The sequence below is a fragment of the Advenella faeciporci genome (assembly GCF_014652395.1).
In the GTDB taxonomy this organism is placed as follows: Bacteria; Pseudomonadota; Gammaproteobacteria; order Burkholderiales; family Burkholderiaceae_B; genus Advenella; species Advenella faeciporci.
This window is the reverse complement of the sequence record NZ_BMYS01000022.1, coordinates 1-48,074: the sequence shown is the minus strand read 5'-3', so window position 1 is coordinate 48,074 and position 48,074 is coordinate 1. Positions and strand designations below refer to the sequence as shown.

The 48,074-nt window shown below is 48.7% G+C and carries 51 protein-coding genes, 1 tRNA gene and 2 pseudogenes; 48 read left to right on the top strand and 6 right to left on the bottom strand.

Annotated features, from left to right (window positions below; genetic code table 11):
- From IE074_RS13045 to IE074_RS13000, 10 genes and pseudogenes are all read left to right on the top strand, one after another.
- A partial coding sequence (locus IE074_RS13045; RefSeq protein ID WP_505600511.1) for an EF-Tu C-terminal domain-related protein occupies positions 1-127 on the top strand: 127 nt, incomplete at its 5' end.
- Between the two features lie 105 nt (positions 128-232).
- Positions 233-544 (top strand): 30S ribosomal protein S10, encoded by a 312-nt coding sequence (gene rpsJ / locus IE074_RS13040; protein ID WP_014752595.1) that lies wholly within the window; start codon positions 233-235, stop codon positions 542-544.
- Positions 545-580: 36 nt separating this feature from the next.
- Positions 581-656: transfer RNA gene (locus tag IE074_RS13035), tRNA-Val, on the top strand.
- Positions 657-936: 280 nt separating this feature from the next.
- Positions 937-1,947: a methionine ABC transporter ATP-binding protein gene (locus tag IE074_RS13030; protein ID WP_189385889.1), complete on the top strand. Its 1,011-nt coding sequence runs from the start codon at positions 937-939 to the stop codon at positions 1,945-1,947.
- Positions 1,944-2,603 (top strand): methionine ABC transporter permease, encoded by a 660-nt coding sequence (locus IE074_RS13025; protein ID WP_189385888.1) that lies wholly within the window; start codon positions 1,944-1,946, stop codon positions 2,601-2,603. Before IE074_RS13030 ends, IE074_RS13025 begins: the two co-directional genes overlap by 4 nt.
- A gap of 14 nt (positions 2,604-2,617) precedes the next feature.
- Positions 2,618-3,406, top strand: coding sequence for a MetQ/NlpA family ABC transporter substrate-binding protein (locus tag IE074_RS13020; RefSeq protein ID WP_189385887.1), 789 nt, complete (start codon positions 2,618-2,620; stop codon positions 3,404-3,406).
- Between the two features lie 135 nt (positions 3,407-3,541).
- Complete coding sequence (locus IE074_RS13015) at positions 3,542-3,937, top strand: VOC family protein (protein ID WP_189385886.1); 396 nt, start codon at positions 3,542-3,544, stop codon at positions 3,935-3,937.
- 120 nt (positions 3,938-4,057) lie between these two features.
- Entirely contained in the window at positions 4,058-4,417 is a 360-nt protein-coding gene (locus tag IE074_RS13010) for a ribbon-helix-helix domain-containing protein (RefSeq protein WP_189385885.1), read from the top strand.
- Positions 4,418-4,568: 151 nt separating this feature from the next.
- Positions 4,569-5,150, top strand: coding sequence for a twin-arginine translocation signal domain-containing protein (locus IE074_RS13005; RefSeq protein WP_189385884.1), 582 nt, complete (start codon positions 4,569-4,571; stop codon positions 5,148-5,150).
- Between the two features lie 52 nt (positions 5,151-5,202).
- Positions 5,203-5,379: pseudogene (locus IE074_RS13000) on the top strand (NAD(P)-binding protein); the annotation flags it as partial.
- A gap of 449 nt (positions 5,380-5,828) precedes the next feature.
- Here the strand turns inward: IE074_RS13000 and IE074_RS12995 are convergent.
- A complete protein-coding gene (locus IE074_RS12995) occupies positions 5,829-6,740 on the bottom strand; it encodes a LysR family transcriptional regulator (RefSeq protein WP_189385883.1) in 912 nt (303 codons plus the stop codon).
- 141 nt (positions 6,741-6,881) lie between these two features.
- Between IE074_RS12995 and IE074_RS12990 the strand changes: the two genes are divergently transcribed.
- The 14 genes from IE074_RS12990 to IE074_RS12925 all read left to right on the top strand — a co-directional run bounded on the left by IE074_RS12990 (position 6,882) and on the right by IE074_RS12925 (position 21,248).
- A complete protein-coding gene (locus IE074_RS12990; protein ID WP_189385882.1) occupies positions 6,882-7,982 on the top strand; it encodes a 4-oxalomesaconate tautomerase in 1,101 nt (366 codons plus the stop codon).
- Between the two features lie 292 nt (positions 7,983-8,274).
- Positions 8,275-9,633, top strand: coding sequence for an MFS transporter (locus IE074_RS12985; RefSeq protein WP_189385881.1), 1,359 nt, complete (start codon positions 8,275-8,277; stop codon positions 9,631-9,633).
- Between the two features lie 32 nt (positions 9,634-9,665).
- Positions 9,666-10,697, top strand: a complete 1,032-nt coding sequence (locus IE074_RS12980; protein ID WP_189385880.1) for an amidohydrolase family protein — start codon at positions 9,666-9,668, stop codon at positions 10,695-10,697.
- A gap of 2 nt (positions 10,698-10,699) precedes the next feature.
- On the top strand, positions 10,700-11,395 hold the full coding sequence (gene ligK / locus IE074_RS12975) for a 4-carboxy-4-hydroxy-2-oxoadipate aldolase/oxaloacetate decarboxylase (protein WP_189385879.1): 696 nt from the start codon (positions 10,700-10,702) through the stop codon (positions 11,393-11,395).
- 18 nt (positions 11,396-11,413) lie between these two features.
- Complete coding sequence (locus tag IE074_RS12970) at positions 11,414-12,349, top strand: amidohydrolase family protein (protein WP_189385878.1); 936 nt, start codon at positions 11,414-11,416, stop codon at positions 12,347-12,349.
- 2 nt (positions 12,350-12,351) lie between these two features.
- On the top strand, positions 12,352-12,744 hold the full coding sequence (gene ligA, locus IE074_RS12965; protein WP_189385877.1) for a protocatechuate 4,5-dioxygenase subunit alpha: 393 nt from the start codon (positions 12,352-12,354) through the stop codon (positions 12,742-12,744).
- 18 nt (positions 12,745-12,762) lie between these two features.
- Positions 12,763-13,614 carry a class III extradiol dioxygenase subunit beta gene (locus IE074_RS12960; protein WP_189385876.1) on the top strand — a complete coding sequence of 284 codons (852 nt, stop codon included), beginning with the start codon at positions 12,763-12,765 and terminating at the stop codon, positions 13,612-13,614.
- 85 nt (positions 13,615-13,699) lie between these two features.
- A complete protein-coding gene (locus IE074_RS12955) occupies positions 13,700-14,650 on the top strand; it encodes a Gfo/Idh/MocA family oxidoreductase (protein WP_189385875.1) in 951 nt (316 codons plus the stop codon).
- Positions 14,651-15,111: 461 nt separating this feature from the next.
- A complete protein-coding gene (locus IE074_RS12950; RefSeq protein WP_229794024.1) occupies positions 15,112-15,450 on the top strand; it encodes a c-type cytochrome in 339 nt (112 codons plus the stop codon).
- Between the two features lie 9 nt (positions 15,451-15,459).
- Positions 15,460-16,134: a hypothetical protein gene (locus IE074_RS12945; RefSeq protein WP_189385874.1), complete on the top strand. Its 675-nt coding sequence runs from the start codon at positions 15,460-15,462 to the stop codon at positions 16,132-16,134.
- A 14-nt stretch (positions 16,135-16,148) separates the two neighbouring features.
- Complete coding sequence (locus tag IE074_RS12940; RefSeq protein ID WP_189385873.1) at positions 16,149-17,714, top strand: FAD-binding oxidoreductase; 1,566 nt, start codon at positions 16,149-16,151, stop codon at positions 17,712-17,714.
- 19 nt (positions 17,715-17,733) lie between these two features.
- A complete protein-coding gene (locus IE074_RS12935; protein WP_189385872.1) occupies positions 17,734-19,185 on the top strand; it encodes an aldehyde dehydrogenase in 1,452 nt (483 codons plus the stop codon).
- Between the two features lie 172 nt (positions 19,186-19,357).
- The gene (locus tag IE074_RS12930) at positions 19,358-20,125 is read left to right on the top strand and encodes a sulfite exporter TauE/SafE family protein (RefSeq protein WP_189385871.1); all 768 of its coding nucleotides are present in this window, start codon (positions 19,358-19,360) and stop codon (positions 20,123-20,125) included.
- A gap of 127 nt (positions 20,126-20,252) precedes the next feature.
- Positions 20,253-21,248: an aldo/keto reductase gene (locus IE074_RS12925; RefSeq protein ID WP_189385870.1), complete on the top strand. Its 996-nt coding sequence runs from the start codon at positions 20,253-20,255 to the stop codon at positions 21,246-21,248.
- 165 nt (positions 21,249-21,413) lie between these two features.
- On the opposite strand, the gene pobA is transcribed toward IE074_RS12925, so the two are convergent.
- The gene (gene pobA / locus IE074_RS12920; protein WP_189385869.1) at positions 21,414-22,583 is read right to left on the bottom strand and encodes a 4-hydroxybenzoate 3-monooxygenase; all 1,170 of its coding nucleotides are present in this window, start codon (positions 22,581-22,583) and stop codon (positions 21,414-21,416) included.
- 187 nt (positions 22,584-22,770) lie between these two features.
- Here pobA and IE074_RS12915 point away from each other — a divergent pair, with 187 nt between their 5' ends.
- Entirely contained in the window at positions 22,771-24,273 is a 1,503-nt protein-coding gene (locus IE074_RS12915) for a DNA recombination protein RmuC (protein WP_189385868.1), read from the top strand.
- Here IE074_RS12915 and IE074_RS12910 read toward each other — a convergent pair.
- Together IE074_RS12910 and amaB are read right to left on the bottom strand one after the other, a co-directional pair.
- Complete coding sequence (locus IE074_RS12910) at positions 24,267-25,457, bottom strand: aminotransferase-like domain-containing protein (RefSeq protein WP_189385867.1); 1,191 nt, start codon at positions 25,455-25,457, stop codon at positions 24,267-24,269. The genes IE074_RS12915 and IE074_RS12910 overlap by 7 nt on opposite strands.
- Before the next feature lie 65 nt (positions 25,458-25,522).
- Positions 25,523-27,028: an L-piperidine-6-carboxylate dehydrogenase gene (gene amaB / locus IE074_RS12905; protein WP_189385866.1), complete on the bottom strand. Its 1,506-nt coding sequence runs from the start codon at positions 27,026-27,028 to the stop codon at positions 25,523-25,525.
- A 501-nt stretch (positions 27,029-27,529) separates the two neighbouring features.
- Between amaB and IE074_RS12900 the strand changes: the two genes are divergently transcribed.
- The 23 genes from IE074_RS12900 (at position 27,530) to IE074_RS12790 (ending at position 45,960) form a co-directional block, all read left to right on the top strand.
- A complete protein-coding gene (locus IE074_RS12900) occupies positions 27,530-28,708 on the top strand; it encodes an NAD(P)/FAD-dependent oxidoreductase (RefSeq protein WP_189385865.1) in 1,179 nt (392 codons plus the stop codon).
- Positions 28,709-28,806: 98 nt separating this feature from the next.
- Positions 28,807-29,931: a branched-chain amino acid ABC transporter substrate-binding protein gene (locus tag IE074_RS12895; protein WP_189385864.1), complete on the top strand. Its 1,125-nt coding sequence runs from the start codon at positions 28,807-28,809 to the stop codon at positions 29,929-29,931.
- Positions 29,932-30,057: 126 nt separating this feature from the next.
- A complete protein-coding gene (locus IE074_RS12890) occupies positions 30,058-30,975 on the top strand; it encodes an ABC transporter permease subunit (protein ID WP_189385863.1) in 918 nt (305 codons plus the stop codon).
- On the top strand, positions 30,975-32,540 hold the full coding sequence (gene livM / locus IE074_RS15090) for a high-affinity branched-chain amino acid ABC transporter permease LivM (protein ID WP_344984599.1): 1,566 nt from the start codon (positions 30,975-30,977) through the stop codon (positions 32,538-32,540). Before IE074_RS12890 ends, livM begins: the two co-directional genes overlap by 1 nt.
- Positions 32,537-33,355 (top strand): ABC transporter ATP-binding protein, encoded by an 819-nt coding sequence (locus tag IE074_RS12880; protein WP_189385862.1) that lies wholly within the window; start codon positions 32,537-32,539, stop codon positions 33,353-33,355. The genes livM and IE074_RS12880 overlap by 4 nt, the downstream gene beginning before the upstream one ends.
- Positions 33,352-34,068, top strand: coding sequence for an ABC transporter ATP-binding protein (locus tag IE074_RS12875; RefSeq protein WP_189385861.1), 717 nt, complete (start codon positions 33,352-33,354; stop codon positions 34,066-34,068). Before IE074_RS12880 ends, IE074_RS12875 begins: the two co-directional genes overlap by 4 nt.
- Positions 34,069-34,668 (top strand): helix-turn-helix domain-containing protein, encoded by a 600-nt coding sequence (locus IE074_RS12870; protein WP_189385860.1) that lies wholly within the window; start codon positions 34,069-34,071, stop codon positions 34,666-34,668. It begins immediately after the preceding gene.
- Positions 34,668-35,636 carry a delta(1)-pyrroline-2-carboxylate reductase family protein gene (locus IE074_RS12865; RefSeq protein ID WP_189385859.1) on the top strand — a complete coding sequence of 323 codons (969 nt, stop codon included), beginning with the start codon at positions 34,668-34,670 and terminating at the stop codon, positions 35,634-35,636. Before IE074_RS12870 ends, IE074_RS12865 begins: the two co-directional genes overlap by 1 nt.
- A 218-nt stretch (positions 35,637-35,854) precedes the next feature.
- Complete coding sequence (rplC, locus tag IE074_RS12860) at positions 35,855-36,544, top strand: 50S ribosomal protein L3 (protein WP_189385890.1); 690 nt, start codon at positions 35,855-35,857, stop codon at positions 36,542-36,544.
- Positions 36,544-37,164, top strand: a complete 621-nt coding sequence (gene rplD / locus IE074_RS12855) for a 50S ribosomal protein L4 (protein ID WP_189385858.1) — start codon at positions 36,544-36,546, stop codon at positions 37,162-37,164. Before rplC ends, rplD begins: the two co-directional genes overlap by 1 nt.
- Complete coding sequence (rplW, locus tag IE074_RS12850) at positions 37,161-37,463, top strand: 50S ribosomal protein L23 (RefSeq protein ID WP_169295588.1); 303 nt, start codon at positions 37,161-37,163, stop codon at positions 37,461-37,463. The genes rplD and rplW overlap by 4 nt, the downstream gene beginning before the upstream one ends.
- A 1-nt stretch (position 37,464) precedes the next feature.
- Positions 37,465-38,292: a 50S ribosomal protein L2 gene (gene rplB, locus IE074_RS12845; protein WP_189385857.1), complete on the top strand. Its 828-nt coding sequence runs from the start codon at positions 37,465-37,467 to the stop codon at positions 38,290-38,292.
- Between the two features lie 14 nt (positions 38,293-38,306).
- On the top strand, positions 38,307-38,582 hold the full coding sequence (rpsS, locus tag IE074_RS12840) for a 30S ribosomal protein S19 (protein WP_169295586.1): 276 nt from the start codon (positions 38,307-38,309) through the stop codon (positions 38,580-38,582).
- 3 nt (positions 38,583-38,585) lie between these two features.
- Positions 38,586-38,915: a 50S ribosomal protein L22 gene (gene rplV, locus IE074_RS12835; protein ID WP_169295585.1), complete on the top strand. Its 330-nt coding sequence runs from the start codon at positions 38,586-38,588 to the stop codon at positions 38,913-38,915.
- Positions 38,916-38,924: 9 nt separating this feature from the next.
- Positions 38,925-39,713, top strand: coding sequence for a 30S ribosomal protein S3 (gene rpsC, locus IE074_RS12830; protein ID WP_189385856.1), 789 nt, complete (start codon positions 38,925-38,927; stop codon positions 39,711-39,713).
- A 2-nt stretch (positions 39,714-39,715) separates the two neighbouring features.
- Positions 39,716-40,132 carry a 50S ribosomal protein L16 gene (gene rplP / locus IE074_RS12825; protein WP_169295583.1) on the top strand — a complete coding sequence of 139 codons (417 nt, stop codon included), beginning with the start codon at positions 39,716-39,718 and terminating at the stop codon, positions 40,130-40,132.
- Between the two features lie 10 nt (positions 40,133-40,142).
- Entirely contained in the window at positions 40,143-40,334 is a 192-nt protein-coding gene (gene rpmC / locus IE074_RS12820) for a 50S ribosomal protein L29 (protein ID WP_169295582.1), read from the top strand.
- A 1-nt stretch (position 40,335) separates the two neighbouring features.
- On the top strand, positions 40,336-40,611 hold the full coding sequence (rpsQ, locus tag IE074_RS12815; protein ID WP_189385855.1) for a 30S ribosomal protein S17: 276 nt from the start codon (positions 40,336-40,338) through the stop codon (positions 40,609-40,611).
- 242 nt (positions 40,612-40,853) lie between these two features.
- Positions 40,854-42,227 carry an FAD-binding oxidoreductase gene (locus tag IE074_RS12810; protein WP_189385854.1) on the top strand — a complete coding sequence of 458 codons (1,374 nt, stop codon included), beginning with the start codon at positions 40,854-40,856 and terminating at the stop codon, positions 42,225-42,227.
- A gap of 35 nt (positions 42,228-42,262) precedes the next feature.
- On the top strand, positions 42,263-43,675 hold the full coding sequence (locus IE074_RS12805; RefSeq protein ID WP_189385853.1) for an FAD-binding oxidoreductase: 1,413 nt from the start codon (positions 42,263-42,265) through the stop codon (positions 43,673-43,675).
- A gap of 31 nt (positions 43,676-43,706) precedes the next feature.
- Positions 43,707-44,525 carry a 2-oxo-tetronate isomerase gene (otnI, locus tag IE074_RS12800; protein WP_189385852.1) on the top strand — a complete coding sequence of 273 codons (819 nt, stop codon included), beginning with the start codon at positions 43,707-43,709 and terminating at the stop codon, positions 44,523-44,525.
- A complete protein-coding gene (locus IE074_RS12795) occupies positions 44,494-45,417 on the top strand; it encodes an aldose 1-epimerase (RefSeq protein ID WP_189385851.1) in 924 nt (307 codons plus the stop codon). The genes otnI and IE074_RS12795 overlap by 32 nt, the downstream gene beginning before the upstream one ends.
- A gap of 3 nt (positions 45,418-45,420) precedes the next feature.
- Positions 45,421-45,960, top strand: coding sequence for a YaeQ family protein (locus tag IE074_RS12790; RefSeq protein ID WP_189385850.1), 540 nt, complete (start codon positions 45,421-45,423; stop codon positions 45,958-45,960).
- A gap of 169 nt (positions 45,961-46,129) precedes the next feature.
- Here the strand turns inward: IE074_RS12790 and IE074_RS12785 are convergent, their stop codons facing one another.
- Together IE074_RS12785 and IE074_RS12780 are read right to left on the bottom strand one after the other, a co-directional pair.
- The gene (locus IE074_RS12785; RefSeq protein WP_189385849.1) at positions 46,130-47,110 is read right to left on the bottom strand and encodes a tripartite tricarboxylate transporter substrate-binding protein; all 981 of its coding nucleotides are present in this window, start codon (positions 47,108-47,110) and stop codon (positions 46,130-46,132) included.
- A 237-nt stretch (positions 47,111-47,347) separates the two neighbouring features.
- A pseudogene (locus IE074_RS12780) lies at positions 47,348-48,074 on the bottom strand (tripartite tricarboxylate transporter permease); the annotation flags it as partial.

The window sequence follows — 48,074 nt, the reverse complement described above, 5'->3', positions numbered from 1 at the left end:
AGGCGATAACGTCTCTATGGACGTTGAGCTGATTGCACCGATCGCGATGGAAGAAGGTCTGCGTTTTGCGATTCGTGAAGGCGGCCGTACTGTTGGCGCCGGTGTTGTTGCTAAAATCGCTGCGTAATGCATTATCTCGCGTGTGGTATTAAGTAATTAATGCTACAATGCTCAGTTGCCTTGTCCTGTGGGCAAGGCAATTTGTTCTTTATATTGTTCTTTGGGAAATACAATGAAAAACCAAAAAATCCGTATCCGTTTGAAAGCTTTCGACTACAAACTGATCGATCAATCTGCAGCTGAAATTGTTGATACAGCCAAGCGCACTGGCGCGGTTGTACGTGGCCCAGTTCCACTGCCAACACGTATCAAACGTTATGACGTACTGCGTTCTCCACACGTGAACAAAACTTCCCGTGACCAGTTCGAGATTCGCACTCATCAACGCTTGATGGATATTGTAGATCCAACAGACAAAACAGTTGATGCATTAATGCGACTGGACTTGCCTGCAGGTGTTGACGTAGAAATCGCATTGCAATAAAATACTCGCTTTCGTAGCGAACAAAGTTTACTAGATGGGTGCTTAGCTCAGTTGGTAGAGCGGCGCCCTTACAAGGCGTAGGTCACAGGTTCGACCCCTGTAGCACCCACCATCAGTAAGATATCAAAAAATACCGTGCCTGTGGCGCGGTATTTTTTTTGTCTCTTCTTTCAGCTTACAGTGCCTGAAATACACCTGTCGTTGACGGCGAAATGATTAACATGATGCCTGAAAACCGTTATATTATCGGATCCGGTGGCGAGTAATGCCTGTGATTAATTTATCGTGTTGAATGGGTGTTTTTATAACCATAAAAAATAAGCAAATAAAAACAAATATTGAATGGTCATATAAAATAGCACTCACAAGAACGTACATTATTGAGAAATGCGTTGATCCGCTTAGAGAATATTCATAAAACCTACACAACAAAAGATAAAACCCTTCATGCTTTGTCGGGCATCGATCTGCAAATTGAAAAGGGCAAGATTTTTGGTATTATCGGCCGCTCCGGGGCCGGTAAAAGCACGCTTATCCGAATGCTGAATTTACTTGAAAAACCGACGCAGGGCAGGGTGTTTATCAATGAGAGGGATATTACCGCCATTTCAGAAGCCGAACTAAGAAAAGTACGCCAGAAAATCGGCATGGTGTTTCAGCACTTTAATCTGCTGACTTCCCGAACCGTGCTGGATAATGTCTGCTTTCCCTTGCGACTTGCCGGCATGCCCAAAAAAGAACGGCATGACAGGGCTATTGAGTTGTTGAGCCTGGTGGGCTTGACTGACCATATACACAAATATCCCCGTCAATTGTCGGGTGGCCAACAGCAAAGGGTGGGCATCGCCAGGGCGCTGGCCAACAAGCCGGAACTGTTGCTATGCGATGAAGCAACCAGTGCCCTGGATCCTGAAACGACGCAGTCCATACTGGGATTGCTGGCCGATATCAATAAACGTCTGGGTATTACGATTGTCCTGATTACCCATGGTATGGATGTCATCCGTTCCATTTGTGATCAGGTGGCCATTATCGATGGCGGAAAAATTGCTGAAATGGGTGAGGTGCTGGATGTTTTTCTGCATCCGCAACATGAAACAACGACGGCCTTGCTCTCGGAAAGTGGGGTTGATGCCAACAGCTGGCGGGAGCTGGTGGGGGGTGTCCAGGGGCGCATTATCCGCCTTACCTACCGGGGTATCGCAACGGCCCAGCCCCTGTTAAGCCAGGTCAGCCGTGAGTTGAATGTAAACCTGAGCATTCTGCAGGGTGCGGTTGGCAAAATCAAGGATACGCCGTATGGCCAACTGGTGCTGGCGGTGGACAGTGAAGAAAAACAATACGCGCCTTTGGCAGCTTTTTTCAAAGGACAGGATGTTGAGTATGAGGTATTGAAACCATGAACTGGGATAGAGTCGATTGGCCATTGATTGGTGAAGCCACTATTGATACCCTGCTGATGACTGGATGGTCATTGTTATGGACGGTTGCGATTGGCCTGCCACTGGGTGTTTACCTTTATTTAAGCAGCGAACGCCAGTTGCTTGAAAACAAGGTGTTGTACCAGGTGTTGTCCCTGGTTGTGAATGTACTGCGCTCGGTGCCATTTTTAATCCTGCTGATTGTGCTGATACCGTTTACCCGTTTTATTATGGGTAGTGCCCTGGGGGTGAGTGGCGCGATTCCGCCATTGGTGGTTGGTGCAGCACCGTTTTTTGCCCGGCTGGTTGAAAATGTTTTGCGTGAAATAGATCCAGGCATTAATGAGGCCTGCAACGCTATGGGTGCCAATTCAAGGCAAACGGTCATGTGGGCCTTATTGCCCGAGGCGACAACCGGTATCATTAGCGCTATTGTGGTCACCGCGATTACGCTGATTGGTTATTCCGCCATGTCTGGTGTGATTGGTGGTGGTGGGCTGGGTGACGTGGCCATTCGTTTTGGGTACCAACGTTACCAGTCCGAGGTCATGATTGTAACGGTGGTTGTTTTGATAGTGATGGTTCAGCTGGTTCAGATGCTGGGCGATCGATTGGTAGTTAAATTTAACAGAAAATAGTATTGGAGTATCTTATGCAACTAAAAAAAATCCTGGCAGGTCTGGTATTGGCATCAAGTGTGGTGGGGCTTAATTCTGCTGCCAATGAAAAACTGAGTATTGCGGCAACCCCGGTTCCGCATGCCGAAATTCTGGAGCATATCAAACCGGCATTGGCCAAGGAAGGTATTGATCTTGAAATCAAGGTTTTTACCGATTACGTTCAGCCGAACCAGCAGGTTGCCGACAAACAGCTGGATGCCAATTTTTTTCAGCACAAACCCTATCTGGACACCTTCAATAAAGAGAAGGGTACCAATCTTGTATCCGTTGGCCTGGTTCACGTAGAGCCTTTCGGTGCCTACTCTAAAAAAATCAAGGCCACCAGCGATCTCAAAGACGGTGCCCTGGTTGCCATTCCCAACGATCCTTCCAATGGTGCACGTGCCTTGTTGCTGCTGCAGCAGCAGGATTTGATCAAACTGAAAGACCCCGCCAACTTGCTGGCCACTTCACGTGATATTGTTGAGAACCCCAAAAACCTGAAGTTCAAGGAACTGGAAGCAGCCACCTTACCCCGTGTGCTGGAAGACGTGGACATTGCCCTGATCAATACCAACTATGCACTGGAAGCGGGCCTGAATCCGACTGCTGATGCACTGTTTATTGAAAATGCCGAATCGCCTTATGCCAACCTGGTGGCCACCATTCCTGAAAAAGAAAAATCAGACGAAATTGGCAAGCTGATGAAAGCACTGCAAAGCGAAGACGTGAAAGCATTTATCGCTGAAAAATATAAAGGTTCAATTGTTCCTGCTTTTTAATTGGCAGTATTGACGTAATGGCCGGCATATTGGCTAATATGCCGGCCATTTTTTTGTGTAGTACCCGGTTATTACCGAATCCAGACCATTAAACGCCATAATTGAACAGTCTGATTATGTTAAGAGGTTTAGAAAATGGCAAAAATTATTCACGTTATGATCCGTTGCAAGGATCTTGAGGCGTCCAAGGCATTTTACAAGACCGCTTTTGGGCTGGTGCCTTCCCATGAGCTGGATTTTCCCACTTTTACCCTGTGCTACTTGCGAGGCACGGAAAACGATATGGAAATTGAACTGACTTATAACAAGGACCGTGAAGAACCCTACACCCATGGTGATGGCTATGGCCATGTCGCTGTATGCGTGGACGATCTTGAGGCGGAGCATGCCCGTTTTACCGCGGCGGGATTGAATCCCCTTGAGATCAAGACCTTCAGGGATGGCGATACGGTGCTGGCCCAGTTCTTTTTCGTCCAGGATCCTGATGGTTACAAAATTGAAGTGCTAAAAAAATGGGGACATTACCAATAAGTCCTGGTCTGGATATAATGAAAAGGCCGGTTGCTACCGGCCAAAAGCCTGCCATCGGATTCTTGATTCCGCCAAAAGACAGTAACAATAAGGCAGCTTTTATTCATCACGGAGACAACTATGTGCAGCATTTATTCACAGACAGACCCGATCATGTATGAAAGTCGCAGCCGTTCTGTCCGGATTGCCAGGGTGGTAACCAGTATCCGGCTTGAAAACATGTTCTGGGAAACGCTGGCCGAGAATGATGGCGTAACCACCAATCAGCTAATTGCCCAGTTATACGATGAGGTCTACGCCTATCGGGGTGAGGCAACCAATTTCACTTCTTTCCTGCGCGTAACCTGCATGCGTTACCAGGCAGTGCGGCATATTGCTGGCAAGGCAGAACGGTTCCTGAATGAAATGAAACTGATGGCCGGTAAAGCCCCGGTCTTGCCTGCCAGACAAGTTCGCGAAAAAGTGGCTGTCGCCAGATAAAACCCTTGAAAACACCCTGCGTATTTAGGGAAAACCTTGAACGATTGTAGTACGTGGATATTACCCGCTTGCTTCAGATGGGTTGATAATCAATTAATAATAAAAAACAGGCAGATTCAGTCTGGAACCAATCATTCACAAAGGAAAGACGATGGAAACAAACATTACGGTTCACAGGCAGGCTGGCGCATTGACCCGGCGCCGCTTCCTGAAAGGCTCGGCAATCCTGACCGGCATGCTGGCCTCGGGGTCTATCCTGGCAACGCTGGCACCTTCAAGAGTCTGGGCGCTTGAGCTTAAGCATCTTAACCAGTTGCAGGCCGATAGCATCCTGGCAATGGGCAAGGCCCTGTATCCGCACAAGGGTTTGCCTGACGCGGTGTATGCCCTGCTGGTCAAGGATATTGATGCATCGGCACAGGATGCTGCCGGTGCGGAACTGGTTAAAGTGGGTGTGGAAAAGCTGAATGCAGCGGCAGGTGGCGAGTTTGCCAAGCTGCCTGTAGAAAAGCAGACCGACTTGCTCAAGGCGATGGAAAACGAGGGTGATCCGTTTTTCCGCAAGGTACGGGGCCAGTGCATCACGTCTTTGTACGATAACGATATGGCGTATAAGCATTTTGGTTATGAAGGTGAGGTATTTTCCCGTGGGGGATATCTGGCTAACGGCTTTGATGATCTGAAATGGCTGCCTGATCCGCCGGCGGATGCCAGCCCGCCTGTTCCGTCCTGAGGCAGTGGTTTTTCACGGATGACTTATAAATAAAGAATAGCGGAGACAGGACATGACAACATTCAATCAGAAAGACGACAGTGTAGTGGTCATTATCGGCTCGGGCGCCGGCGGTGGAACGCTGGCCAACGAGCTATGCCAGAAGGGCATCAAGGTGGTGCTGTTTGAGGCGGGCGCCCGGCAGAGTACAGAGACCTTTATCCAGGACGAGTGGAAATCATTCCAGCAATTTGGCCATCCGGCAGGCAGAGTATATCGCTGACCAGATGATGAAAAAACAGCTTTAATGGGTTTGTTCCTCAAGTTAAATACGATTTTCAGTTGGTTAAACCAAAGGGCCAGGCCGGCTTGTGAAATACCGGGTTGTTGACTGGCCTTGACCCGTTCCGCCTTGAAGGAGGTAGAATAAGACAGCTGTATGCGTTTGAGGGGCAGATCAAATGTAATGGGCACGATCTTGAAGGACTAATCGGCGGTCTTCAAGGTGTGTTTATAAAACGCATATATTGTTTCTGCTTTCTGATGGGGTTATTTGACGTTTTGTCTGTTTGCAATAAAGCGATGCTCAAGGCAGCCAAACTGAGGCGGTGTTGACCATGATACTGATCACATTTTCTCTCGTGCATGCACTTTATGAATCATCTTGTCTTTTTCAGTGGAACAGGCCGGGTGCATATTTCAGTTAGTATTCAGTGGAAAATGCCGGGCGCATATTTCAGTTAGTAAACTAATAACTTTATGATGCAAACGTGTTGGCATCTGTTTTGCCGAAACACCCAGATAAAGTCGGTTGACCAGTGTGGGTGACGTAATGGGTATGGCTTTAAACAGCTCATCATGTTTGACAAGCGTTAATGAGAAGCGCGACAAAATGGCATTGCCCATGCCTTCAGCAACCAGTTTCATAATAATGCCGATGCTGTCAATTTCCCATGCAATATGCGGCTTTAAATCTATTTTGAGCATTTCTTGTTCCAGCAGCATACGGAAAGTATTGGGCGGGCTTGGCATGATTAGCGGGATACTTGCCAGTTCTTTCAATGAAACAGAACTTCTGTTTTGTGCTATCGGGTCTTGGGCATGACAAATCAAGTAGAGTTCTTCTTCGGCCAATAATTTGGTTTCAATATGTGGGGAAGCCGTAGGATTGTTAAGCAGGGCGATATCTACTCGCCCAAGATGAATGTTTTCTTCCAGATTAACGGTAAGTGCTTCAAGAATAGTCAGGTTGGCATCGGGCAGATGCTGTTTAAAAGCCTTGACAACATCGACGGATATTAGCTTGACCAGGGTTGGTGGCATCCCTAAAAATACGTGTCCGCTAAGTTTGCCGTCAGACAGGCTCAGGTCTTCATGGGCTTGTTCGAGCTGTTGCAAAATAATGCGGCTGTGTTTGAGCAGGGTTTTTCCGGCATCGGTTAATACGACACCGCGACCATGCCGGATCAGCAAATTTTGACGTAACTCAATTTCAAGCTGCCGGATTTGCCTGCTTAAGACTGGTTGCGCTACATCAATAATTTCGGCGGCACGTGTATAGCTGCCTAATTCAGCGACATGAGTAAAATATTTAAGTTGCTTGATCTCCATTATGTCCTTACCCGCACATAACTATGCTTATTTGACATATCTAATAGACTGAATTGCGGCTTTGATATTGCGTGTTACTCACTAATAATAAACCATTAATAAAACAGCCCAATTATCATCATAATAACATCTGGAGAATGTATGCCCAGTCAATATGCTATTCCTTGTATTTTAATGCGTGGCGGTACCTCAAAAGGGCCATTTTTTTATGCGGGTGATTTACCCAAAGATACGGTGCAACGGGATAAAGTGCTGTTGGCTGCGTTAGGTTCTCCCGACAAACGGCAGATAGACGGTATTGGTGGTGCACATTCGTTGACCAGTAAAGTAGGTATTGTGGATATATGTACGACGGGTCAGGCAGACTTAAGCTTTCTGTTTGCGCAGCTTCAACCCGAAAAAGATACCGTTGATACAACGCCTAACTGCGGTAATATGCTGGCCGGAGTAGTTCCATTCGCACTTGAGAGAAAACTGATTGCCGCCCAAGGCGATGTAACCAAGGTGAGGGTTTTGACGCTGAATACAAATATGGTCAGTGAGATTGAGGTGCAAACACCGGGCGGTGAGATTACCTATGAAGGCAATGCACGTATTGATGGTGTGCCAGGCACCAGTTCACCCGTGAAAATCAATTTTCTGGATGTTGCCGGTTCTGTGTGCGGTTCATTACTGCCGACAGGTAATTTGATTGATACCTTTGAAATAGAAGGGATTGGCAGTTTGCAGGCAACTTGCATTGATAATGGCATGCCGATGGTGCTGGTTCGTGCTCAGGATGTTAGCCGTACTGCCTATGAACCCGTAGCTCAATTAAACCAGGATACGCAATTAAAAACGATTATTGAGGATTTACGGCTTAAGGCGGCCCAAAAAATGGGGCTGGGAGATGTAAGCAATAAGAATTACCCAAAAATGTGTTTATTGAATAAGCCATTGCATGGTGGTGCTATCCATACCCGCTGTTATATTCCACATGTTTGCCATGATGCGATTGGAGTGCTGGCGGCGGTTACCGTCGCAACGGCCTGCGTATTGCCTGATACGGTTGCCCAAGGGCTGGCTGATGAAGCTGGCAGCGATGGCAAACTGCTGGCCATAGAACATCCCAGTGGCGAGTTTTCAGTTGAGCTGACATTGAATCCTGAGGATAAAACACAAGTATTAAGTGCTGCATTGCTTCGTACGGCAAGGCCTATTATGCAAGGAGAAATACTAGTGGCACGTTCATTAATCAAATAAAAATTTAGGCGTAATTTGTCAATGACCGGCTTTGAAAAGGCCGGTTTGTTTGTTTGTGGTGCCAGCAATCGCAGTGTAAAGAAAAACAAGTTATGCGGTTTTGATATAACTATTAGATAAGTTATGGGCTTTTTAAGCATCGTGCTTATAAAGATAATGGGTTGCATATATATTGGTCGTTTATGCCTGTTTATGTCATGTCATATTTAAGTAAGAAATGAGGAGATGAATCTATATTTACGGCACGGAACAGCCAACAATAATGATACAGATTTTTTATTTCGAGACAAACATGATAGATAAAACGATAAATGTCCAAACATTTTTTAACCATAACCGCTTTTCAAAATTCCAGTTCCTGGTCTTTGCGTTTACTTTTCTGGTCGCTTTTTTTGATGGCTATGATACGGCGGTTATCGGTTATATTGCCCCCAGTTTATTAGAAGAGTGGGGTATAGAACGTAAAGATCTTGCGCCTGTGTTGAGCGCCGCTTTGCTGGGTTTGGCGATTGGTGCCATTTCATTTGGTCCGTTGGCAGACAAGATTGGCCGCAAGGTGGTGTTAATTGTTGCCGTGGCCATTTTTTCTATCGGTACGGTAATTTCTGCGTTTTCCACCTCGTTGCTTGAGCTTGAAATATTGCGTTTTATGACTGGTTTGGGCTTGGGCGCGGCTATGCCCAATGCAGTCACTTTATTATCTGAATACTGTCCTGAGCAAAAGCGCGCAACTATTGTGAACACCATGTTTTGTGGATTCCCTTTGGGAGCTGCGATTGGCGGTTTTATCGCAGCATGGCTGATTCCTAATTTCGGCTGGCGCTCTACGCTGCTTTTCGGCGGCATTGGCCCATTAATTCTGGTTATTCTGATGATTTTTATTTTGCCTGAATCTGTGCGCTATTTGGTGGCAAAAAATCGCTCTGCTGCATCCATTAAAAAAATCCTGATCAAAATTAATCCTGCAGCGGCAGAAGCTGATCATTTTGTCATGACTGAAAGTAAAGTAACGCTGGATAAAAATAAAGGCGGTATTTCGGTTGTCTTGTCCAGTCATTATCGAGCAGGCTCCTTTTTGTTATGGATTTCCTATTTCATGGGGCTGGTTATTTTTTACGGTGTCATTAACTGGATGCCGGTTCTGTTTCGTGAAATTAATATGCCGCAAGGTACGGCCGTAATCGTGACTGGTTTGTTTGCCATTGGTGGTTTAGGCGCTATTTTCAATGGCTGGTTGATGGATCGTTTTAATGCAAACAAGCTGATTGCGTTCTTAAGCTTATTAACTGCCATCTCGGTTGCGTTCATTGGTTTTACGGTTCATCTGGGTATGGGCATCCTGATTTCCGTAGTTATTTTTGCCGGTATTGTGATGAATACGGCCCAAAGTTCTTTGCCAGCACTGGCTGCCGAATTTTATCCAACCCAAGGGCGTACTACCGGTGTTTCGTGGATGCTGGGTCTTGGTCGTTTTGGTGGCATTGCCGGCTCGTTTCTGGTTGCCCAATTAGTTGCCATGAACTTAACCATTGATACTATTTTTTATGTGTTGGCCTTGCCCGCACTAATTACAGTTGTCTGCTTGCTTCTCAAGCAGCTTATTTATAAAGAAACGGCGAAGAAACTCGCGTCTGATAGCGTTTTTCAGTAAATACAGGGTGTAAATTTTTTTAAAGGTTTAGTATGAGTTTAATTATTGATTGCCATGGTCATTATACAACAGCACCGGCTGCGCTGGAAACATGGCGTAATAAGCAAATTGCTGCCATTAACAATCCGGCCCTGATGCCCAAGGTATCTGAACTGCACATCAGTGATGATGAGATTCGTGAGTCACTTGAAAAAAATCAATTGAAATTCATGAATGAACGGGGTTCCGATATAACGCTTTTTTCACCCCGTGCCAGCTTTATGGCACACCATATTGGTGATTTTCAGGTGTCATCCACTTGGGCGGCCATTTGTAATGAACTTTGTTTCCGTGTGTCGCAACTTTATCCGGATCGTTTTGTACCGGTTGCCATGTTACCGCAGTCACCGGGCGTACCTATTGAAACGTGCATCCCCGAGCTTGAGCGCTGCGTGAATGAATATGGTAATGTAGGCATTAATTTAAACCCGGATCCTTCAGGCGGTCATTGGACCGCACCACCATTAAGCGACAAATATTGGTATCCCATTTATGAAAAAATGGTGGAATATGATATTCCGGCAATGGTGCATGTCAGTACCAGTTGCAATCCGTGTTTTCACACGACCGGAGCGCATTATTTGAATGCGGATACAACCGCGTTTATGCAATGTCTGGCCAGTGATGTTTTTAAAGATTTTCCAACCCTGCGATTTTTAATTCCTCATGGAGGCGGTGCGGTTCCTTATCATTGGGGCCGTTTCAGGGGTCTTGCCATGATGCTTAAAAAACCGGACCTGGAAGGCGATTTCCTGAATAATATTTTCTTTGATACATGTGTTTATCATCAGCCGGGTATTGATTTGCTGCTTAAGGTGATCCCGCATAAAAATATTCTGTTTGCCTCTGAAATGATTGGTGCGGTTCGTGATATTGATCCGCGCACCGGATTTTACTTTGATGATACCAAACAATACATTGAAAACAGTAATCTGGATGCACAGCAAAAGCAACAGATTTATGAATCCAATACACGACGGGTTTTTCCGCTTTTGGATAAAAAATTAAAGGCTAAAGGGTTATAAAAATGGATGTCACTTTAAATCAATTAGGTGTTGTAAAACGTAATATTAAACGTGCCGATCCGCTCGTTGTTGCCAGACTGGGTGCTTTGGGTGTTGCAACAGTACATGAGGCGATGGGTCGTATTGGTCTAATGAAAACCTATATGAGACCAATTTACCCAGGCGCAAAAATCTGCGGCACGGCAGTGACAATTCTGCTTCATCCCGGTGATAACTGGATGATGCACGTTGCCGCCGAACAGTTGCAACCTGGTGATGTGGCCGTTGCCGCCTGCACCAGTGATAACACTGACGGCTTTTTTGGTGATTTGCTGGCAACCTCATTTCAGGCGCGTGGCGCCAAGGGGCTGATCATTGATGCGGGTGTTCGGGATGTTGATGAGCTTGAAAAAATGGGCTTTCCCGTATTCAGTAAAGCCATCAATGCAAAAGGTACTATCAAGGCTACGCTGGGCTCAGTGAATGTGCCGGTTATTTGTGCGGGAGCATTGGTGAATCCGGGTGATGTGGTTATTGCTGATACCGATGGCATTGTCGTGGTGCCACGTGAAAAAGCGGAAGAAGTGGCCACTCTAGCCGAAAAACGCGAGTCTTTCGAAGGTGAAAAACGTGAAAAACTGGCGTCCGGCGTGTTGGGCCTGGATATGTATAAAATGCGAGAACCGCTTGAAAAAGCCGGTTTGAAATATATTGATTAATGCTGGGTTGAAATAATAATGAAATTTGACGTAACACCTGGTTGGCTGCCTTTTTATGCCAACCCGAGTAAACCGCAAGTTGTATTGCCAGCGGGTGCGGTAGATGCACATTGCCATGTGTTTGGACCCGGCGAGCAGTTTCCCTATGCGCCCGAGCGTAAATATACGCCTTGCGATGCTTCCAAAGAGCAATTGTTCGCTTTGCGTGACCATTTGGGCTTCAGCCGGAATGTGATTGTGCAGGCAACCTGCCATGGCAAGGACAATCGGGCCCTGGTTGATGCGTTGGAGTCATCCAACGGTCTGGCCCGTGGTGTGGCAACCGTTTCTTCCGATATTTCCGAAGAGGAATTGCAGGCCATGCACAAGGCTGGCGTACGTGGCGTGCGTTTCAACTTTGTGAAACGCCTGGTTGATTTCACGCCAAAAGAAGAATTGCTGAAAGTGGCCAATAAAATTGCCCCGTTGGGCTGGCACATTGTGGTGTATTTTGAGGCACAGGATTTGCCGGAACTGTGGGACTTCTTTACCGGTCTGCCCACTACCGTTGTGGTTGATCATATGGGGCGACCCGATGTGGCTAAGCCTGTTGATGGTGAAGAGTTCAGCCTGTTTGTAAAGTTAATGGAAGAACATCCTAACATCTGGTCAAAACTGTCCTGCCCTGAGCGCTTAAGCAAAACCGGCCCCAAAGCGTTGGATGGTGAACAGAATGCCTATACCGATGTGGTTCCATTCGCCCGTCGTTTAATGCAGAAATTTCCCGATCGTGTCCTGTTTGGTACTGATTGGCCACACCCCAACCTGAAAGACCATATGCCTGATGATGGTTTGCTGGTTGATTATATTGTGCAGATTGCATCTACCGAAAAAGAACAGCAACAGATATTGGTAGACAATCCCATGCGTTTATACTGGCCCGAAGAAGTCGGCGTCACGTTAAAAGGAGAATAAATATGGCATTGGAAAAACCTTACAAGGATATTCCCGGAACCACTATTTTTGATTCAGAGCAATCCCGTAAGGGCTATCATTTAAATCAGTTTTGCATGTCCCTGATGAAAGCGGAAAACCGGGAGCGCTTCAAGGCTAATGAGCGGGCCTATCTTGACGAATGGCCAATGACCGAAGAGCAGAAACAGGCTGTGATGTCACGTGACCTGAACCGCTGTATGGAATTGGGCGGTAATATTTATTTTCTGGCTAAAATTGGTGCAACCGACGGACTCTCATTCCAGCAAATGGCTGGCAGCATGACCGGTATGACTGAAGAAGAGTACCGGGAGATGATGCTCAAAGGTGGCCGTTCACCGGAAGGTAACCGGTATTTGCACGAGAAATCTAAATAATTATCAGGAAAACATCACATGGCAAAAATAACTGCAAGTGTTTATACGTCTCATGTGCCGGCCATCGGTGCGGCACTTGATTTAGGTAAGTCGGAAGAACCGTATTGGAAAAAAGTCTTTGACGGTTACGAGTTTTCTAAAAAATGGATCAAGGAAAACAAACCGGATGTGATTTTCCTGGTTTATAACGATCATGCCAATAACTTCAGTCTTGAGTTGATTCCTACCTTTGCGCTGGGTACCGGCGAGTCCTTTGAACCCAGTGATGAAGGCTGGGGAAAACGTCCGGTGCCAACTGTTCAAGGTCATCCAGACCTGGCGGCGCATATTGCGCACTCGGTCATTCAGGATGATTTTGATTTGACCCTGTGCAATAAAATGGAAGTGGATCACGGCCTGACCGTACCTTTATCATTAATGTTTGGCCAGCCCGAAGCATGGCCATGTCCTGTTATTCCGCTACACGTTAACGTTGTGCAGTACCCGGTGCCATCAGGCAAACGTTGCTACGAGCTGGGCAAGGCAATCCGGCGTGCGGTTGAATCTTATGGTGAAGACCTGAACGTACAGATCTGGGGTACAGGTGGCATGAGCCATCAATTGCAGGGGCCGCGTGCGGGGTTGATTAATGCGGAATGGGATAATAAATTCCTTGATCGTCTGATTAATGACCCTGCCGGTTTGTCTGAAGTCTCACATATTGAGTATGTGCGTGAAGCCGGGTCAGAAGGAATTGAACTGGTAATGTGGCTGATAGCAAGGGGTGCCATGGACGAAGGTAAAACACCTGATGTGATGCACCGTTTCTTCCATGTACCCGCTTCAAACACAGCGGTAGGTCATTTAATTCTTGAAAATCCAAAAGACTGATACAAGTACCTTGTTAACAGGCATTAACTGTTTTTATTAATAGTTAATGCCTGAAATAATTTAACCATATATCCCCGGAGATAATATGCAAAAAGTTAAAATCGCGTTGGTTGGCGCAGGTGCTTTTGGTATCAAGCATCTGGACGGCCTGAAAAACATTCCCAATGCCGAAGTGACCTATGTTGTGACAAGTACCAAGGAAAAAGCCCAGGAAGTGGCTGATAAATACGGTATTCCCAATGTTTCAGACAATCTGGATGAGGTGTTGGCCTCTGCCGGGGTAGATGCTGTTATTTTGTGTACGCCAACCCAGATGCATGCTTCACAAACGCTGGCCTGCCTTAAAGCCGGCAAGCATGTACAGGTTGAAATCCCGCTGGCAGACAATCTGGCTGACGCTGAAGAAGTGTTGCGTTTGCAAAAAGAGAAGAATCTGGTAGCCATGGTTGGGCATACCCGTCGCTTTAATCCGAGTCATCAGTGGATTCACAACAAGATTGTGGCCGGTGAACTGAATATCCAGCAAATGGATGTGCAAACTTATTTTTTCCGCCGTACCAATACCAATGCACTGGGCCAGCCCCGTTCATGGACAGACCACTTGTTATGGCACCATGCTGCCCATACCGTTGACCTGTTCCAGTACCAGACCGGTTCAAAAGTGGTCAAGGCCAATATGGTTCAGGGCCCCGTACACCCAGCCCTGGGTATTGCCATGGATATGTCAATCCAGTTGCTTACGGATAGCGGCGCAGTATGTACCCTGTCACTGTCATTTAACAATGATGGTCCTTTTGGTACATTTTTCCGCTATATTTGTGATAACGGCACGTATATTGCCCGTTATGATGACCTGGTAACAGGTAAAGAAGAGCCGGTTGATGTATCTCAGGTGGCGGTATCCATGAATGGTATCGAATTGCAGGATCGTGAGTTTGTTTCTGCTATTGTTGAGGGCCGTGAGCCTAATTCAAGTGTGGCATCTGTTATTGAATGTTACCGTACCTTGGCTGCGCTTGAAAAACAGTTAGGCTGATTGATAAAGCATTATATTATTCATGCCCCTGCCAAATGCCAGCAGGGGCATTTTTTATTATAAAAAGACTTTTTATGCATGACAGATATATTGAATTTAGATAAGAAAAAATAAGACGAAATGTTAACATATACGACGTTTATGATGTTTGATCTATATTAATTTTTTGACCTTAAAAATTAAATACAGGGTATTCAGTCTGCTCATGTTGCTTTATTTGTAATGAATAAATGTAAAAGAAAATAAATAAAAATATTTCTTGGCGTGACTGCTAAACGCGTATAAGCAACCTTGTTTTCAGAGACAGCATCAAACAGGAAATCAAGTTCTTGTATGAAATTTGATTTGTCATGAATCATCTTAAATAAAGTGAGGAGCTGTTCATGTGTGAAGTATTGCCATCAACAAACGGCAAGTACACCGTTTCGCATCATAAATCATATCAGCATGGTTTAAAACTGATGAGCGTATTTAAAAAAATGACTTTAGCCTGCCTGGCTGTTTCCGCTGTTGCGGTATCTGCCCAGGCAATGGCTGCTGAAGAACCAATCAGGCACAGCGCTGAATTTGTTTATCAGAAAATTTGCTTGCACTGCCATGAAGCTAATGCGAATGGCCTAAATGTTGGCCCGGATATTAAAGGCCGTGGCTTACCACCCGTGTTTACCAAAATGCGTGTTCGTCAAGGATGGTTAGCCATGCCGGCCTTTCCGGCTTCATATATAAGCGATGAAACGCTGGATCTGCTTGCGGAATATATTCAGAATGCGCCAGCACCCGTTGCCACTAAAAACCCCTAGGAGGCAGTGATGAATGAAAAACGTCGTATGCTTCTGAAAGGGATGGCGCTGGGTGGTTTTGCCGGTGTCGGAGCAGGTATTTCGCAAACCGTTATGGCTGCAACCGGTTCTGCTTCAGACCGGCAGTTGTTTGTTTTGGTTAATGAGGCTTTATCCAGTTCGGCTTTTATTGATGGTGTTGCTGCGTCAGGAAAATCATTAAAAACGTTGGTAGCCGACACGGGGATGGCATTTGTCAATGCCTTCAACAAACATCTGTCATCACAAAAAAAACTGCATATTCTTGGTTTGACCGATGATGCCAGTGCGGTCATTATTCTTGACTTGGCGCGCAGTGCAGGCGCCAGTGTTAAATGGATTGGACACCATACCCTTGAGACACACCAGTCTATTCATGGCGTGTCAAGTGTGGATAGTACCCGGTCTTGTACTGTTCAATTGGCAAAAAATTTACAGCAGTGTGGCCAGGCTTTTATGCTTAATGAAACGCACAGGCATGTACCATCAGGTATCAGCTTGCAAATGCCAGGTAACAGGCAGGCCGGCACACATCAGTGGATGGCTGAGTTGGGCTATTCACTGGCTGTCCCGAATGGCTTTTTTTCTGAGCCGGCATTGCCATTGAAAAATAACTCTGTGTCGCCTGACAGCGGCCATTTTGTTTCATTCTCAATTGAGACTTGAAGGAGACAATAGAAATGTCTGAAAAAACAAACTCGATTTTGCCTCGCGGCGTTGAATTATCTGAATTTGAAAAAGCGGTACAAAAATTCCGTGCCTTATTGGGTGATGAAAACGTTCTGGTAGAACATGAACAGCTGGTTCCTTACGAAAAAATCATGATGTCGGTTGAAAATACCGCACATGCACCATCAGCAGCCGTTACGGCAACAACGGTAGAGCAGATCCAGGGCGTTGTTAAAATTTGTAATGAGCATAAAATTCCCGTCTGGACTGTCTCTACCGGTCGAAACTTCGGTTATGGTAGTTCGGCACCCGTGATGCGTGGCCAGGTTATTCTTGACCTGAAAAAAATGAATAAAATCATTCACGTTGACCCTGAGTTGTGTACTGCCCTGGTAGAGCCTGGCGTCACATACCAGCAACTGTATGATTACCTTGCAGACAACAATATTCCTTTAATGCTGTCTTTTTCAGCTCCTTCAGCCATCGCAGGCCCATTGGGTAACACGATCGATCGTGGCGTTGGCTACACACCCTACGGTGAGCACTTCATGATGCAGTGTGGCATGGAAGTGGTGCTGGCTAACGGTGATGTATACCGTACTGGTATGGGTGGCGTTAAAGGCGATAAGGCATGGCAGGTGTTTAAGTGGGGGTACGGTCCTACCCTCGATGGGATGTTCACCCAGTCTAATTACGGCATTTGTACAAAAATGGGTATCTGGCTAATGCCACGCCCGCCTGTATTCAAGCCTTTCGAAATCCAGTTTGAAGAAGATTCTGATATTTCTGAAATCGTGGAGTTCATTCGTCCGCTGCGTATTAACCAGGTTATTCCAAACTCGGTGGTTATTGCCAATGTTTTGTGGGAAGCCGCCACTTGCGATACCCGCCGCGTTCAATATACAACAGAGCCAGGGGCAACCTCAGATGCTATCCTGAAACAAATCCAGAAAGATAAAAAACTGGGTGCCTGGAACGTTTATGCTGCCTTGTACGGTACGCAGGAACAGGTTGATGCCAACTGGAATATCGTTACCAATGCACTGAAAAAACTGGGCAAAGGTAAATTGATTACCCAGGAAGAAGCGGGTAATACCCAGCCTTTCAAATATCGTGCCGAGTTAATGTCAGGTGTACCCAACCTGCAGGAATTTGGTTTGTACAACTGGCGTGGAGGTGGTGGTTCCATGTGGTTCGCACCCGTCAGCCAGGCTCGTGGCAGCGAATGTGACAAACAGAAAACACTGGCGAAAACCATTATCAACAAGCACGGCCTTGACTACGTGGGTGAGTTCATTGTTGGCTGGCGTGATATGCACCACGTAATTGATCTTGTATACAATCGTGCTGACCCAGACGAAATGAAACGTGCCGACGCTTGCTTTAATGAACTGCTTGATGAGTTCGAAAAAGAAGGCTATGCCGTTTATCGTGTAAATACCCGCTTCCAGGAGCGTGTTGCACAAAGTTATGGTCCCGTCAAACGCAGGCTTGAGCATACCCTGAAACGCGCCCTTGACCCGAACAATATTCTGGCTCCTGGAAAATGCGGTATTGATCTTGAGAACAACCTGTAGTTGACTAAAGGATAAATAAATGAATACAGCACAATTGTTAATCAATGGCAAATTACAGGACGCAACCGGCAAAAAAACGTTTACCCGGATTAACCCGGTAAACAATCAGGTGGCTACCACTGCGGCTGCCGCCCAGTCTGCTGATGTACAGGCAGCAATCGAAGCCGCCGCCAATGCATTCCCTGTCTGGTCTGCCTTGAGTCCCAGTGAGCGTCGTCAACGTTTGCTCAAGGCCGCTGATTTAATGGATCAGCGGGCTGAAGAGTTTGTATCAACGGTTCGTACGGAAACCGGTTCTACAGACTCCTGGTATTATTTCAATGTTCATCTGTCAGCCAATATCCTGCGTGAAGCAGCGGCAATGACGACTCAGCTCGAGGGGTCAGTCATTCCTTCCGACGTGCCTGGCAATCTGGCCATGGCTGTCCGTGTTCCATGTGGTGTAATCGTTGGTATCGCACCATGGAATGCACCGGTTATTCTGGCTACTCGCTCTATTGCATTGCCACTGGCGTGCGGTAATACGGTTATTCTGAAATCATCAGAGTTATGCCCGGCTACCCACGCGCTGATCGGTAAAGTGCTTACCGATGCGGGTCTGGGTGACGGGGTGGTAAACGTTATCAGTAATGCTCCTGAAGATGCCGGTGCCGTTGTGGAACAGTTAATTGCCCATCCGGCCGTTAAACGAATTAATTTTACCGGTTCTACCAAGGTGGGTAAAATTATCGCTACTACAGCAGGTAAGTACTTGAAACCCGCTTTGCTTGAGCTGGGTGGCAAAGCGCCTGTTATTGTGTATGATGATGCCGATCTTGACCAGGCGGTAGCTGCTATTGCGTTTGGCGCCTATTTCAATCAGGGCCAGATTTGCATGTCTACCGAACGTGTCTTGGTGCAGGATACCATTGCCGATGCTTTCATTGAAAAACTGACCGCCAAAATCAAAACGATTAAAACCGGTACGCCCGAAGACGCAAGCAATACTTTGGGTTATCTGGAAAGCGCAGGTTCTGCCGGGCGTATTAAAGGAATGGTGGAAGATGCCGTTGCCAAGGGGGCTGTTCTGCCCGTACCGCTGGAAACCCAAGGTGCTTTAATGAAGCCCGTGCTGGTGGTGGGTGTCACACCTGAAATGAGACTGTATTCAGAAGAGTCATTCGGGCCGGTCACAACCGTTAAAACCTTTGCGACCGACGAAGAGGCTATTGCTGTTGCCAACGATAGCGATTATGGTCTGGCATCGGCTGTATTCAGCCAGAACATCAACCGCGCGTTGAAAACAGCCAAGCAGATTGAAAGCGGCATTTGCCATATCAATGGGCCAACAGTCCATGATGAGGCGCAAATGCCATTTGGTGGCGTGAAGCAAAGCGGTTATGGCCGTTTTGGTGGCAAAGGTGCCATTAACGAGTTTACCGACCTGCGCTGGATTACGATTCAGACAGAAGCAAGGCAGTATCCGTTGTAATTTTGCTTAATTGTGTTCATGTCAATGTGAATAATACGGTAATTTATTTCTAATTTAAAACGGTTTGTCTTGTTCGGATAAACCGTTTTTTTTAGTATGTCCGCTACGGACGCACGATTGCAGGGGCAAGTGCCGCTATGTGTCGATCTAAATCAAAGAGTTAAAATAGTATATGATTGAATGGTTTTTTTTTCCTGATGATATAAGCAAGGCATTTGCCGTTCTTCTTGTTTTTGCCAGTTTTTTTACTTCGGCCTTGACGGCAGCCATGGGCTTGGGCGGTGGTGTTGCCTTGCTGGCTATTATGGGTACTGGCATGCCGGTTGCCAGTGTACTGCCGGTGCATGCGATTGTTCAGTTGGGGTCCAATTTAGGACGTACGGTTATTCAGTTCAAGTATATTGTCTGGCCGTTGGCATTATGGTTTTTTATTGGCAGTATTATTGGTGTTGCTTTAGGCGGTCCGATTGTATTGCATATTCCCGATGCGGTCGCCAAATTATTATTGGCTGCATTTATTTTGTGGTCAGTGTTCGGCAGCAAAATCAAGCCGGCTTCTTCGATCAGTAAAACGTATTTTATTGTGGGTGGCGCATTAACCAGTTTTGCCTCTATGATTGTCGGGGCGGCAGGACCGATGGTGGCGGCATTAATTGCATCCAAAGGTTATACAAAACAAACGCTGGTTGCAACGCATTCGGTATGTATGGTGCTTCAGCATGGTCTTAAAATTCTGGTGTTTGGTGCCCTGGGGTTTGCGTTTGCACAATGGACACCCATGCTTATTGCCATGATTGCAAGTGGTGTCGTGGGAACCTATATAGGTACACGCCTGCTTGACAACTTGCCTGAAAAGGTTTTTAAAACAGGATTCAGGGTAACAATGCTGCTTCTAAGCGCTCATATGATCTGGGGGGTATTCAAATCCTATTGGGTCTGACAGCGTTGCCTTTGGAATGGCTGAATATACAACTTGCCCGTCTCGTCAAAATGTTTAATCAGCCCGTGCCAGACCAATTGGCACTTTAGAATGAATAAATAAGAGACGGCTAATTAAAGGAATAGATATGAAAGCACAGCGTAGTATTGGCGGGCAGCCGGTTTTTCCGGTTGGTTTAGGATGCATGAATTTAAGTCATGCCTATGGCATGCCACCCAGCGAAGAAGACGGTAAGGCTTTATTGCTTAAGGCACTTGAATCAGGTATTAACCATTTTGATACCGCTACGCTATATGGTTTTGGCAAGAATGAAACCTTGGTCGGTTCGGTACTTAATGCCTATCGACAGCAGATTTTTCTGGCCAGTAAATGCGGTATGGGTGGCGTGAATGGTAAACGGGTGATAGACGGCCGGCCAGAAACCATCAAGCGTCAATGTGATGAATCATTAAGGCGATTGCAAACCGATGTGATTGACCTGTATTACTTGCATCGCTGGGATAAAAGCGTGCCGATTGAAGAGAGTGTCGGTGCGCTTGCCGATTTAGTGGCCCAGGGTAAAATCCGGTTTATCGGTTTATCGGAAGTGTCGGCACAAACCATTAAAAAGGCCCATCAGGTACATCCGGTAACGGCCGTTCAAAATGAATACTCATTATGGTCACGCAACCCAGAGTTGGGGGCACTGCAGGCCTGCCGTGAGATCGGAGCCAATTTAGTGGCATTCAGCCCGTTGGCCAGAGGGTTCCTGGGTAATAAACTGCATGATGTTTCAGTTTTGCCTGCCAATGATATCCGTCTTAATATGCCACGTTTCAGCACTGAAAACTATGCCAGAAATTTACGTGTATTGGCAGATTATGCGGCCTTGGCACAACAGGCCGGATGCACACCGGCTCAATTGGCACTGGTTTGGCTACTGGAACAGGACCCTCGGTTGATCCCGATTCCCGGTACGACCAGTCTGGTCCATTTGCTTGAAAATATTCAGGCGGTTTCGTTAGAAATTGATCCGGTTATTCTTGAAAAAGCGGGGCAGTTGATTAATCAGGATACGATTGCCGGTAATCGTTATCCCAAGGCGACACTGGCCGAGATTGATACAGAGGCTTTTGAAGAGTAAGAAAAGAATCTTGTCAGGAAGGATCTTGGTAATTCCGGCATTGTTGGTGACAGTGCATTGCCTGGAATGCCGTTATTGTTATCTTGCTTAAAAATAATGACTTGTAAAACCGGTTCTGGATCGCCTGTATTCAGAACCGGTTTTAAGCTTTGTTAAAAGCGTTGCTTAATAGGGTAACCCTACATAGTTTTCTGCCAATAGCTTGGCGCCGTATTCAGAATTCAATAACAGATTGAACTCTGTTTCCTGCATTTTCCTGTCCCAGTCATCAAGGTCTTCAAAAGTGTGCAGCATTTTTGTCATGTACCATGAAAAACGTTCGGCTCCCCAGATACGTTTCAGGCAACGTTCTGAATAGGTATCAATGCCTGCTTCGCTGTTTTGCTGGTAATACTCGATTAAGGCATCTGATAAATACAGTACATCGCTGGCGGCCAGATTCAGGCCTTTTGCCCCGGTAGGCGGCACAATATGGGCAGCATCACCGGCCAGGAACAGTTTGCCGTAACGCATGGGTTCGGTTACGAAACTGCGTAATGGAGCAATGCTTTTTTCAAGGCTTGGGCCGGTAACCAGATTGGCGGCTGCTTCAGGGTATAAGCGGGCTTTAAGCTCGTCCCAGAACCGTTCATCGCTCCAGTCTTCAATCTTATCGGTAAGGGGTACTTGCAGGTAATAGCGGCTGCGGGTTTTGGAGCGTTGGCTGCACAATACAAAGCCGCGCTCGTGCTTGGCATAAATCAGCTCTTCGGCTACAGGTGGCGTATCCGACATTAACCCCAACCAGCCAAATGGATAAACACGCTCATATTCTTTCAGAATGTCTGCCGGAATAGTAGGGCGTGATACGCCATGGAAACCGTCACAACCGGCAATAAAATCACAGTCAAGGCGCTGTTCCTGGCCGTTCTTGGTGTAGGTGACATAAGGATGGCCGGTATTGACATCATGAAGTTTGACGTCACTGGCTTCATAGATGGTAGTGGCACCCAGGGCGGCACGGGCTTCCATCAGGTCACGGGTAACTTCGGTTTGGCCGTAGACGACGACATTGCGGTTGACCAGCTCTTTAAAATCAATACGATGACGTTTGCCGTTAAATACCAGTTCGCAACCGTCATGAACCAGGCCATGCTTTTTAAGGTTGTCGGTAACACCGGCACGTTCAAGGCCGTCAACAGTGACACTTTCAAGTACACCGGCACGGATGCGGCCAAGAACATATTCACCTGTCTGGCGCTCCAGGATGATATTATCAATACCATTTTTAGCCAGGATCTGACCTAGTAATAATCCTGAAGGGCCGGCGCCAATAATGGCTACTTGAGTACGCATTTTCTCTCCTTTGCTATCTCTAATGTAATTACAGCATTATCAAAAAAAGAAAACGATAAAAACACTCCTAAACTGTACTAGCAGTTATGTGATTTTAACCAAAGCACCGTAAAACCCCTTGTTTTTAGGGGATCTCAAAAGGTACGATGGCTCTTTTGGCTAAAGAAGTATCAAAACAGGATAACGAGTGCAGGAATTAAATTCAATTTACATGTTTGCCGGATTACTGCTGGCAGCCTTCGGTATTGGTGCTTTGCTTGTTTCTATTGTGATGCAGTTAACGCTTAATCGTCTTAGAACAAAAGCGGTTCTGTTGGAAAGTCAATTGCATGACAGTGATACCCAGCGTGATGAGCAGCAGTTTGCTTATCATGTCTTACAACAGGATTTCAAACAGCTGGATAATGAAAAAGACGCATTGGATAAAATGCTCTCGGGTAAAGAAACCGAGCTGCATTTAATTAAAGAACAGTTGATACAGATCATGAAGATAAAACAACAGCTTGAATCAGGACAGCAGGCAGCCCTGATGAAAATAGCGGATCTGGATAAAGAAAATACGCTTTTGCAGGCCCAATATCAGCAAAAAGAAGATACTCTGAATGAACTTAAAGTGGCTTTTCAACAGTCTCGCCAATTATTGAGCACGGAATTTGAAAATCTGGCCAATAAAATCATGGATGAAAAAAGCCAGTTGTTTTCAGTGCAGAATCAGCAGGCGATGGATGGTTTGTTACAACCCTTAAAAGAAAAGCTCGATGGGTTTCAAGCACGTGTGAATGAGGTGCATGACCAGTCGCTAAAGGGGCATACCTTGCTTCATGCCAATATCCAACAGTTTATGGATATTGGCATGAAAATGACCCAGGATGCCGATGCCCTGGCCCGTGCCCTGAAAGGGGATAAAAAAACCCTGGGTAACTGGGGTGAGATGCAGCTTGAACGGGCACTGGAAATGGCGGGATTGGTCAAGGGGGATCATTTTCAGGCCCAGGCCCATTTTCGTAACGAGGCGGGACAAAGCCAGCTACCCGATTTTGTGCTTTATCTGCCCGATGGCAAGCATATGATTATTGACAGCAAGGTTTCCCTGAACGACTATCAGCAGGCGGTTAACGCCACGCAGGATGGTCTCATGCAGTCTTCCCTGGATGCCCATGCCCGGGCCGTCAGGAACCATATTGATCAATTGTCTGAAAAGAATTACAGCAATTTGCAAGGAATGCACAGCCCCGGTTTTGTGTTGATGTTCATGCCGGTCGAGGCTGCTTATATAGAGGCACTCAGGCATCCGTCCAACCTGTTTCAATATGGCTATGAAAAAGGGGTGGTGCTGGTGTCGCATACCACCTTAATGCCTGTTTTAAGAACCGTTTCCTATTTGTGGATGATGGCACGCAGCAACGAGCAGGCCGCCCAGATCGGGGACCGTGCCGTAGATATTTACAATCAGGTGACCCGGGTAGCCGAGCACCTGTCCCGGCTGGGAGGAACACTTAACACGGTGGGTACGCATTACAATGCGGTGGTGGGTTCGTTGGCCGGCCGGCAAGGCTTGATTGGCAAGGTTGAACGCTTCAATGAACTGTCGGCCAAGGCCAGCCGGAAAATGGTTGAGCCCGAGCCTATCCATCCGGATTTTGATGTCAGCCGGCTGGATGCCTTGGTGAAAAATGGCCAGCCTCAATAACGGTCAAGCGCTTTTCTGAAACGGGTAACGCCTTCAGTAATTTGTGCTTCATTGCTCATGGCAAATGACAGGCGAAACGCGTTTTCATCGGGTTTGTCAGCATAAAAGCCGCTGCCGGGCACGAACATGACCTTTTCGTCAATGGCCAGGGGCAAGAGCCTTGTTGCATTGATGTCAGGGGGCAGGTATCCCCAAATAAACATGCCGCCTTCGGGCCTGACCAGTTTAAGCTGGCCATCAAAGTCGGCTGAAAAAGCGTTTAGCATGCACTGTGCCCGCTGCCGGTAGGTGTTGATAATATAAGGCAAATGCTGCGCATAACGTCCCGAGTTCAGGTAATGGGCGGCGACCGCCTGCATGAAAGGGGCCGAACACATATCGTCCACCTGTTTGGCCAGCACGCAGCGGCGTAAAATTTCGGGGTGGGCGACCATCCAGCCAATGCGCAGGCCCGGTGCCACGGTTTTGGACAGGCTGGACAGGTAAATAACCTGGTCTTGTGCCGGTGTTGAGCGGGCCAGTTCTGCCAGGGTGGGCAAAGGCTCTCCGCTAAAGCGCAACTGGCCATAAGGGTCATCTTCAATCAGCAGGCAATCGGTGGTGGCCAGCAGCGCCAGCAGTTTCTTGCGTTTTTCCAATGACAGGGTAATACCGCTGGGATTGGCAAAAGTGGGCACACAGTAAAAAAACTTGGGCTGGTGCTGCTGCAGTGCCCGGGCCAGTTCCTCAAGATTGGTGCCGTCCTCTTCAACCCCAACAGTGACAATATTGGCACCGGCCAGCCGCAGGCCCTGAATGGCGGCCGGGTAGGCGGGACGCTCTACCAGTGCGGTATCTCCCGGTGCAATCAGGGCCCGCACCAGCAACTCATAAGCCTGCTGCGAGCCACTGGTTACCAGGATGTCGTCTTTACCGGCCTGTATGCCGCGTTGTGTGCAAAGGGTGGCCAGTATTTCACGCAAGACCGGCAGTCCCTCGGTGGCGCCGTAAGACATAGACTCCTGCAGGGTGGATGCCTGGGTGCTTATTGAGGCCTGCAAACCTGGGATATCGAACAGTTCAGGGGCGGGGTAGCCACCGGCAAAAGAGATCATACCGGGCGTGGACAGGTATTTGAACAGTTCCCTGATGGGTGAACCCTTGATTTCTTTGAACGGTGCAGCGAAAGGAAAACCGGAAGACATAGTCAGACCTTTTCATCAATTGAACGGGGGTGCCCATCGTTAAATGGGAAATGTTCAGTATGGCATTAATCGTCACCAAATTTCACGCCCTGAGCCAGTGGCAATTCACGCGAGTAGTTGATGGTGTTGGTGGCCCGGCGCATATAGCCCTTCCATGCGTCGGAGCCGGACTCTCGCCCGCCACCGGTTTCTTTTTCACCACCAAAGGCGCCACCGATTTCGGCGCCCGAGGTGCCGATGTTGACATTGGCAATACCGCAGTCTGATCCGGCGGCTGACATGAAATATTCGGCTTCAAGCAGGTTGGTGGTGAAGATGGCCGAAGACAGGCCTTGGGGCACTTCATTTTGCAGGGCCAATGCGTCTTCGAAGCGCTCATAACTCATGATGTAAAGGATGGGCGCAAAAGTTTCGTGACGTACCACTTCGGTTTGTGCCGGCATTTCAACCAGCGCGGGCTCAACGTAATAGGCATCGGGGAACCTGTCGTGCAAGACGCGCTGGCCACCGGTGACAATTCCCTTTTGTTCAACCGCTTTTTGCAGCGCGGTTTGCATGGTGTCAAAAGCCGCCTTGTCAATGAGGGGCCCTACCAGCGTACCGGCCTCAAGGGGGTTGCCAATGGGTAAGGTGCGGTATGCTTTTTTCAGCCGTTCGGCAAGTTCATGGGCAATGCTGCTGTGGACGATCAGGCGGCGCGTGCTGGTGCAGCGTTGTCCGGCTGTGCCGACCGCACCAAAAACAATGCCCCGCACGGCCATGTCCAGGTCTGCGGTTTCGCTAACGATAATGGCATTATTGCCCCCCAGCTCAAGAATGCAACGGCCAAACCGGGCCGCGACTTTGGGGCCAACCTCGCGACCCATGCGGGTGGAGCCGGTGGCTGAAACCAGGGCAACCCTTGGATTGTTTACCAGAATCTCTCCGGTTTCCCGTTGCCCAATCACCAATTGCGACAGGTGTTCAGGCGCATCACCAAATTTTTTCAGGGCGCGTTCCAGCAGGGCATGGGTGGCCAGGGCGGTTAGCGGGGTTTTTTCAGAAGGTTTCCAGATGACGGCATCGCCACAAACCAATGCCAGGGCGGTATTCCATGACCAGACGGCGACCGGAAAGTTGAAAGCGGTAATCACGCCAACCACTCCCAGCGGATGCCAGGTTTCCATCATGCGGTGTCCCGGGCGTTCCGAGGCAATGGTCAGGCCGTATAACTGGCGTGACAGGCCAACCGCAAAGTCGCAAATATCAATCATTTCCTGGACTTCCCCCTGACCCTCGGCAATGATTTTGCCCGCTTCAATTGACACCAACCGTCCAAGGGCTTCTTTGTTGGCCCGCAATTCCTCGCCAAGCAGGCGGATCAGTTCTCCGCGTCGGGGTGCGGGAACCTGGCGCCATTGCGTAAAAGCGGCATGGGCGCGCTCAACGGCGGCAGTCACTTCTGCCGAAGACTGCTCAACGACATTGGCGATAGGGGCGCCATCAATGGGAGAATGAACTTTCAGGCTGCCATTCTGAAAGGAGGCTGGGTTGACACCTAAAGAGACGAGTAATTCCTGGACTGAACTCATGGCTGGTTTCCTTTGTGAATCATCAGGGTAAGAACAGCGTGTTAAATGACCCTGCCTGGCAGGGAAGTGAAACATGACGGGATGGGTTGAAGGCATCCAATGTGAATAGATTAACAATTGATTTTCTTAAAGTCAAAAAATTTCTTATAAGAAAACAAAATAAACTGGAAGGGTTTTCCCTTACGCAGCTATTGCTGCTATGCAAAATATATTGTTTTATATCAATGAATTACAGTCATATTTTTATGGCATAAAATTTTTAAATTTGAATTGTTTTTTGTAATTTTACTGATAGGAAATACAAAAACCAGTGCTGTAATCAAGTTTTTTTTCCTGGTTAAAAAATTAAATTCATTTTATTTATTTTTCAAGCATTTGATTTTTAATGATTATTTTTTATTTTTATAAAGCGTTTAAAAAATTAGGTGTAAATAATGATTGACGTCAAATTTTTCTTATGAGAATTTATGTCTTATTCAGACACTTGTAATGAGACGTTGCATGAAGAACTGTTTTGATGTGGTGATTGCTGGCGGTGCAGCAACAGGAAGCGCTTTAGCCTATTTTTTAAGCGCCTCCCGTTCGTTTAAAGGTTCCGTTCTGGTTATTGAAAAAGACTCGTCTTACCAGAAATGTGCGACCGCCTTGTCGGCAGCTTCCATACGCCATCAATTTTCCACCGTTGAAAACATTCAAATGTCGCAGTTTGGCAGTGAGTTCCTGTACGGCATTGGCGAAACCCTTGAAGTGGATGGTGAGCGGCCTGATGTGAATTTTCATGAAGCGGGTTATCTGTTTCTGTCCACGCCGGAAGGCTATGCGACCTTGCGGGAAAACAATGCCTTGCAACGCTCCCTGGGGGCGCAAATTGCCTTGTTGTCAGATCGGCAGTTGCAAGACAAATATTCATGGCTGAATGTATCTGATTTGGCGGGTGGTTCGTTGGGCCTTAAAGGGGAAGGCTGGCTGGATGCGTATGGCATGATGCGTGCTTTTCGTCGCAAGGCAATTACCCAAGGGGTCAGTTACATAGAAAATGAGGTGGTGCAGGTGCATCGGGAAGGCGCACGCGTAACCGGCGTGACCCTGAATAACGGTGAGACCGTTGCCTGCGGTGTTTTTGTGAATGCGGCGGGTACCGGGGCCATGAAACTGGCACGTCAGGCAGGCATTGAATTGCCCATAGAATCGCGCAAGCGCAGTGTTTTTTATGTCACCTGCCCCGAGACTGTCAATGATTGTCCCATGCTGATTGATCCAAGCGGTGCTTATATCCACCCTGAAGGGGAAGGGTTTATTTGCGGGATTCAGCCACCGGCAGACCAGGACCCTGAATGTTTTGATTTTGACGTTCAATACCCGTTGTTTGATGAACTTCTATGGCCAATCCTGGCGCATCGGGTACCTGCCTTCGAGGCCCTGCGCTGTGAACATAGCTGGGCCGGTCATTATGATTACTGTACCTTCGACCAGAACGTCATACTGGGTTATCACCCCGATATCAACAATATGGTTTTTGCTAATGGTTTCAGTGGTCACGGCATGCAACAATCACCAGCAGTGGGTCGCGCTCTTGCCGAATTGATTGAATTTGGCGAATACAGAAGTTTGAATTTGAAGCGCTTGGGCTGGGAGCGGGTGTTAAACAATCAGCCCATTATCGAGAAGAACGTCTGGTAGTTCACATACGTATTAAGCAGTCTGGTTGTATATCGTTTTTTTTAATTATGTTCTTTGTGTTTACAAGGATCCATGCTGGTCAATTTCAGGAGAAAAGCATGAATAAAGGATTTAAAAAGCTTTTTATTACAGCAGCACTTGCAACCGCTTTTTCTGCTCCCGCCATGGCAGAAGAGTTTATCAAGATTGGCCTGGGTGCCCCTATTACGGGTGGTAGCGCCGCATTTGGCAAACAGTTGCTCATGGGGGCCGAGGCCGCCGCCGAAGCCATTAACGCGAAGGGGGGCGTTCATGGTAAAAAAATCAAGATCATTCAGGGTGATGATGCCTGCGAGCCCAAACAGGCGGTCGCCGTGGCCAACCGTTTTGTTGACCAGGAAAAAGTGGATGCCGTGGTGGGGCATTTTTGTTCTTCCAGCACGATCCCCGCTTCTGAAATTTATGATGAAGCCAATATCCTGAATGTGACCCCGGCCTCTACCAATCCCAGGGTAACCGAACGGGACCTGACAACCCTGATTCGTGTTTGCGGTCGTGACGACCAGCAGGGTGATGTTGATGCGAAGTTCATTCATGAAACCCTCAAAGCTAAAAAAATTGCCGTGATCAATGACAAGGATACATACGGTGTTGGCGTGGCCAATGCCACACGGGATGCCGCTAAAAAGCTGGGCATCGATGTGGTGCTTGAAGATGGCGTGACCCGGGGTGAGCGTGATTACAACGCATTGGTAACCAAAATCAAGGCTGCCGATGTCGGGGCTGTTTTCTTTGGCGGCTTATATGCCGAGGGTGGATTGCTGGTCAAGCAGATTCGCCAGCAGGGACTGACCATTCCTTTTGTGTCGGTTGATGGCATTGCCGATCCGGCTTTTGTAACGGCAGCGGGTGGGCCCCAATATGCCGAAGGTACCTATATGAGCTTCCTGCGGGATCCGCGCACGGATCCGGCCAGCAAGACGGTTGTGGACAAACTGAAAGAAAAGGGTAGTGATTCTGCAGGCTTTACCCTGTATTCCTATGCGGCCGTTGAGGCTATTGCCGCAGCCATGGAAGCCAATAAAGATGTGAAGGATGGCACCAAACTGGCCGACTGGATCAAGAACAATGAAATAGAAACCGTTCTGGGTAAAAAAGGATGGGATGAAAAAGGAGATCCCAAAACCAACGACTTTGTTGTTTATATCTGGGATAAAGAAGGAAATTACGTTCCCATTCAGTAATGTCTGGTTGTGCTGCATTGCCCTTGCCACGGGCAATGCAGTGACTGAATCAAACTAACAGATAAGAAGAGTGCTTTTACGGAAGGCATGGGAGCTTTTTGTCTTTACCGAAAAGGTAGGTGTTTAATGGAATGGCATATTTTAGGTCAACAGCTCGTAAATGGCGTTTCGCTGGGTTCCATCTATGGTCTGATTGCGATTGGCTATACCATGGTTTACGGCATCATCGGAATGATTAACTTTGCGCATGGTGATATTTATATGGTCAGCGCCTATATCACCGCCATTGCTTTTGCGGTGATCACTTTTTTAGGGGTTGATGCGGTCGCCCTGTCCCTGGTTCTTACCCTGGTTGTCACCATGTCAATTACCGGGCTTTATGGCTGGTACATAGAAAGGACCGTCTATCGTCCCCTCAGGACAAGCAATCGGCTCGCCCCGCTTATTACGGCCATCGGCGTGTCATTGTTATTGCAAAACTATATCCAGATCAGCCAGGGGCCTAATGTACAGGGGGTGCCTTCTCTTTTCAGTGGTGGTTTTACCATTGGCACGGCTGACGAATTTTTCCGCATCCGCTATATGGATCTGATTATCGTGGCAGTCAGTTTATCGGCCATGATGCTGTTGACCTTCATCATTCAAAAAACCAGTCTGGGCAGACAGTGCCGGGCAGTGGAACAAGATCGCAAAATGGCCACGATTCTGGGTATTAATACAGGCCGTATCATTTCCACCGTGTTTGTCATTGGCTCCATGATGGCTGCCGTTGCGGGTGAGCTGGTCACGTTCAATTACGGTTCGTTTGATTTCTATATCGGCTTCGTGCTGGGTATCAAGGCGTTCAGTGCCGCGGTTTTGGGTGGCATAGGTTCTTTGCCGGGCGCCATGCTCGGAGGCATGTTGCTGGGTGTGCTCGAGTCATTTTTCTCCGGTTTTGTCAGCAGTGATTACAAAGATGTGTTTTCTTTTAGCATTCTGGTACTTGTCCTGGTTTTCAAGCCAAGCGGCTTGTTGGGCAGGCCTGCCGTGGAGAAAGTGTAATGAATATAACGCCTAATTCAAGCGGGAAAACCGCAGCGCTGACACCGTCCGGGCAGGCAAATTCCGCAGCCTTGGCTGCGGATGTGCCTGATTCACGCATTGATTTCAGGCATGCCCTGAAAGACGCCATGATAGCCGGGGTGCTGACCATGCTGGTGTTCAGCCCGATTACCAATTTCATACTGCAACAATATACCTTCAAGGTTGACTGGTTACGGACACCTGTTTTTCTTAATGGCATTTCAATCGGCCTGATCGTGGCCTTTGTCCGTTTCTTTGTTTCCGTGGGTATCCAGACTGAGGCAGGCCAGCGTTTTACTCATAAGTATCTTGCCGTTCAGCAGCACGTACAGGTAGAGGATGAGCATGCCGATGGCATGCAAAAACTAAGGAAACTGCTTGTCTGGGGAAGTGTGGTTGCCGCTATCGCGATGGCGTTGGGTCTTTCGGGCACTATTTATATTGGCACGTCAGCCGCGCTGGTCCTGATAGTTCTGTTTGTGGTGATTGCCATGGGGGTGCGTATTCCCAAACGGCGCGGCATGAGGCATCCCTGGAAAGGTGCGCTGCCAGTCTTGTTTCTGTTGGGGCTGATTGTGCCTTTGCTGTTTTTCCACTTTGGTATTTTTGGTAAAAGCTGGGCCACCAACCTGACCATGGCCATGGTTTATGTGTTGTTGGGGCTGGGGTTGAATATTGTAGTGGGGCTGGCAGGGCTGCTTGACCTTGGTTTTGTTGCTTTCTATGCGGTAGGCGCCTATTTTCTTGCCCTGGGTTCCCAGTATCTGGGTATCGGTTTCTGGACGGCCCTTATTCTGGCGCCTTTGCTGGCCGCCTTGTGTGGAGGGTTACTGGGGTTTCCGGTACTGAAAATGCATGGTGATTATCTGGCGATTGTCACCCTTGGGTTTGGTGAAATTATCAGGCTGGTGCTGGTGAACTGGATTGATTTTACAGGCGGGCCTAACGGTGCTGCCGCGCCATCGCCCACTATTTTCAATCTTGAATTCATTCGCCGCGCCAAAGGAGACGCGATTCCGTTTCATGAGTTTTTTGGTTTGCCCTATAGCCCGGATTATAAGTTTATCTTTATTTATTTGATGATCTTTATCATCACGATGGCTGTGCTGCGGGTGTTTACGCAATTAAGATTGATGCCTATCGGCCGTTCCTGGGAAGCTTTGCGGGAAGACGAGATTGCCTGCCGGTCCCTGGGCATCAATCATGTAACCGTCAAATTGTCCGCATTCATGCTGGGTGCGTTAACCGGAGGTATTGCCGGGGTGTTCTTTGCGACAGCCCAGGGGTTTGTCAGCCCGATGTCATTCAATTTTTTCGAGTCGGTTCTGATTCTTTCCATCGTGGTGCTGGGCGGGATGGGGAACTCGATTGGCGTCATTATTGCCGCGTTTACATTAACCCTCATGCCCGAATTTCTGAGGAGTTTTTCCGAGTATCGTGTATTGATGTTCGGCTTGTTGATGATTTTGATGATGATCTGGCGACCTAATGGCTTATTGCGCGCCAAGCGTCCGGTATTTGAGCGGGAAGAGGTCATGCCATGAGCGATAAACTGTTACTTGAAGTTAAAAATTTATGTCGTCGCTTTGGGGGTATTATCGCCAATGATAATGTCAGTTTTGAGGTCAGGGAAGACTCCATTACCTCCCTGATCGGCCCCAATGGTGCAGGTAAAACAACGGTATTCAATTGTGTGACCGGTTTTTATGCCGCCACCTCAGGTGAGATTTTTCTGCATGGTCCCAATGGGTCGGTGGAAGTGGGCAATTTGCTGAACCGGCCCTTTACGGGGGGGTCTTATCTGGTTTCCCGTGCAGGCATTGCCCGTACATTCCAGAATATCCGCCTGTTCAAGGACATGACCGTGCTTGAAAACTTGCTGGTTGCCCAGCATCGTTCACAGAACAGAAACCTTTTATCTGGCATTTTTGTCACGCATGACTTTGCCAACAGGGAAGAAGAAAGCGTCAATCGTGCGTATGAATGGCTGGATATTGTTGATCTGGCTGTTGATGCCAACCGGTTGGCCGGCGAGCTGTCTTACGGCCGTCAGCGGCGTCTGGAAATTGCCCGTGCCATGTGTACCAATCCACGCCTGATTTGCCTGGATGAGCCGGCAGCCGGTCTCAATCCAAGGGAAACGGTTGACCTGTCCAGCCTGATCCGTAAATTGCGTGATGAATGCAAGGTGACTGTTTTACTGATTGAGCATGATATGGGGCTGGTCATGGATATTTCCGAGCATATTGTTGTCATGGATCAGGGTTCGGTCATTGATAGTGGCAGCCCGGAACACATTCGTAATTCAGAAGTGGTTATTGCCGCCTATCTGGGCACGGACGTAGAGGATGAGGCATGAGTGAAACTATTTTGGACATTAAGAATGTCAATACTTTTTACGGACCGATCCAGGCGCTCAGGGATGTCTCATTGCATATCAGGACGGGGGAAATCATTTCCCTGATCGGTGCCAATGGTGCAGGAAAAAGCACCCTGCTCATGACCATCTTTGGCGCACCAAAGGCCAAATCGGGTCAGATTCTGTATAAGGGGCAAGATTTGACCCTGTTGCAGGCGCATCAGATTGCCGGCAAGGGTATTGCACAGGTACCCGAAGGAAGGCGTATATTTGCAAAAATGACGGTTGAGGAAAACATCATGATTGGTGCCCTGCCTATCGGTGACAAGTACATTGATGAGGATCGTGCCACCATGTTTGAACTGTTTCCGCGCCTGAAAGAACGGCGTAATCAGCGTGCGGGCACCCTGTCTGGCGGTGAGCAGCAAATGCTGGCGATTGCCCGTGCCCTGATGGGGCGTCCGGACATGATTCTGCTGGATGAGCCCAGTCTGGGGCTGGCGCCATTAATTGTGAGGCAAATCTTTTCGGTGCTGAAAGAACTGGGGAAAAATGGTAAAACCATCTTTTTGGTCGAACAAAATGCCAATCATGCCCTGAAGCTGGCAGATCGTGCATATGTAATGGTGAATGGTGAAATCAGAATGACAGGAACTGGGGCGGAATTATTGGCAAATCCGGAAATCAGGGATGCTTATTTGGGAAGTCATTAAATGAATACCCGGGAAGAAACTCCTTTAATGCAGCGTTTGCGTGCCGTTCGACAGCAAAACAACTGGACGCTCGAGCAGGCCGGCAAAGAGTGCGGGATTGCCGCCTCTACGCTTTCCAAAATCGAGAACGGCCTGATGTCGCCCACTTATGACGTTTTGCAAAAACTGGCAACCGGTCTTAATCTGGACGTCTCCGAGCTGTTTACGTCGGCCCGTGATGCCATGGGTGCCGGACGGTGTGTGGTTGATCGCGCCGGCCAGGGAAAGCTGCATAAAACGCCGCATTACAATCATCAGTTGTTGTGCGCGCAGCTGTCGAATAAAAAAATAATGCCTTTTCATACCTGTATTACCGCACGGAAGTTTTCCGATTTTCGTGACTGGAGCCGTCATGACGGGGAAGAGTTTGTTTATGTATTAAGCGGTGAAATAGAGCTGCATACCGAATATTATGCGCCAGCCCGGCTTGGCCCGGGAGATTGTTTCTATATAGATAGCCGGATGGGCCATCGATGTATCAGTGTCAGTGAAGAGAACGCTACGGTTATCTGGGTTGCAACGCAAAGAAATTCCCAAAAACACGAATCAGGAGACACGTAATGAGCCAGCCTGCGATTCAGGTATTTGATGCACAACAAACAGCCGGCCTGACCGGTTTTGCGGAACTGGTCCGTGCCATTCGTGAAATGAGCCTGGAATATGCGGCGGGCCGGGTTAAGTGTCCCGATCGCCAGGTGTTGCCGGTGCCGGGCAATGAAGAGGGAGGGGTCTTGCTCTCCATGCCGGCCGCTGCCGAAGATATTCTGGCGCATAAGCTTATCTCCCTGTTGCCGGGCAATCCCGGCAATGGTTTGCCCACCATCCAGGGAACGGTTACTGTCCTTGACAGTAAAACCGGTGTGCCCCTGTTTGTGCTGGATGCACCTACCGTTACGGCCAGGAGAACGGCAGCCCTTTCCATGCTGGGTCTTGAGCGCTTTACGCCCCGCACACCCGGGAAAATTGTCCTGATGGGGTCGGGTACCCAGGCGGTGGCCCACGTGCAAGCCATTAATGCGCTTTATCCTCACGCAACCATTTATGTGGCCGGAAGGGCTTTGTCAGCGGGCAGGGTGCAGCGGTTTTGCGAGCAGTTTGCCGGGCTGTCCAATGCTCTCATTCCGGTGGAGCAAAGCAACCTGCCCGATGATTTTGATGCGGTTATCACGCTGACCACCGCAACCGAGCCCATCTATCATGCACCGGCACAAGTGGGTCGGCTGATTATCGCAGTGGGCGCTTTTCAGCCGCACATGTGTGAAATCGCACCTCAAACCGTCATGGGCAGCACCTGCTATGTCGATGATCCCGTAGGTGCCCTGCATGAAGCCGGGGATTACATCCGGGCCAAAAAAGACTGGTCGGAAGTTATTCCGTTAGAGCAGGCCTTGCGCACGGAGATTGATTTTTCGCGTCCCATCATGTTTAAAACCGTAGGTATTGGCGCCTGGGACCTGGCGGCTGCCAGAGTGGCTTGCCAGTCACTGGGTGCACGCGCCTTAAGCCCCACCGGAAACGGTGACCAATGAATGTGTCCAGTCAGTAGCAACTAAACCATTGAAAAAATGACATTTTTTACAACAACTGTAAAAAATATTCTTGTCAAGGGGTTTGAATAATGTTATATTGACAGGCTAACCGAAATGCAATAACGGTTAGGGATAAATTAACCCACAACACCAGTTCACTGCTGGTGTCAATTTATATATTAGGCCCAGCCAATCGTAGCTGGGGATTGGAGAAAATGATGTCGAATACGACACCTACACCTGCCGCTCATCGGCTGGGACTGTTGGGTCGCAAGGTTGGCATGATGCGTATTTTTACCGAGGAAGGCGAGTCCATCCCGGTAACAGTACTTGACGTATCAAACAACCGTGTTGCTCAAGTCAAGTCTCTGGAAACAGATGGTTATGCAGCGGTACAGGTTGCCTACGGCAGCCGTCGTGCAACTCGCGTAACAAAAGCACAAGCGGGTCACTATGCCAAAGCCGGCGTTGAAGCTGGTTCCATTCTTAAAGAGTTCCGTTTAGATCCTGCGAAAGCAGCTGAGTTTTCAGCTGGTGCTGCTTTGCCTGTTGAAAGCATTTTCGAGGCAGGCCAGAAAGTTGATGTTCAGGGTACAACAATCGGTAAAGGTTTTGCCGGTACCATCAAACGTCACAACTTCGGCGCACAACGCACTTCCCACGGTAACTCACGTTCACACCGTGTTCCCGGTTCTATCGGTATGGCGCAAGACCCAGGTCGCGTTTTCCCCGGTAAACGCATGTCCGGTCACATGGGTGATGTAACACGCACCGTACAAAATCTTGATATCGTTCGCGTCGATGCAGAACGTGGTCTTCTGTTGGTCAAGGGCGCAGTTCCCGGCCACAAAAATGCCGACGTTGTTGTGCTTCCAGCTATCAAAATGACTGTTAAAGGAGCAAAATAATGGATCTTAAGCTCCTGAATGAACAAGGTCAGGCTGCTGCTACCGTTAGCGCACCTGATACCGTTTTTGGCCGTGATTTTAACGAAGCCCTGATTCACCAGATCGTAGTTGCCTACCAGGCAAACGCACGTATGGGTGACCGTGCCCAGAAAGATCGTGCCGAAGTCAAACACAGCACCAAAAAACCATGGCGCCAGAAAGGCACTGGTCGTGCCCGTTCCGGTATGACATCTTCACCCATCTGGCGTGGAGGCGGTCGTGCATTCCCTAATTCACCTGAAGAAAACTTCAGCCAGAAAGTGAATAAGAAAATGTACCGTGCCGGTATCCGTTCCATCCTGTCACAATTGGCACGTGAAGATCGCATCGCTGTTGTCGAGTCTTTCTCTTTTGATACGCCCAAAACAAAACTGGCTGCTAGCAAATTGAAAGCAATGGGTCTGGATTCCGTTTTGGTTATTACCGATGTAGTAGACGAGAACACCTACCTGGCAACCCGCAACCTGCCACACGTAGCCGTTGTAGAACCGCGTTACGCTGATCCTCTTTCTTTGGTCCACTACAAAAAAGTGTTGATCACGAAAGCGGCTATCGCTCAATTTGAGGAGATGCTGGGATGAAAGCAGAACGTTTATTGCAAGTAATTTTGGCGCCGGTCATCACAGAAAAAGCAACTTTTATTGCTGAATCTGGCGAGAAACCGCAATTTGCATTGCGTGTCGCTCCTGATGCAACCAAACCAGAAGTCAAGGCAGCTGTTGAGTTGCTTTTCAAAGTAGAAGTTGAGTCTGTCTCTGTTCTGAACCGTAAAGGTAAAGTAAAACGTGCTGGTCGTTTCGTCGGTCGTCGCCGTGCAAACCGTATCGCTTACGTTTCACTCAAAAAAGGTCAAGAGCTTGACTTTTCGGAGGTGAACTAAGATGGCATTAGTTAAAACTAAACCCACATCAGCCGGTCGCCGCGGTATGGTAAAAGTGGTTACTCCAGGCTTGCACAAAGGTCTTCCTTTTGCCGCTTTGGTAGAATCCAAGAAACGTGGTTCCGGCCGTAATAACAACGGTCATATTACTGTCCGCCATCGTGGCGGTGGTCATAAGTCCCACTACCGTATTGTCGATTTCCGTCGCAACAAAGATGGCATTCCAGCCAAAGTAGAGCGTCTGGAATACGATCCTAACCGTACTGCACATATTGCATTGCTTTGCTATGCAGATGGCGAGCGTCGCTACATCATCGCTCCTCGTGGCCTTGAAGTTGGTGCAACAGTCGTGTCTGGCCTGGAAGTGCCCGTGCGTACAGGTAATGCAGCGGCTATCCGCAATATTCCAGTTGGTACAACCATTCACTGTATTGAAATGCTGCCTGGCAAAGGTGCCCAAATGGCACGTTCAGCAGGTGCATCAGCAGTCCTGATGGCCCGTGAAGGTACTTACGCCCAGATCCGTCTGCGTTCTGGCGAAGTTCGTCGCGTTCACATCGACTGCCGTGCAACCATTGGTGAAGTGGGTAACGAAGAACACAGCTTGCGTCAAATCGGTAAAGCCGGTGCAGTTCGCTGGCGCGGTATCCGTCCTACCGTTCGTGGTGTTGCCATGAACCCGGTCGATCACCCACATGGTGGTGGTGAAGGACGTACTGGCGAGGCTCGTGAGCCAGTCAGCCCATGGGGTACTCCAGCGAAAGGCTTCAAAACCCGCCGCAACAAGCGTACAGACAATATGATTGTCTCACGTCGCAAGCGTAAATAAGGGGCGATACTAATATGTCACGTTCTATTAAAAAAGGCCCATTCGTCGATGCCCACTTGGTTAAAAAAGTGGAAGCAGCTGTCGATGGCAAAGAGAAAAAGCCGATCAAAACCTGGTCGCGTCGTTCAACCATCCTTCCTGATTTTATCGGATTGACAATTGCCGTTCATAACGGTCGTCAACATGTTCCGGTTTATGTTAACGAAAATATGGTTGGTCATAAGCTTGGCGAATTCGCACACACACGTACCTACAAAGGTCACGCTGCGGATAAAAAGTCAAAGAGGTAAGTGATGGAAACTACAGCCGTAATTCGTGGTGTACATATTTCTGCGCAAAAAACGCGTCTTGTTGCGGACATGGTCCGTGGCAAGCCCGTTGCCCAGGCGCTGAATATTCTTACATTCACACCTAAAAAAGCCGCCGGTATCGTTAAGAAAGCCCTTGAATCAGCAATTGCTAACGCAGAGCATAACGATGGTGCCGATATTGATGAGTTGAAAGTCACTACAATTTATGTAGACAAAGCTCAGTCAATGAAGCGATTCTCCGCTCGCGCCAAAGGCCGCGGTAACCGTATCGAGAAGCAGACTTGCCACATTGTGGTCAAAGTCGGCGTTTAAGGAGTCACAATGGGTCAGAAAATTCACCCTATAGGGTTCCGTCTCGCAGTGAATCGTAACTGGAGTTCACGCTGGTACGCTGACAACAAAGACTTTGGCACAATGCTTGCCGAAGACGTCCGTGTGCGTGAGTACCTGAAACGTAAACTGAAAAGCGCATCTGTTGGTCGTGTGCTTATCGAGCGCCCTGCCAAGAATGCACGTATCACCGTTTTCTCAGCACGTCCTGGTGTTGTAATCGGTAAACGTGGTGAAGATATTGAAGGATTGAAACTTGATCTGCAACGCCTGATGGGTGTTCCGGTTCACGTCAATATCGAAGAAATCCGCAAGCCTGAAACCGATGCACAGCTGATCGCCGATTCCATCGCCCAGCAGCTTGAAAAACGTATCATGTTCCGTCGTGCCATGAAACGCGCCATGCAAAATGCAATGCGCCTGGGTGCACAGGGTATCAAGATCATGTCTTCAGGCCGTTTGAATGGTATCGAGATTGCCCGTACAGAATGGTATCGTGAAGGTCGTGTACCTTTGCATACACTGCGTGCAATCATTGATTATGGTACATCTGAAGCACAAACCACCTACGGTATCATTGGTATCAAGGTTTGGGTTTACAAAGGCGACTTGCTGCCTAATGGTGAAATGCCTGCAGAACCTGCAGCCGCACCCCGTGATGATGAGCGTCGTACACGTCGTCCACGCGGTGATCGTCCTGATGGTCAGCGTCGTCCAGGCGGCCGTGGCCGTGGTGGTCGCAAGGCAGCTGAAGCAGCACCTGCGCCAGAAGGAGAATAAACATGTTATCACCAGCACGTAGAAAATACCGTAAAGAGCAGAAAGGCCGTAACACCGGTCTGGCTACTCGCGGTACCAACGTCAACTTTGGCGATTTTGGTTTGAAAGCAACCGGTCGTGGCCGTCTGACTGCACGTCAGATCGAGGCAGCCCGTCGTGCAATGACTCGCCATATTAAACGTGGCGGCCGTATCTGGATCCGTATCTTCCCCGATAAGCCAATTTCACAGAAACCTGCTGAAGTTCGTATGGGTAAAGGTAAAGGTAATCCCGAGTTTTGGGTCGCTGAAATTCAACCAGGCAAAGTTCTGTACGAGATGGATGGTGTAAGTGAAGAGCTTGCCCGTGAAGCTTTCCGTCTGGCAGCCGCCAAGTTGCCTATTTCGACGACATTTGTAAATCGTCACTTGGGCTCTTAAGGGGATCTTTATGAAAGCTAGTGAACTACGTTCAAAAGACGCAACCGAGCTGAATAAAGAGCTCGAGAGCTTGCTGCGTGCACAATTCAACCTGCGTATGCAGCGTGCCACCCAGCAACTTTCTAACACCAGCCAGTTAGGCAAAGTACGTCGTGACATTGCTCGCGTTCGTACAGTATTAACTGAGAAAGCAGGAAAGTAACATGAGCGAAACTCAAACACCCGCCAAGCGTCAGCGTACCCTGATCGGTAAAGTGGTTAGCAACAAAATGGATAAAACAGTGGTTGTTCAGGTTGAACGCCGTGTTAAGCATCCTTTGTATGGCAAAATCATTGTCCGCTCAAACAAATACAAAGCGCATGACGAAGCAAACCAGTATAACGAAGGCGATACAGTGGAAATCGCTGAAGGCCGTCCCATTTCACGCAGCAAATCGTGGAGTGTTGTACGTCTGATCGAAGCCTCTCGCATTATCTGATAACAGGGCAGGTTCAGGCCTGCCTTGCCAACGATACAAGCAGTCTTCCTTATACCGGATGTCAGTAAGAAACCTCGCCTTGTGCGAGGTTTTTTCTTGTGTGTCTACTTGGTGCCATTGCCCGTTGTCTTGGGGTGGAAATGAAAAAATCATTTTTGTACCCTGCTTGTGAAATGATCAATAAGTGGCCACACAAGAAGTTATTATTGAGTGTTAAAGCGATTTGCAGTTAGAAGGATACAATGAAAAACAGTTCTCCATCATTTAATGCTTTGCTGGCCAGTGTGCCACATATTGCCAGCCCGGACCAAATGCAGCGTCACATGAGTGACATGAGCGGTTATGAAGGTGCCATGCCGGCGGTGGTGTTTCGGCCTGTTTCCACCGAACAGGTCTCGGCGATTGTGAAAACCTGTGTGGCTGAAAACAGGAAAATCACCATACAGGGTGGCCTGACCGGCCTGGCCGGTGGCGCATGTGCCGATGCCGGTGATGTGGTTATTTCCCTGGAAAGCATGAACCGAGTGGAAGAAATTGACACCATTGGCGGTGTCGCAATTGTGCAGGCGGGTGTCATACTTGAAAACCTGTGTCATGCCGTTCAGCAGGAAGATTGGTATTTTCCGCTGGATTTCGGCTCGCGCGGCTCCTGCCTGATTGGTGGCAATGTTTCCACCAATGCCGGTGGCAACAAGGTGCTGCGTTATGGCACTACCCGTGACCTGGTGCTGGGCATGGAAGTCGTGCTTCCTGATGGCACCATATTGAATATGCTTAACCGGGTTATCAAGAACAATACCGGCCTGGACCTTAAGCATCTGTTCATTGGTACCGAAGGACGTCTGGGCATTATTACCCGTTTGTCCCTACGCCTGTTTCCTAACCCGCAAACCCGGGCTACCGCCCTGGTCGCCCTGGATTCTTTTGATCACGTTACCCGTATGCTGAAAGAGGCACGTTCTGCCTTGCCCGACTTATCCAGCTTTGAGGTGATGTGGCAAAGCTATCTGGTACAGGCCGCCTTGCATGCAAACAAAGAGCTCCCTTTTGAGGGGAGCTATCCCATTTATGTGCTGCTAGAAATTGAAGGTGCCGATAAGGACACGTTTCATGATGGTTTTCATGCGTTCCTTGAGTTTTTAATTGAAAGTGAAATTGGCCGTGACGTGATTGTGCCGCAAACACTGGAGCAGGCAGATTCTCTTTGGCAGATCCGCGATGCCATTGGTGAAATTCTGCGTAGTATCAGACCTTACGTGGCTTTTGATATTGGCATACCACTTAAACATATGCCGGCTTTTATTGAACAGGTTACCGCCGTCCTTGAAAAAGAATACCCCCAAGCCATCAACCTGCTGTTTGGTCATCTGGGTGATGGCAACCTGCACCTGACCACCGGCAAGCTGCAAGAGAAGGAAATCTTTGCCGTTGAAGAGCTGGTTTATCAGACTGCTTCAGGCTTTGGCGGAAGCATTTCAGCCGAGCATGGTATTGGGCGGATCAAGAAACCATTTTTGAAATACAGCCGCAGCCGGGAAGAACTGGATTTGATGAGCGCCATTAAGAACCTGATCAATCCCCGGGATATTTTCAATGCCGGCCGTATTGTGGATTAATGGTTCAACAGGATAATTAACAGGATAGACAAACAATGAGCTATAACTCCCCCATGAAAGAAGTACGTAAACTGTCTGATGAAGCCCGCGCCGCTTTCCAGGCCGCTTTTGGTGACCGCTTCATAACCACGCAAGCCGTGCGCGAACATCACGGTAGTGATGAGTCTCCATATCCGGCCTGTCCACCCGAAGCGGTTATTTTTCCGCACAATGCCGATGAAGTGGTCACGGTTGTCAATTTGTGCAACCAGTATGATGTGCCCCTGATTCCTTTTGGTATTGGTTCTTCCATTGAAGGTCATGTGCTGGCGATTGAAGGGGGTATTTCCCTGGACTTCACGGAAATGAACAAGGTGCTGGACGTGAGTCCCGGTGATTTTACCGTGACGGTGGAGCCGGGCGTGATCCGTACCCGGCTGAATGAGGAGATCAGGCATACAGGCCTGTTTTTCCCGATTGACCCGGGTGCGCATGCTTCTATTGGTGGCATGACCGCTACCCGTGCCTCGGGTACCAATGCCGTGCGTTATGGCACCATGCGTGAAAACGTGGTTTCCCTGAAAGTGGTTACGGCAGATGGCAAAATCATCCGTACCGGCAGCCATGCGCGCAAATCATCGGCCGGTTACGACTTGACCCGTCTGTTTGTGGGCAGCGAAGGGACCTTGGGTGTTATTGTTGAAATTACCCTGCGTGTTTATCCCATCCCCGAAGCCATTTCAGCCGCCATTTGCAACTTCGAAACCCTGGAGTCTGCCGTGGAATGCGTTAACCAGATCATGCAAACGGGTATCGAAATTGGCCGGGTTGAGTTTATTGATGAGCAGGGCGTGAAGGCCGCCAATCAATACAGCAAGTTAAGCCTGAAAGAAAGCCCGATGTTGTTGTTTGAATTTACCGGTTCCGCTTCCAGTGTCAAGGAACAAATCGAGATCGTGCAGGAAATTGCCAAAGATAATGGCGGGATGGATTTTGAATGGGCCGAGCACCAGGAAGACCGTAACCGTTTGTGGACGGCACGGCATAACCTGTACTTTGCCTGCCTGCAATTGCGCCCGGGCGCGCGCTCTATTACCACCGATGTTTGCGTGCCTATCTCGCGACTGGCCGAGTGCGTGACTGAAACGGCCAAAGACCTGGAAAACAAGCCTTTTCCATGGTCTATTCTGGGTCATGTGGGTGATGGCAATTTCCACGTGCTTATGATGATAGACCCTGAAGACCCGCAAGAATGGGCCATGGCAGAAGAAATCAATAACCGGGTGGTGCAGCGGGCCATAGATATGAACGGCACCTGCACCGGCGAACACGGTATTGGTATTCACAAAATGAATTTCCTTAAAAAGGAACATGGTGAAGATGCCATCCACCTGATGCGTTTGCTCAAGCACGCCTATGATCCGAAAAACATCCTGAATCCCGGCAAAATGATTTCCTGGGAAGCATAATGGTTGATGGTTTACTGACAAGCGAATAGCCATGCTCAAGTTTGCGGCCAATCTTTCCATGATGTACACCGAAGTTCCCTTTCTTGAACGTTTTGCCCTGGCGGCAAACGATCAGTTCAAAGGCGTGGAATTTTTGTTTCCCTATGAGTACAGTGCGGCAGAAATAGCCCGTCAACTGTCTCTTAACGGGCTTGAGCAGGTTTTGTTCAATGCCGTGCCGGGTAACTGGGATGCCGGAGAACGTGGGCTGGCCTGCTTGCCTGGACGGCAGGCACAGTGTCTGGCTGGTGTGGAAAAGGCCCTGGAATATGCCGTTGTCCTGGGCAACCGGCGTATTCACTTCATGGCTGGTATTGTTCCTGATGACCTGAATCAGGCATTGGCGCATGAGTATTACTGCCAGAACCTGTCGCGGGCAGCTGCCCTGGCTGCCCAGGCCGGGGTAACGTTATTGATTGAACCTATTAATCCGTTTGACATGCCGGGGTATTTTTTAACCACCCAGCAACAGGCCCACCAGGTCATTGAATTGCTTAATCTGTCCAATATCAAGGTGCAAATGGACTTATACCATTGTCAGATTGTTGAAGGTGACTTAAGCAGAAAACTGGCCACTTATTTGCCAGGCGGTCGGGTGGGACATGTGCAGATTGCCGGTGTCCCCCATCGGCATGAACCCGATAACGGGGAGCTTAATATTGGCTATCTGTTTGGCTTGCTCAGGCAACTGGATTATCAGCACTGGATCGGATGCGAATACCGTCCGGCCGGGCGCACCCGTGAAGGACTGGCCTGGCTTGAACAGGAAAGGCGTAAAAATGAAGGTGAAAAACGTGCAGCAATGCCTTGAACTGAAAGCGGGTGATGCCCGTCTGGTAGTGGCCCCTCATATTGGCGGGGCCATTGTTGCTTATAAACATGTGCTGGCGGACCGGGAATATCACTGGCTGCGTCCGGTTGATCCTGTGCATGTGCAAAACCGGGATGTATCCGGGATGGCCAGTTTTCCGCTGGTGCCATGGGCCGGGCGTCTTCGTGATGGCCGTTTCGTGTATGAAGGCCGCCGTATTCATTACCCCTCACAGAAAAAAGATTCGCCACATAGCATTCATGGGTTTTTACGAAACCGTATATGGCAGGTCACGGAACATACAGACAACCGGCTGGTGATTGAGTACGTGCATGAGCCCGACGACTGGCCTTTCGCCTTCAGGGCGCAACAGGTGTTCGCACTTGATGAAAACAATCTGACCATCTACCTGGACATCAGTAATACCGGGCAACACAGCATGCCACTTGGGATGGGGCATCACCCTTATTTTCCCAAAAACGAACATACCCGCTTGACGGCGCGGGTTGGGAAGGCCTGGTACGGAGACCAGGATGTGATGCCGGTCAGGCTGGCTGAGCACCCGCTTGCCCCGGAAATGGCACGGGGGATTGATGTTGCCCGGCATGCGCTGGATACCCCTTTCATGGATTGGGAGCATGAGGCGCAAATCAGCTGGCCCGATGAACAACGCAAACTGGTGATGACGGCTGATGCACCGTTTGATTTTCTGATCGTGTACAGCCCGGAAGGTGCGCCCTGGTTTTGTGCCGAACCTTTTAGCAATGTGACCGATTGTTTTAATATGCGGCATACCCATTCGGCCCGGGAAGTGGGCGGGCAGGATGTGTTGCCGGGCCAAACCGTGAAGACCCGGTTCAGCCTGACTCCGGTTTTATATAAGGATGATTAATTCATGGCACTTGGTGCAACAATCTATAAAGCAGAAATCAATATTGCCGATAATGACCGCGCATATTATGGCAGCCATGCCGTTACCGTCGCCCGGCATCCATCAGAAACCGAAGAGCGGCTCATGATTCGGATCCTGGCCTATGCACTGTACGAAAATGGTGATGAAAGGCTGACATTTACGCGGGGCCTGAGTGAAGTTGATGAGCCCGATTTATGGCGTAAAGACCTGACAGGCACTATTTTGCAATGGATAGAAACGGGCTTGCCCGATGACCGCCGCCTGTTGAAGGCCTGCGGGCGTGCCGGGCAGGTGGTTGTGCTGGCTTATGGGCGCAATGTCGCTATCTGGTGGGCAAGTATGGCCAGCAAGCTTGAGCGGGCCCGTAATCTGAAAGTATATGTGCTTCCGGTGGAGTCAACCCAAAAACTGGCGGCCTTGGCAGACCGGAACATGATCTTGCATTTTAATAGGCAGGATGGAACTGTTTGGGTTTCTTCAGACAAAGCAGAGGCGGAGATAGAAATCCAGGCCTTGAATTGATGCTCTTTTTTCCGCATCCCGGAAGCCAAAAGAGTAATGAAAAGCACCCCAGGCGTGTCATGAAAAACGGCCTGGGGTGCTTTTGAAGTTTGACGCTACGGCTTATTGGCCAGGTTTGTCAGGCTGACCGGGATCTCTTGTGTTTCTGTAGCGGTAAACCGGTTAACGATTAATTAACGTTCATGCCTTCGGCTTGCAGGATAGGACCCCATTTTTTGATTTCAGCATCTACCCAGTTTTTCAGGGATTCAGGGGTCTGTCTTTCTTCGCTGACAATTTCAGCGCCAAGATCGGCCATTTTCTTTTTGAAGGGTTCTGATTTGAGCGCTTCTTTAAGGGCCCCATTGAACTTGGTGATGACTGGCTCTGGCGTGCCTTTGGGCGCATAAATACCATGCCAGACTTTAAAATCGAAGCCTTTCAGGCCCTGTTCGTCAAGGGTGGGTGCGTCAGGCAGTTTGCTGATGCGGTCTTTGGTGGTTACACCGTAGAATTTGACGGTTTTTGCATCGATGTGTGGAATGGTTTGTGTGGTTTGGTCACACAGGATATCAACCTGCTTGCCCAGCAAGGCAGTCATGGCAGGACCGGTTCCCTGGAAGGGAATGGTGGTGAATTTGGTATCAATGGCCTGTTGCAGCAATGAACCGCACAGTTGTGAAACGGCACCCGGGCCGGCATTGGCCAGGTTGATGGTATCTGCATTTTGCTTGGCGTATTCAATGAATTCCTGCAAGTTGTTGGGCGGGAAGTCGGCACGTGCCAACAAGGTCATGGGGACGTCAACCACTTCACCTACATATTCAAAGCTGTTAAGCGGATCGAACTTCAGGTTTTTGTACAGGGCAGGTGCCGTTGCCATGCCATTGTGGTGAAGGAAAAATGTATACCCATCGGGTTTTGAATTGGCGATATGGGCGGCGGCAACCGTGCCGCCTGCACCGGTTTTGTTTTCAACAACAATGGGTTGTTTGAGGATTTTACCCAGTTCCGCACCCAGGGAGCGGGCGACAACATCAGTAGGACCGCCGGCAGCAAAAGGAACAACCAGCGTGATGGGATGCTCGGGATATTCGGCATGCGCCGCACCCGTGCCCATCGCAAACAAGGCAATCGTAAGGCTGGTCAGTTTCAGGAATTTGGATGTCATGTTGTGATCTCCGGAAATGTGGAAGAGCAGGCACAAAAGCCTGTTCTTTAAAAAATGGACACAAATAGTGTAACGATTTTTAAGGTAATTGCCGTTTTTATTTTGTTAAGCAAGCGTTATGTAAACTGAAAATTTGATGCTTGTTGTTTGGTTTAACTGAGTAACCAAGTTTCAACAAGATAAAAAAAGGCAGGTCAATAAACCTGCCTTTGCTTAACGATCAATATTTAAAGTAGATCAATCCTCTTCCACAAACGTTTCTTCACGTTTCTTGCGGATGGAGGGTGAGGCCACCAGAATGACCAGGCCAAGCGCCATTAACAGCAGGGTCAGTGACAGCGGACGCTCGACAAAAGTCAGGAAGTCGCCCCGGGACAGCAACAGTGCCCGACGGAAGTTCTCTTCCATCATCGGGCCCAGTACCAGGCCCAGCAACAGCGGTGCGCCTTCACACTTCAGTTTGGTCCAGATATAGCCAATGATGCCAAAGATACCCATCGTATAGATATCAAACGCGTTGTAGTTCAGCGAGTACACCCCAATCGTGCAGAACAGCAGAATCGCCGGGAACAGGACACGGTAAGGCACTTTGAGCAGTTTGACCCACAAGCCAATNTGCCAATCCACATGGACACGATCAGGCCCCAAAACAGTTCAGGGTGGCTGCTCATGACCTGCGGACCGGGCTGGATGTTGTGAATCGTCATGGCACCCACCATCAGGGCCATCACGGCGTTACCGGGAATACCCAGGGTCAGCAATGGAATGAACGAGGTTTGTGCCGCCGCGTTGTTGGCCGACTCGGGGCCGGCCAGACCGGCCGGATGACCCTTGCCAAAACGCTCGGGGGTTTTGGAGATTTTCTTCTCCAGGGTGTAAGAAGCAAACGACGACAGGACTGCACCGCCACCGGGCAGGATACCCAGGGCCGAACCCAGCATGGTACCGCGCAACACGGCTGGTG

Coding starts and splice junctions, on each gene's coding strand:
- rplD (WP_189385858.1), top strand. CDS start 36,544: ATGGATCTTAAGCTCCTGAATGAACAAGGTCAGGCTGCTGCTACCGTT.
- IE074_RS12785 (WP_189385849.1), bottom strand. CDS start 47,110: ATGACATCCAAATTCCTGAAACTGACCAGCCTTACGATTGCCTTGTTT.
- IE074_RS12955 (WP_189385875.1), top strand. CDS start 13,700: ATGCAAAAAGTTAAAATCGCGTTGGTTGGCGCAGGTGCTTTTGGTATC.
- IE074_RS13020 (WP_189385887.1), top strand. CDS start 2,618: ATGCAACTAAAAAAAATCCTGGCAGGTCTGGTATTGGCATCAAGTGTG.
- IE074_RS12925 (WP_189385870.1), top strand. CDS start 20,253: ATGAAAGCACAGCGTAGTATTGGCGGGCAGCCGGTTTTTCCGGTTGGT.
- IE074_RS12940 (WP_189385873.1), top strand. CDS start 16,149: ATGTCTGAAAAAACAAACTCGATTTTGCCTCGCGGCGTTGAATTATCT.
- IE074_RS12950 (WP_229794024.1), top strand. CDS start 15,112: ATGAGCGTATTTAAAAAAATGACTTTAGCCTGCCTGGCTGTTTCCGCT.
- rpmC (WP_169295582.1), top strand. CDS start 40,143: ATGAAAGCTAGTGAACTACGTTCAAAAGACGCAACCGAGCTGAATAAA.
- IE074_RS12870 (WP_189385860.1), top strand. CDS start 34,069: ATGAATACCCGGGAAGAAACTCCTTTAATGCAGCGTTTGCGTGCCGTT.
- IE074_RS12795 (WP_189385851.1), top strand. CDS start 44,494: ATGAAGGTGAAAAACGTGCAGCAATGCCTTGAACTGAAAGCGGGTGAT.
- IE074_RS12900 (WP_189385865.1), top strand. CDS start 27,530: ATGAAGAACTGTTTTGATGTGGTGATTGCTGGCGGTGCAGCAACAGGA.
- amaB (WP_189385866.1), bottom strand. CDS start 27,028: ATGAGTTCAGTCCAGGAATTACTCGTCTCTTTAGGTGTCAACCCAGCC.
- IE074_RS12890 (WP_189385863.1), top strand. CDS start 30,058: ATGGAATGGCATATTTTAGGTCAACAGCTCGTAAATGGCGTTTCGCTG.
- rpsC (WP_189385856.1), top strand. CDS start 38,925: ATGGGTCAGAAAATTCACCCTATAGGGTTCCGTCTCGCAGTGAATCGT.
- IE074_RS12865 (WP_189385859.1), top strand. CDS start 34,668: ATGAGCCAGCCTGCGATTCAGGTATTTGATGCACAACAAACAGCCGGC.
- IE074_RS12810 (WP_189385854.1), top strand. CDS start 40,854: ATGAAAAACAGTTCTCCATCATTTAATGCTTTGCTGGCCAGTGTGCCA.
- IE074_RS12790 (WP_189385850.1), top strand. CDS start 45,421: ATGGCACTTGGTGCAACAATCTATAAAGCAGAAATCAATATTGCCGAT.
- IE074_RS12985 (WP_189385881.1), top strand. CDS start 8,275: ATGATAGATAAAACGATAAATGTCCAAACATTTTTTAACCATAACCGC.
- pobA (WP_189385869.1), bottom strand. CDS start 22,583: ATGCGTACTCAAGTAGCCATTATTGGCGCCGGCCCTTCAGGATTATTA.
- IE074_RS13010 (WP_189385885.1), top strand. CDS start 4,058: ATGTGCAGCATTTATTCACAGACAGACCCGATCATGTATGAAAGTCGC.
- ligK (WP_189385879.1), top strand. CDS start 10,700: ATGGATGTCACTTTAAATCAATTAGGTGTTGTAAAACGTAATATTAAA.
- IE074_RS13005 (WP_189385884.1), top strand. CDS start 4,569: ATGGAAACAAACATTACGGTTCACAGGCAGGCTGGCGCATTGACCCGG.
- rplW (WP_169295588.1), top strand. CDS start 37,161: ATGAAAGCAGAACGTTTATTGCAAGTAATTTTGGCGCCGGTCATCACA.
- rplV (WP_169295585.1), top strand. CDS start 38,586: ATGGAAACTACAGCCGTAATTCGTGGTGTACATATTTCTGCGCAAAAA.
- rpsS (WP_169295586.1), top strand. CDS start 38,307: ATGTCACGTTCTATTAAAAAAGGCCCATTCGTCGATGCCCACTTGGTT.
- IE074_RS12990 (WP_189385882.1), top strand. CDS start 6,882: ATGCCCAGTCAATATGCTATTCCTTGTATTTTAATGCGTGGCGGTACC.
- IE074_RS12970 (WP_189385878.1), top strand. CDS start 11,414: ATGAAATTTGACGTAACACCTGGTTGGCTGCCTTTTTATGCCAACCCG.
- rplC (WP_189385890.1), top strand. CDS start 35,855: ATGTCGAATACGACACCTACACCTGCCGCTCATCGGCTGGGACTGTTG.
- IE074_RS12880 (WP_189385862.1), top strand. CDS start 32,537: ATGAGCGATAAACTGTTACTTGAAGTTAAAAATTTATGTCGTCGCTTT.
- IE074_RS12930 (WP_189385871.1), top strand. CDS start 19,358: ATGATTGAATGGTTTTTTTTTCCTGATGATATAAGCAAGGCATTTGCC.
- rplP (WP_169295583.1), top strand. CDS start 39,716: ATGTTATCACCAGCACGTAGAAAATACCGTAAAGAGCAGAAAGGCCGT.
- IE074_RS12875 (WP_189385861.1), top strand. CDS start 33,352: ATGAGTGAAACTATTTTGGACATTAAGAATGTCAATACTTTTTACGGA.
- rpsJ (WP_014752595.1), top strand. CDS start 233: ATGAAAAACCAAAAAATCCGTATCCGTTTGAAAGCTTTCGACTACAAA.
- IE074_RS12935 (WP_189385872.1), top strand. CDS start 17,734: ATGAATACAGCACAATTGTTAATCAATGGCAAATTACAGGACGCAACC.
- IE074_RS12980 (WP_189385880.1), top strand. CDS start 9,666: ATGAGTTTAATTATTGATTGCCATGGTCATTATACAACAGCACCGGCT.
- rplB (WP_189385857.1), top strand. CDS start 37,465: ATGGCATTAGTTAAAACTAAACCCACATCAGCCGGTCGCCGCGGTATG.
- IE074_RS12805 (WP_189385853.1), top strand. CDS start 42,263: ATGAGCTATAACTCCCCCATGAAAGAAGTACGTAAACTGTCTGATGAA.
- IE074_RS12960 (WP_189385876.1), top strand. CDS start 12,763: ATGGCAAAAATAACTGCAAGTGTTTATACGTCTCATGTGCCGGCCATC.
- IE074_RS13015 (WP_189385886.1), top strand. CDS start 3,542: ATGGCAAAAATTATTCACGTTATGATCCGTTGCAAGGATCTTGAGGCG.
- ligA (WP_189385877.1), top strand. CDS start 12,352: ATGGCATTGGAAAAACCTTACAAGGATATTCCCGGAACCACTATTTTT.
- rpsQ (WP_189385855.1), top strand. CDS start 40,336: ATGAGCGAAACTCAAACACCCGCCAAGCGTCAGCGTACCCTGATCGGT.
- IE074_RS12910 (WP_189385867.1), bottom strand. CDS start 25,457: ATGTCTTCCGGTTTTCCTTTCGCTGCACCGTTCAAAGAAATCAAGGGT.
- otnI (WP_189385852.1), top strand. CDS start 43,707: ATGCTCAAGTTTGCGGCCAATCTTTCCATGATGTACACCGAAGTTCCC.
- livM (WP_344984599.1), top strand. CDS start 30,975: ATGAATATAACGCCTAATTCAAGCGGGAAAACCGCAGCGCTGACACCG.
- IE074_RS13025 (WP_189385888.1), top strand. CDS start 1,944: ATGAACTGGGATAGAGTCGATTGGCCATTGATTGGTGAAGCCACTATT.
- IE074_RS12895 (WP_189385864.1), top strand. CDS start 28,807: ATGAATAAAGGATTTAAAAAGCTTTTTATTACAGCAGCACTTGCAACC.
- IE074_RS12945 (WP_189385874.1), top strand. CDS start 15,460: ATGAATGAAAAACGTCGTATGCTTCTGAAAGGGATGGCGCTGGGTGGT.
- IE074_RS12995 (WP_189385883.1), bottom strand. CDS start 6,740: ATGGAGATCAAGCAACTTAAATATTTTACTCATGTCGCTGAATTAGGC.